This window comes from Luteipulveratus flavus (assembly GCF_029439465.1).
GTDB lineage: Bacteria > Actinomycetota > Actinomycetes > Actinomycetales > Dermatophilaceae > Luteipulveratus > Luteipulveratus flavus.
Window position 1 is genome coordinate 57,672 of the sequence record NZ_JAROAV010000057.1, and the last position, 46,629, is coordinate 104,300.

Genomic DNA, 46,629 nt, shown 5'->3' on the forward strand with positions numbered 1-46,629 from the left:
GGTCGACCTCGCCGTGTCGCTGGTCATGGCCGTAGGTCTCCTGTTCGCCTACGGCATCAACCCGGGCTGGGCGGTGCTGACCGCGCCGGTCTGGCTGCTCATGCTGATGCTGCTCGGGGCCGGGCTCGGCGTGGCCGCGTCGGCCCTGATGGTCCGCTACCGCGACGTCGGCTACATCCTTCCGTTCGCCTTGCAGGCGCTGCTCTACATCAGCCCGATCGCGTACGCGCTCTCGGCCGTTCCCGCGAAGTACGAGATCTTCTACCAGGTCAACCCGTTGTCGTGGCTGCTGCAGTGCGTGCGCTGGTCCTTGCTGGGCCAGCCCATGCCGCCGTGGTGGCAGATCGGCGGGTCGGTGGCCGCGTCCGTGGGCGCCTTCCTGCTCGGGGTGCTGGTGTTCGAGCAGCTCGAGCGCGAGTTCGCGGACGTGATCTGAGATGCCCGACCGGCACCGTCTCGTCCTGCACACACTGGCGACATCGCACCCGATGGGTCTGCAGGTGTACGACGACCAGGTCGCCGCCGGTCTCCCCGCCGAGCTCGGGGACCCCTGGGAGGTCCGTCGGCGGGTGGGCCGCACGTTGCGTTCACCGCTGGCCGGCGACGTCCGCGTCCCCGGTGCGGTGCTGAGTGGCGACCGGCCGTGGCTCCGCGCTGCCTACGGCCGGGCCACCGCGCCCCGTGCGGACCTCGTGCACCGGATGGACCTCGGCTGCCCGCCCACCGGAGGTCCCGAGGTGCTGACGCTGCACGACGTGGTCGCCTGGCGTTTCCCCGACGAGGGCATGCCACCCCGGTCGGTGCACCGCGAGGTCCGGGCGGCGGCCGCGGTCATCTGCCCGTCGCAGCACACCGCGGAGGATGTTGCGCGGCTGTTCGGCATCGAGCCCGTGGTCATCCCGAACGGCGTCGGTCAGGAGTTCTTCTCCGCGGCGCCGCTCGACCCGGACGAGCGTGCCGCTCTGGGGGTCCAGGGCCCGTTCGTGCTGCACGCGCAGGGCGCCACGCTGCGCAAGAACCTCCATGGCCTGGCGGCCGCGTGGTCGGTGGTCACGGCCAAGCGTCCGGACGTCCGCCTGGTGATGACCGGTCCACCGCACTCCCGCCGCACCGGTCTGTTCGGGGACCAGCCCTCGGTGAGGATGCTCGGCCGGGTCGAGGAGGGTCTGGTGCCGCGCCTGATGGCGTCCGCGGAGGCCGTCGTGGTGCCCTCCCTGTACGAGGGGTTCGGCTTTCCCGCCCTGGAGGCCATGGCCGCCGGCACCCCGGTCGTCGCGGCCTCTCGCAGCAGCCTTCCGGAGGTCTGTGCGGACGCCGCGGTGCTGTGCGAGCCGGACGGGCGATCGTTGGCCGAGGCACTCCTCGCGGTCCTGGACGACCGTCCCGTCGAGCTCGTCCGACGCGGCGCCCGCCGGGCCGCGGAGTACACCTGGGCGCGCAGCGTGCGAGCACACGCCCGGCTGTACACATCGCTCGTGGGCAGCGCGTGAAGAGCAGCCGTATCGCCCTGGTCCCGAGCGCATTCCATCCCGACACCGGGGGCGTCGAGGAGCACACCAGGCAGGTCGCGCTGGGCCTCGCCGACTGCGGTCACCACGTCGAGGTCTGGACCGTCCGGGTGCGGGACGATGCTGCGACGGACGAGGTGGACGGGATCGCCGTACGACGACTGCCCTGCCCTCTTCCGAGTGCACGACCGGCTGCGGCGGCGCGGTTCGCCCAGGCCCTGCCGGCCGCCTGGCGCGCCTGGACCGATGCGGCCGCGCGCTTCCGGCCGGACCTGCTCCACGTGCAGTGCTTCGGGCCCAACGGGGTGTACGCCGACCGGCTCGCTCGGCGCCGACGCCTGCCACTCGTCCTGAGCACGCACGGCGAGCTGGTCGCCGACGACTTCAACGCCTTCTCCCACTCGTGGACGCTGCGCGCCGGTCTGCGCTCGGCGATGCGCAACGCCACCGTGACCGGATGCTCGGAGTTCGCGCTCGACGGGCTACGCGACACCATGGGCCTACCCGCCGGGGCAGGCACCGTCGTGCCCAACGGCGTCGACCTGCACGGCGAGCCACCGAGCCCCACCTGGCGGCCCCCGGCCGACCGCTACGTCCTCGCCCTCGGCCGTGCCGTCCACAACAAGGGCTTCGATCTGCTGCTGGAGGCCTACGCCCGGATCGCCCCGCACGTGGGCGCCGACCTGGTGATCGGCGGCGATGGCCCGGCCTCACCTGCTCTGCGCGCACGCGCGGCCGAGCTGGGCGTCGGGCACCGCGTCCATCTGCTCGGCCGCCTGGCCCGCGACGAGGTGGCCGCGGCGATGGAGCACGCGAGCGTGCTCGCCCTGCCGAGCCGGGTCGAGTCCTTCGGCATCGTGATCCTGGAGGCGTGGCGCGCCGGTGTCCCCGTCGTGGCGACCGATCGAGGCGGACCGGCGGGCATCGTGACCCCGGGACAGGACGGCCTCCTCGTGGACCCGACGGACACGGCGGCGCTGGCCGCCGCACTCCGCGACCTGCTGAGCGACCCCGCGCGCGCGGCCGGCATGGGCGCGTGCGGACGGGCCCGCGTACAGCATCTGACCTGGGACGACACCGTGGCGGCGTACGAGCGGCTGTATGCCTCTCGCCTGCTACCGCAGAGCCGGTGAAGCCCGGCGCGAGACCACGCACTCGCCCTATCCTTGGCCCATGAACGACACCTCACGCGGGGGGCGTGAGCTGACGGTGACGGCGCTGGTCGTGACCTACAACCGCCCCGATCACGTCCGCCAGTGTCTGACGCACCTGCGGCATCAGACGCAGGCACCCGACCAGGTCGTCGTGGTGGACGCCTCGCCCGAGGAGACGACGTACGAGATCATCGCGCGGGAGTTCCCCGAGGTGGAGTACCTCCGCAACCCGTTCGGTGCCGGCAGCACCGCCACGTCGCGCGCCATCGGTCTGACCGCCGCGCACGGCGACATCCTCGCGATGGTCGACGACGACGCGTACGCCGCCGAGGACTGGTTGGCCAACCTGCTTCTGCCGTATGCCGATCCGCAGGTCGGAGGGGTGGGTGGCCGGGCGCTGAACGGCATCGCGGGCGAGGAGTCGGAGGGTCGCGGTCAGATCGGGATGCTGCTCCCGAACGGCACGCTCACCGGCCACTTCGCCGCCGACCCCGGACGCGACATCGAAGTCGACCACCTGCTCGGCGCCAACATGTCCTTCCGTCGCCAGGTGCTGGAGGACATCGGCGGCATCGCCGACCACTACCCGGGCACCTGCCTGCGCGAGGAGACCGATATCGCGCTGCGCGTCACGGCGGCCGGCCATCGGCTCGTCTACACGCCGCGCGCGGTCGTGCGGCACGTCGCCGGTCCGTACGCCAAGGGCAAGCGCTTCGACCGGCGCTACCTCTACTTCGGCCACCGCAACCACGTCGTCCTGCTCAGTCGCACACGCGGGCCGCGCAGCGCGATGCTGCGTGAGTACCTCCAGCTCAGTGCCCGAGAGGCAGCCCGCGAGCTGGTCGGTCCGGCACGGGAGGCCGCGCGACGACGCTCGCCGGTCGCCCTGCTGCGCGCCGGCGTCGGCGGTGGGTCCCGGGCGCTGACCGTCCTGGGCGGCACGGGCGCGGGACTGGTCGCGGCCCGACGGGCACAGCGCACGGAGCCCTGACCGTGCGCCTCAACGCCTACGTCCTCGCTGCGGATCCGGCCTGGGTCGAGGAGAGCATCGGGTCCTACTACGACCTCGTCGACCGGATCGTGGTGTCGTACGACGGGAACGGCGTCTCCTGGACCGGTGCGCCGATCCGGGTGGAGGAGTCCCTGCAGCGCATCCGCGCGCTGGACGTCGACCGCAAGATGGTCGAGGCGCCGGGGCACTTCGCCCGGCTCGACCACGAGCCCTTGGAGAACGAGACGCACCAGCGCCTGGCCGCCGCCGCGCTCGCCGGGGACGGCGCCGACTGGGTGCTCCAGCTCGACACCGACGAGGTCATGACCTCGCCCGCGGCCTTCCTGGGCAGCCTGTGCGACGCCGACGTCCGCGGGTTCGACGCGCTGGACTACCCCTCCCGGCTGCTCTACCAGCACGTGCGGGACGACCTCTACCTCGAGCAGTCGCGCCGGTTCTGGGGGGTCGCCGCCGCGTACCCCGGTCCGCTCGCCGTGCGGTCCGGGACGCCGATGGTGCACTGCCGGCAGACCGCGTCGCCGACCTTCCGGGTCGACTTCCGCGCGACGAACACCGATCCCGCACAGGGACGCCGGTCACCGGTGCATCGGGTGATCGGCGAGGACGAGGCCGTCATGCACTACAGCTGGGTGCGCAGCGTGCCGGAGATGCGGGCCAAGTCACGCTCGTCGGGCCACGCCCGCGCCTACCAGTGGGAGCAGGAGATCGCCCGGTGGGAGCGCCGCCAGCGCCGCCCGTGGAGCGCAGTGGGTCGCACGCCGCTGTCCGGCAGATCGGGAGGGGGCCGGGACCGCCTTCGGCTGGTGCGGGTGAGTGGGGCGCCGGATGCCGCCGCGCGCCGGCGCAACGGTCTGAGGACCTGATGGCCCGGACTCGGGTCGCGGTCCTCGGGCACACCGCTGCGCTCGGCGGGTGCGAGCTCTCCCTGACGCGCATGCTGACCGCGATCGACACCGACCGGTTCGACGTGGTGGTGGTCTGCTTCAGTGACGGCCCCTTGGTCACCCGCCTGCGCGCGCAGGGGGTCCGGGTCGAGGTCCACGCGCTGAGCGCGGATGTCGCGACCGCGGGACGCCACGACGTCGTCCGAGCCCCGTTGGCCTCGGTGGGCCGGGCCGTGACGTCGATCTCGTACGCCCTCGGGCTGGCCCGCACGCTGAGGCGGCTCGACGTCGACGTGGTCCACGCGAACACGCTGAAGGCGTACGCGCTCGGGACGGTCGCCGCACACCTCGCGCGTCGTCCTCTCGTCTGGCACGTGCACGACCGGATCTCCTCCGACTACCTGCCGGTGCCCGTCGTCGCCACCCTGCGGTTCCTCGCGGCCCACGACCCGGCCGAGATCGTCGTCAACTCCGCGGCGACGGCCAGGACTCTCGCCGCCGACCCCCGGCGCCCGGCCCAGCGGATCACCATCGCCTACCCGGGGCTGGAGCCGCACGCGTTCGACGTGGCGCGCCCGGCGCCGTCCGGGGGACGGGCGCCCGTGGTGGGCATGCTCGGCCGGATCAGCCCCACGAAGGGACAGCACGAGTTCGTCCGCGCGGTGGCCGCTCTCGCCCGCGACTATCCGCAGGTGCACTTCCGCCTCATCGGCGCGCCGTTGTTCAACGAGCACGGCTACGACGAGGACCTGACAGATCTCATCCGCGCGCTCGACCTGGACGCCCGCGTCGAACGAGTGGGCTGGGTGGACGATCCTCAGAGCGCGCTGCGAGAGCTCGACCTTCTCGTGCACGCCTCGCCCACGCCTGAACCCTTCGGGCAGGTCGTCGTCGAGGCGATGGCGGCGAAGGTTCCGGTCATCGCGACCCTGGGCGGTGGTGTCGGCGAGATCCTCGATCCGACGTCGGTGGTGGTCCCCGCTCTGGCGCCCGGGCGGTCGCACCGCACAGAGCTCGGCTGGCTCGTGCCTCCGAGCGACCCGGCGGCCCTGGCTCATGCGATGCGCGCGGCCCTCGACGACCCCGACAGCGCCGGGGCGGCCGCGGAGGTGGCCTGGACCAGCGCGAGCACCCGATTCACCGCTGCGGGTATGGCGGCTGCGGTGAGCGGGGTGTGGGATCGCGTGGCGACACAGTCGCCGCGACGACGGCGACGGTCGCGCTGAGCACGGCCAGCAGTCCGGCTGCGTAAGCAAGTTCGGCGGGAGGGCGTGCCCACGCCACGACGCCGGGCAGCAGGACGCTCACGAGGACGCCGCTCGGCAGCAGCGCGTTCCCCGCCGTCGGAGTGGCGGCACCGACCAGGACCGCCCAGAACCCAGCGAGCAGAACGGCGCCCACCACGTCGCTCGGGCGGTGCGCGAAGCTCACGACCGGCGCGTACGCGACGAGCACGACGACCACCACGGCGAGCGCCGCGGACAGTCCGCGACGGGCTGCCGGCGCGAGCGAGAGCAGCGCCAGGACGGCGGCGGCGCCGACCGCCACGCGCGCGCTCGGATAGCTCGCGCCGACCGGCAGGGAGGTGGGCGCGAGGTCCGGGCGTCCGAGCACCAGGTGCTTCAACGCTTCTGCGGACACGCCGGAGAGGCCCACGACGGCGACCGCGCGCACCCCCGCGGCACGCTGCCCACGCACCGCCACGATCAGCCCCGCGGCCACCGCCGCCACGGCGAGCACACGCACCAGGTCGTGCAACCGACCGGCCAGGCCCAGCAGGTGATCCCGGCCGAGGGCGGCCGAGGTGTAGATGTCCTCGTCGGCGCGCTGCCCGACGCGCGTGCGTACCAGGACGGCGTAGAGCAGGACGAACGCGACGAGGAGCAGCACGGCCGCCGGCAGCCGCCCGGACCGCAGGGTCCACACGCGATCAGCCGGAGAGCGCGTGCTCCTGACCGACGACATCCCGAATCCTCCCGATGAACCGCTCGGCCGAGAAGCTCCGGGCGTGGTCGCGGATCATGTCCGCGTCCCACACGCTAGCGAGCAGACGCTCCAGACCGGCGGCCACGGAGTCGGGCTCGGGACGGTCGAAGAAGACGCCGGTCCGCCCGTCCACGACGGTGTCCAGGAAGCCACCGTCGCGCAGCGTGCAGGCAGGGCGGCCGAATGCCGCAGCCTCCAACGGCGCCAGGCCGTAGTCCTCGTACGACGCGGTCGCCAGCGCAGCACAGCTGCGGTAGAGCCAGCGCAGCTCGGCGTCGGTGACGCGGCCCGCGATGTGCACCCGGCCGGACCGGGCCGCGCGGTCCGTGAGCGCGGCCCGCTCCGGCCCCTCCCCCACGACCACCAGCCGAACGCCCGGCACCTGCTCGACGGCGGCCAGCACCACGTCCACGTTCTTGTACGGCAGCAACCGGGCGACGCACAGCACGAACCCGGGCTCGATGCCGGCGACGGGCGACTCCTCGCCGGCGGGCAGCAGCGCCGGCGGCGGCGGCAGGACGTCGGCCTCGATGCCGTACGCGGTCCGCACCGCCTCGCGGACCACGGTGGAGTTGACCAGGTACCGGTCCGCGCTGTGAGCGGCTTCGCGGTCCCAGCGCCGCAGCCCCGAGCCGAGGACGGCGAGCGCACCGGCGGCGAGGTCGCGTCGCAGGTGCGCGCCGAGACCGCTCGCCTGCTTCTCCGGCGCGCCCAGGTAGCGGTCCCGCTGGTAGAGCCAGCGGGCCGGCGCGTGGCAGTAGACGATCTTGCGGCCGGTGCTCTGCATGCCGTGGGCCCAGCCGCTCGAGCTGACCAGGAGCACCTCCGCGTCGATCTTCATCCGGGAGACGACCGGGGCGAGCACGGGCATCGCCAGCCGGTGGTGGCGTCGGAGCGCGCTGATGCCGTTGAGCCGACTGGGGCGCACGTCGAGCGAGCCGACCTCGGGGAACGTACCGTCCGGGTCGTACAGGGTCGTGTACACGGGCGCATCGGGGTACGCGTGCGCCATCACCTGGACGACGCGCTCGGCCCCGCCGCGCTGGGTGAGGTAGTCGTGGCCGAGGGCGACGCGCATCAGTACGCTCCTCGCCCCTTGACGACCGCTCGCGCGGTCCGGGCCATGATCTGCAGATCGAGCACGGGCGACCAGTTGTCGACGTACCACAAATCGAGCCGCAGCGACTCCTCCCACGACAGGTCCGAACGGCCGCTGACCTGCCACAGCCCGGTCAGCCCCGGGCGGACCCGCAGCCGCCGCGTCTCGTCCTGCTCGTAGTCGGCGACCTCGGCGGGAAGGCTCGGCCGGGGACCGACCAGCGACATCCGGCCCTGCAGGACGTTGGCCAGCTGCGGCAGCTCGTCCAGGGAGTAGCGGCGCAGGATGCGCCCGACGCGGGTCACGCGCGGGTCGCGCTGCAGCTTGAACAGCCGCTTGTTCACGTCGAGCCCGCCCGTCAGGTCGACCTGGAGGCGGTCCGCGTCCCGCACCATGGTGCGGAACTTCAGCATGGTGAACTCCTCGCCGCGCTCGCCGACCCGCGTCTGCCGGAACAGCACCGGCCCGCGGGAGTCGAGGCACACGGCCAGCGCGATCAGCAGCAGCAGAGGTGCCGCGACCAGGATCGCCAGCAGCGTGATCACCCGGTCGAGGGTGTTCTTGGCGGCCCGACGGACGCCGGACATCTCGGGCCGTTCGATGTGCAGCAGCGACAGGCCCACCGACGGTCGGATCGTGAGGCGGGAGCCGGCGACCTCGAGGATGCCCGGCGAGACGATCAGGTCGACGTCGCGTTCCTCCAGCGCCCAGGCGAAGCGCCGCAGCTCATGGCCGGTGAGGTCCGGGTGACCCGACACCGCGACGACCTCGGCGTTGACCAGGTCCACGGCGGCGATGGCCTCCTCGGGGTAGCGCATCACCGGGACGCCCGAGATCATCGTCACGCCGTCGTCGGTCTCCTGCAGGCCCGCCGCGCAGACCGCGACGACCTCCATGCCGAGCTCGCGCGACCGCCCGATCTGCTCGATCAGGTCCGCGGCCCCGTCCAGCCGCCCGACGACGACGGTGCGCTCCAGGCAACGACCCTGCTCGCGCTCCCGGTGCAACCAGCGGCGCAGCCGGTAGCGCAGCAGCAGGCTGAGCAACGCCACGCTCGGGATCTCGATGAGGACGTACCAGCGGGCGATCTCGCTCTTGGTGGCGTACGAGAGGAAGCCGATCAGCGCCAGCAGCGCCACGTCGGCCCGGATGAGGGCCCGGAACTCGTCGGCGCCCGACCCGAGCCGGCGGCGCTGGTACCCGCCGCCCCACCAGATCGCGGCGACCCAGAGCGCGGGCGTGATGACCGACAGCGCGATGTACCGGGTCGTGATCTCCGCGTACTCGAAGTAGCGGTCGCTGAACGGGCCACCGCCGAGCCGGACGCCCAGCGCGAGCAGGGAGCCCAGCACCCCGGCGAGGACGTCCAGCCCGACGGCCCAGCGGATGTAGCCGCGGACCCACCGGCGACGCCGCAGCGGGACGTCGGGTGCGACCGGACCGGTGGGCAGCGTCTCCTGGGCGGGCTGCGGAGCCAGCCGGAGTCGCGGCGTCGTCCCGGGACCCAGCGGGCGGACCGAGCCGGGGCCGACGTCGGCGAGATCGGTCATGAGATCGCCTGCCGTGCCGACGACGCGCGCTCGCCGCGTGTCCGTCCCCCACCCCGCACGACCCCAGTGGCCTGGTGTCCCGTCGCCCCCATGACAGCCCCCTCGGAAAGTCATTACTAAGCCAAGCCCAAGTAAAGATTTGGTCAAGACCTGGCACAGATTATTCCTGCTGCCCACGCGCTTGCATGCACTTTCGGAAGGTCTCCCAACCCGAAAGAACCGCAGTGCCAGACCGGCCAGCAGGCATGGCGCAGCACGTACTCAGCGGTGAATCCCCTGTTCTCCCGTACGCCGTAGCCCCCGGCACAGAAGAGAACCCCTGCATCCTAAAGGGAGCCGCAGGGGCGGCGAGTGATACTTAGAAGATTCGGTATTCGGTGAGGATTTCGTACGGCTCTTGACGAAGGGGTCAGCGAGCGTGAACGGCGTTCTGCGCGGCGGTCAGTCCCAGGTGGACCAGCTGCTCGACGGCGTCCGCGGCGTCGGCCAGCAGGAAGTCCAGCTCCTTGCGCTCGGCCGGTGAGAAGTCCTTCAGCACGTAGGCGGCCGGGTCCATCCGGCCGGGCGGACGACCGATGCCGACGCGCACCCGCAGGTAGTCCTTGGTGCCGACGGAGCGGCTGATCGACCGCAGACCGTTGTGGCCGCCCTCGCCGCCGCCTCGCTTGAGCCGCAACCGGGCGAAGTCGATGTCCAGCTCGTCGTGCACGACGATCAGGCGCTCGGCGGGCACCTTGAAGAACTGCATTAGACCGGCCACCGGGCCACCCGACTCGTTCATGTACGTCAGGGGTACGGCGACGACGGCCTTCGGCCCGGGCGCACCGCCCGGCAGCGTGCCGAGCCGCAGCTCGGCAGCCCGCGCGCGGGACTTGTGCGTCCGCAGGTTCGCCCCGGCCGCCCGCGCCATCTCGTCGACCACCATCGCGCCCACGTTGTGCCGGTTGCCCGCGTACGTCGTCCCGGGGTTGCCGAGCCCCACCACCAGCCACGTGTCCACCGGCCGATCCTCTCAGACGCTCTCATCGAGCAGCCGCAGCAGTCGCGGCACCCGTCGCTGCAGCGCGGCCCGCCGGCGTCGGGTCGGCTCGGGCTCGCCGGTGGTCGCGGCCAGGTTGTTCATGCCGGGGTCACCGGCGGCCACCGCGGCCGTGATGCCGTCGATCGCGAGCCGGGTGCGCTCCAGGCAGGCGTGCAGCACTTCGCGCGCGTCGACGCCCCCGTACGCGCCGGCGATCAGGCGCAGCCGACGGACGACCTCGTCGTCCGGGCGCTCCCGGTAGAGCGGCACGCCGTTCCACGCGAGATGCCCGAGCTCCAGCAGCGGCGTGGTCGGCCCGGCGAGGTCCCAGTCGAAGACCCCCGTGAGCCGGTCCCCGTCGAAGCACACGTTGTACGGAGCAATGTCGTTGTGCCCCAGCGTGATCGGCGCCTTCGGGCCCGGAAAGCGCCACGGCCCCGGATGGTCGAAGCCCACCAGCGCGACGTGCAGCTCGCGCGTCCAGGCGGCGAGGTCCGTCAGCTGCGCGTCGGTCAGCTGCTCGGAGTCGACGTCGACGACCTGGCCCGGCAGGTAGGTCAGGGCCTCGCGGCCCAGTGCGTCGATCCCCAGGAAGCGAGGCGCGCAGCGCAGCCCGGCGCGCTCGAGGTGCCGCAGCATGGCGTGGACCGCCGGCGACCACGGCCCGGTCGTGCGCCGTACGGTGTCGCCCACGCGCCAGGCTCCTCCGACGTTGCCGCCGGGCAGCCGCTCCCCCACCTCGTCACCGAGCGCGTCCTGCACCACGATCCTCCTGGAGATGGGACGACCCCACCGGGCAGGTGCCCGGTGGGGTCGACGCGTACGGGTGAGCGATCAGCTCTCGTCGGACGCAGCGTCCTCGGTGCTCTCGCCCTCGCCCTCGGCATCCGACTCGCCCTCGGCCGCCTCGGCCTCGGACTCGTCGTGCTCGATGCCGGCCTCGGCCTCGGCCTCCTCCAGCTCGGCGTCCAGCGCCTCCTGGGTGACCTGCGCGGTGACGTTGACGACGAGCAGCTCCTCGTCGGCGACCAGGGTGGTGCCCGAGGGCAGCTCGACCTGCTTGGCCAGGATCTGGCTGCCGGCCTCCAGGCCCTCGACGGACACGGTGAAGGACTCGGGGATGTGGGTCGCCTCGGCCTCGACCTGCAGGCTCGCGTTCTCGACGGTGACGACGGTCTCCGGGGCGGCCTCGCCCTCGACGTGGACCGGCACGTCGACGGTGACCTTCTCGCCGCGGCGGACGACGACCAGGTCGACGTGCTCGATGATCGGCTTGATCGGGTCGCGCTGGACGTCCTTGGCCAGGGCCAGCTGGTCCTTGCCGTCGAGCTCGATGGTGAGCAGCGCGTTGACCTGCTTCAGCGCGAGCATGGTCTCGTGACCCGGCAGGGTCAGGTGCACCGGCTCCGAGCCGTGCCCGTACAGGACGGCCGGGATCTTGTGGTCGCGGCGGATGCGGCGGGCCGCACCCTTGCCGAACTGGGAACGGGTCTCGGCGACGAGGCGGAGCTCGTTGTCAGCCATGGGGGACTCCTCGTGGATGTCGCGGTATGGAAGGGCGGTGGCCTCGACGCGGGACGTGGTACGCGCGAGCGGGCGGGACGCACGTGAGTCCGGCGGACGTCGTACGTCGACATCGTGGACCACCGCGTCGATCACGGACGCGCATGCAGCGTCCCTCGCCGAGGCAACGCCGACGATCGTACGACGATCGCGTACCCGCCCTCAAATCGTGCGCGGCGGTCCGGGCCTCCCGGGGGACGGCTACCGGTCCGGGAGCAGCGACTGCGCCAGCTCCAGCAGGGCGGAGGTCACCGGACGCGCACCGCCGTCCCGCGACCAGGCCGGGTCCTGCGGCATCGGGCCCATCGGGTCGGCGTCGGGCGGGTCGTCCTGCGGGGCGGCCAGCGCCCGCTCGATCGCCGGCCGTACCCCGACGAGGCGGTGTCCGGGCGGCAGGAGGAGCGGGACGAAGGAGTCGTCCGCGCAGACCATGTCGTGGCGCAGGCTCTGCACCAGCGACCGGACGACGGGCGTCGGGACGTCCGTCAGCGCACCGACGAGCCGGCCGACCAGCGGGTCGCGCAGGTACGGCAGCACGAGCTGCGGGCGCAGCCGGCCGGCGATCCGCCCGTACGCCTGCAGCAGCCGCGCGTACGACAGCTGCTCGGGTCCACCGACGTCCAGGTGGAGCGAGTCGCTGTCCAGGGTCAGCGCGCCGAGCAGGCACTCCAGGACGTCGACGACGGCGATCGGCTGCACCGCCGAGTCCATCCACAGTGGCAACGGCTGCAGGAGCAGGCGTTCGGACACCTGCCGGAGGATCTCGAACGAGGTGGACCTGCTGCCGATGACGATCGCCGCGCGCAGCGAGATCACGGTCGCCGAGCTGTCGGTGAGGACGCACTCGACCTCCAGCCGCGAGGCGATGTGGTCCGACAGCCGGTCCTCGGGGACGGGCGGCACGATCCCGGAGAGGTAGACCACCCGTCCGACCCGGTGCTTCTCGACCGCCGCGACCAGGTTCTGCGCGGCGCGCCGGTCCTGCTCGACGAAGTCAGGACTGTCGAGGCCGTGCAGCAGGTAGTACACGGCGTCGACGCCCTCGCAGGCCGCCTCGACCTGCTGCTGGTCCAGCGCGTCCATCGGCACGGTCTCGACCGCGTCCGCCCACCACCACGGCCCGGGACGCGCCCGGTGCGTCGTCGTCCGTACGGTGTGGCCCTCGTCCAGCAACAACGGCACCAGCCGGCCGCCGACGTACCCGGTCGCACCGGTCACCAGCACCTTCATGACGTCTTCCTACCCGCACCCGGCGAGGAGGAAGCGCGAGCGCGCCGGCGGCGTCAGGCGCGGCCGTCGAACATGCTCGTGACCGAGCCGTCCTCGAACACCTCGCGGATCGCGGCGGACAGCAGCGGGGCGATGGACAGCACGGTGAGCTTGTCGAACCGCTTCTCCTCGGCGATGGGCAGCGTGTCGGTCACGATCACCTCGCGGGCGACCGAGGAGATCAGCCGCTCCCGCGCGGGGTCGGAGAAGATCGCGTGCGTCGCGGCGATGACCACGCTCGCGGCGCCGTCCTTCATGAGGGCCTCGGCGGCGTGGCAGATCGTGCCGCCGGAGTCGATCATGTCGTCGACCAGGATGCAGGTACGGCCCTCGACCTGGCCGACCACGCGGTTGGCGACCGACTCGTTCGGGCGGGTGATGTCACGGGTCTTGTGGATGAACGCCAGCGGCGCGCCACCGAGGCGCGAGCTCCAGTGCTCGGCGACCTTGATCCGGCCGGCGTCCGGGGAGACCACGGTGAGGTCCTCGGCGCCGTACTTGTCGCTGACGTACTCCGACAGGATCGGCAGCGCCATCAGGTGGTCGACCGGGCCGTCGAAGAAGCCCTGGATCTGGTCGGTGTGCAGGTCGACGGCCATCAGCCGGTCGGCGCCCGCGGTCTTGAACAGGTCGGCCATCAGCCGGGCCGAGATGGGCTCACGGCCACGGTGCTTCTTGTCCTGACGGGCGTACCCGTAGAACGGCAGGACCACGGTGATGCGCTTGGCAGACGCCCGCTTCAGCGCGTCGACCATGATCAGGTGCTCCATGATCCACTCGTTCACCGGAGCGGTGTGGCTCTGGATGACGAACGCGTCGCAGCCGCGCACCGACTCCTCATAGCGCACGTAGATCTCGGAGTTGGCGAACGCCCGCGCCTCGGTCGGCACCAGCTCGGTGCCGAGCTCCTTGGCGACCTGCTGGGCGAGCGTCTCGTGCGCTCGTCCGGAGAACACCATCAGGTTCTTCTCGGTGGTCCGCTTCATGCTGCTGGTCATGCGGTTGCGCCCTCGCCCTTGGTGTCGGTGTCGTGCGTGCTGTCGGTGTCGTGCGTGTTGTCGTCCTGCGTGTTCTCGCCGGCCCGTGCCGCGAGCGCGGCCTCCGCGGCCGCCGCCTGCGGCGTGCCAGCGCGCTTGTCCAGCGCCCAGCCCTCGATGTTGCGCTGCGGCGCGACCGAGATGGCCAGCGCTCCAGGCGGCACGTCCTTCCGGATGACCGCGCCCGCACCCGAGCCGGCCCCGTCACCCACGGTGACGGGGGCGACATACATGTTGTCGCTGCCCATGCGGACGTGGTTGCCGATCGTCGTGTGGTGCTTCTTCACACCGTCGTAGTTCACGAACACACTCGCCGCACCGATGTTGGAGTACTCGCCGATGGTGGCGTCACCGACGTACGACAGGTGTGGGACCTTCGTCCCACGGCCGACCTGAGAGTTCTTCGTCTCAACGAACGTGCCGATCTTGGCGTCCGGGCCGACCTCGGATCCGGGCCGCAGGTAGGAGTACGGGCCGACGGTCGCCTTCGGGCCGATCACGGCGAGCTCGGTGTGGGCGCGCACGACGCTCGCGCCGTCGCCGACCTCGGTGTCCTTGAGCGTGCAGTCCGGGCCGATGGTCGCGCCCGCGCCGATGGAGGTGGCGCCGAGCAGCTGGGTGTTCGGCTCCAGGACGGTGTCGCGGCCGACCGTCACCTCGGCGTCGACCCAGGTGGTGTCCGGGTCGGTGACGATCGCACCGGACTCGCGCATCAGGCGATCCAGGGTGCGGCGGTTGAGCTCCTTGCCCATCCGGGCCAGCTGCACCTTGTCGTTGACGCCCTCGATCTGCCAGATGTCCTCGATGCTGTGGCTGTCGACGCGGCCGCCGTCCGCGCGCGCGATGGCGAGGACGTCGGTGAGGTACTTCTCGCCCTGGGCGTTGTCGGTGGTGACCTTCGCCAGGCTCGCGCGCAGCACCTCGACGTCGAAGGCGTAGATGCCGGAGTTGATCTCGGTGATGTCGAGCGCGTGCGCGAGGTCCCCGCCCTCGTGGCGGGCCTGCAGCGCGTCCTTGTGCTCGATGATCCCGTGCACCGTGTCGTCGTGGCCGCGGTACACCCGGCCGTACCCGGTGGGGTCCTCCAGGTGCGCGGTGAGGACGGTGACCGCGTTGCCGGCGCCCTCGTGGACGGCCGTGAGCTCCAGCAGCGTCTCGGTCGTGAGCAGGGGCGTGTCGCCGTACGTCACCAGGACGGTGCCGGTCAGGTCGGCGGGGAGGGCGCCCAGGGCGCACTCCGCGGCGCGGCCGGTGCCCTTGACCTCGTCCTGGTCGGCGATGACCGCGTCCGGCCACACCTCGCTGACGTGCGGGGCCACGCGGTCGCGCTGCGCCCGGACGGTCACCGCGACGTGCGCCGTCTCCGTCCGCGCCGCGGCCAGCAGGGCGTGCGCGACGAGGGTGCGGCCGCCGATGCGGTGCAGCATCTTGTTGAGGTCGGACTTCATCCGGGTGCCGTCACCGGCGGCCAGGACGATGACGGCAGCAGGGCGGCGGGAGGCGCTCACGTCGAAGACACTCCGGGGGGATGGGGGTCAGGCGTACGGGCGCACGAGGACATGCGTCCGGCCGACCAGGCTACCCGTCGACCACGAGTGCACCGCACCAGCCGGGCACGACCGCGTCGCAGGGGCCACGCCGCCACCGGCAAAAGCTGGCGGCGAGCACAGCCATGCGTGTGCCGGGGGCCAACTTCTGCCGGAGGGAGTGGCCGCCGCGTGATGCACGGCGGACGGGCGGCGTACGGGCTCCCCGGGTTGGAATCGAACCAACGTCGCTAATCCTGATTCAAAGTCAGGCGGCCCCTACCAGCAGAGCAACCGGGGAACGGCAGGCCGGCGACGCGCCACGCATCGCGGCCAGGACCACCGCTCAGGGTAGTGGAGCGGGACAATGACCCCATGACCACCAGCGCCCGCGCCCGGATGACCGGCAAGCAACGCCGTGAGCAGCTGATCACGGTGGGCCGCCGGGTCTTCGCCGAGCGCGGCGTCGGGGCGGCCACGGTCGAGGAGATCGCGTCCGAGGCGGGCGTGACCAAGCCGCTGATCTACGAGCACTTCGGCGGCAAGGAGGGCCTGTACGCGGTCGTCGTCGACCGGGAGATGGCGCGGCTGCTCGGCGTCATCGCCGACGCGCTGGACGACACGGACGCCGCGCCGCGGTACCTGCTGGAGCAGGCGACCCTGGCGATGCTGGACTACATCGAGGACTCCCCCGACGGGTTCCGGGTGCTCGCGCACGACTCGCCCTCCTGGCACACGGGTGGCTCGCTCGGCAGCCTGATGTCCGACATCGCGGTCCACATCGAGCAGGCGCTCGCGGCCACCTTCACCAAGAACAAGCTCGACACGCGTACGGCACCGGTCTACGCGCAGATGCTGCTCGGGGCGATCGCGCTGACCGGCGAGTGGTGGCTGGAGTCCGGCCGCAGGATCAAGAAGGCCGAGCTCGCCGCGCACATGGTCAACCTGACCTGGAACGGTCTGACCGGCCTGGAGCAGCAACCCCGCCTCACTCAGCGCTGAGGTTCACGCCTGCTGGATCTCGATGCGGTTGCCGACCGGGTCGTCGGTGTGGAAGCGGCGGACGCCCTCGATGTTCTGGTCCCACCGGACGGCTCCGCCCGCGTCCGCGACGACGCCGGCGAGCGCGTCCACGTCCTCGACGAGCAGGCACGGGTGGGCCTTGCACGCCGGCCGGAAGTCCTCCTCGACGCCGCAGTGGATCTGCGCCACACCGGCCCGGAACCAGCAGCCGCCGCGAGCCCGCAGCGCCGGCGGCTTCTCGATCTCGGTCAGGCCGAGGACGCCAGAGTAGAAAGCCCGCAGCCGCTCCTCCGAGCCCGCCGGGCACGCCACCTGGACGTGGTGCAGGCCGCGGACGCTCGTCACCTTCTCCGTGGAGTCACCGCCACCGGCGACCTGGCCCACCGCGAAGATCCGGCGGAACGGGAAGGGCGTCCCGTACGCCGACCGCGGGTACTCGCGGGCCAGCCGGGCACGTAGGTCGTCCAGGAACGCCTCCCGCTCGGCGCCCTCCAGCAGGTCGAGCAGCGGGCGCAGGGCCGTGCCCTTGACCCACTCCAGGACGGGAGCGTCCTGCTCGCCGGCCGGGTCGAGAACCTGCAGGTACGTCGTCTCCCAGACGTCCAGGCGGGGGCAGGACGGCGCGAGCAGGTCGGCGTACGAGGCGGGCTCGCCGGCCGGCGCCTCCCGCAACGCGGCGGTCAGCTCGGCGCCGCGGGGCTGGGCTGCGGCCACCTCCCGGATCGCGACGTGCGAGGGCGCGGCGAAGTTGCCGGGCACCTGCATCGCGAACCAGCCGCCGGGCGCGAGCGCCTCCAGCCAGCGCGGGACGAGCTCGCGGTGCGTGGGCACCCACTGGAGAGTGGCGTTGCTGATCACGACGTCCGGGCTGCCGACCGCCGCGAGATCCCACGCTGCGACGTCCGCGTGCACCCACTCGACCCGGGCGTCGCGGTCCAGCGCCCGAGCGCGCTCGAGCATGTCCACCGAGCTGTCGACGCCGACGACCCGCGCGGCGGGCCAGCGCTGTGCCATCGCCAGCGTGAGCGGTCCGTTGCCGCACCCGAGATCGACCACGAGAGAGGGGTTCTCGGCCCCGACGCGGTCGAGCAGATCGAAGAACGGACGAGTGCGGTGGTCGGCGAACCGCTCGTACTGCGCCGGGTCCCAGACAGCCATGACGTACCTCCTTGTACGACGATGCCCCACCGCCGAACCGCCGCGCGCGAGAGGCGCTGCGCCGCGCGAGCCGGCCGCGGGATTTATCTTGATATCAAGATACTGCTGGATGTCTTGATGTCAAGAAACTTGACGGCGCCTAGACTGCGGCGCATGACAGCGCGCGGGCAGGACGAGGTCGACCGGATCGTCGACGCCTGGCAGCGGGAGCGACCCGACCTCGACGTCGCCCCGCTGCACGTCCTCTCCCGGATCTCCCGGGTGGCGCGCCGGCTGGACCAGACCCGAGGCACGGCGTTCGCCCGGCACGACGTGGAGGGGTGGGAGTTCGACGTCCTGTCGGCGCTGCGGCGGGCCGGGACGCCGTACGAGCTCTCCCCCGGCGCGCTCGTCCAGCAGACGCTGGTCACCAGCGGCACGATGACCAACCGGGTGGACCGGCTGGAGAACCGTGGCCTCGTCCGCCGCCGGCCCGCCCCCAACGACCGGCGCGGGGTCCTGGTAGAGCTCACCGACGAGGGCCGGGACCTGGTGGACGCGGTCATGGCCGACCTGCTGGCGCGGGAGCAGGAGCTGCTCAGCCACCTGCCCACCCGCGACCGCGAGCGCCTCGCCGTCGGCCTGCGCACCCTGCTGGGCGAGCTCGAGGGCTGAGCACGCCGCGGCGCGATGTCGTCGCCGGCGGGGACGGGCACGTAAGGTAGCCCGTCGATGACCTCCCCCGCACCAGCGCGTGGCCCGCACGCCAAGAAGCCCGAGCTCCGTGCTCTGACCGGTCTTCGAGCGGTCGCCGCCCTCGCGGTGGTGCTCTCGCACACCGGTATCCCCCGCAACGCACCCGAGCCGCTCCACCACCTCGTGGCGTGGGGATACATCGGCGTGCCGCTGTTCTTCCTGCTGTCCGGCTTCGTGCTGGCCTACAACTACCCCCAGCTGCACTTCCACGACCGACGTCGCACGGCGCTGTTCTACATCGCCCGGGTCGCGCGGGTCATGCCGCTGTACTGGGTGATGGTCGCCTACTGCGCCGTGTACTACTTCGCGATCGGTCACGAGCAGTACCACGGCGCCCTGCTGCAGAACCTGCTCGCGGTCCAGACCTGGGGCCCCGACGTGGACGCCGCCCTGAACTACTACAACGGTCCCGGCTGGTCCATCGGCGTCGAGCTGTTCTTCTACCTCCTCTTCCCGTTCGTGGCGCCGCTGGTGGCACGGGTCGCGCGCCGCTGGTCCGTCCGCGGTCTGGTAGCCGTGATCGCCGCGGCCACCCTCGCCCTCGTCCTCGTGTGGGCGTACTTCGTCCTGACCGGTCGCGCGGAGCTGCCCTCGAAGGACCCGGGCTCGGCCCATCGCTGGCTCTACCGCAACCCGCTGCCGCACCTGGCCGAGTTCGTCACCGGCCTGGCCCTCGCGCACCTGCTGCCACGCCTGCGCCAGTGGCCGGCCGCCGGGCATCACGTGGTCCAGACCGTCGTTGTCGCGTACGTGCTCGGCCTGGCGATGTTCCGCCCCACCACGTCGCAGGCGGTGAACTCGGGCTCCTTCGGCGCGCTCTTCCTGCTGCCGTTCGCGCTGGGCATCCTGTCGCTGGCCTCCGGCCAGGGCTGGCTCGCCCGGTGGTGCAGCACCCGGGCCATGGTGGCGCTCGGGACCGCCAGCTACGCGCTCTACATCACGCATCGCTGGCTGGTGTGGCAGCTGTCGAGCGGGAAGGTCATCCAGTCCGCTCCCGGGCTGCGCGGGTACGCCGCGCTCGCCGTCACCCTGGCCGTCCTGCTGGTGGTCGCCGAGGGTGCCCACCGCTACGTCGAGGTCCCGGCCCGCCGCGGCATCATGACGCTCACGCACCGGGTCCTGAGCCGGCGCGAGGCTCGCGCCAACGTCGCCAACGTCGCCAACGCCGAGCCGTCGGCCCCGCACGTCGAGGCGTCGGCCCCCCGTCCGGCCGCCGACGCCCGGTCCTGAGGTCCCTCAGCCGGCGACCTCGGCCGCCTCGAGCCACTCGGCCTCCAGCTGCTCGCGCTCGGCGTGCAGCTCGCGCAGCTGCTCGCTGAGCCGCGCCGACTCCGCGTGGTCCTGGGCTGCCTGCACCATCCGGTCGTGCAGCCGGCTCTCCCGCTCCTCCGTCCGGGACAGCGCGCGCTCGATCCGCGCGAGATCCTTGCGCGCCTCCCGCTGCTGAGCGGGCGAGTACGCCGACTCCGCGGCACCCGTCGTGACCCCGGCCGCGGACGAGGTCGGCACCGCCGCCGAGGACCGCGTCCCCGCCGTACGCGCCTGCTGCTCGTGCCGTAGCTCCAGGTACTGCTCGACCCCGCCCGGCAGCTCGCGGATCCGGCCGTCGCCGAGTAGGGCGAGCTGGCGGTCACACATCCGCTCCAGCAGGTACCGGTCGTGGGAGACCACCAGGAGCGTCCCCGCCCAGCCGTCCAGGACGTCCTCGATCGAGGTCAGCGTCTCGATGTCCAGGTCGTTCGTGGGCTCGTCCAGCAGCAGGACGTTCGGCTCGGCCATCAGCAGGCGCAGCAGCTGCAGCCGTCGGCGCTCGCCGCCGGACAGGTCGCTCACCCGGGTCTGCTGCCGCGGCCCGCTGAACCCCAGCCGCTTGGCGAGCTGGCTCGCGCTGATCTCCTTGCCGTCCAGCACGGTGTACGAGCGCACGTCGGTGATCGCGTCGATGACCGTGCGGCCGGCGACCTGCTCCAGCTCGCGGACCTCCTGGGTGAGGTAGGCGAGCTGGACGGTGCGCCCCTCCTTGCGCTTGCCCGCATCCAGCGGGACCAGCCCGGCGATCGCCCGCAGCAGGGTCGACTTGCCGGCGCCGTTGACGCCGACGATGCCGGTCCGCTCTCCCGGCGCGAGCCGCCAGGTCTGCCGGTCCAGGATCGTCCGCTCCCCGATCAGGACGGTCGCGTCGATCAGGTCGACGACGTCCTTGCCCAGCCGGGTGGTCGCGAACCGGGTCAGCGCGACGTCGTCGCGCGGCTCCGGCTCGGACTTGATGAGCTCGTTGGCGGCCTCGATCCGGAACTTCGGCTTGCTGGTCCGCGCCGGCGCGCCGCGGCGCAACCATGCCAGCTCCTTGCGCAGCAGGTTGTCGCGGCGCTCCTGGGTCACGGCCGCGATCCGGGCCCGCTCGGCCTTGGCGAGGACGTACGCGGCGTACCCGCCCTCGTACTGCTCCACGCGGCCGTCGACGACCTCCCAGGTGTTGGTCGAGGTGGCGTCCAGGAACCACCGGTCGTGGGTGATCGCGACGAACGCGCTGTCGGGGCGGGTCCGGCGCTGGACCAGGAAGTCGGCCAGCCACTGCACACCCTCCACGTCCAGGTGGTTGGTCGGCTCGTCCAGCAGCAGCAGGTCGGGGTCGTCCACGAGCAGTCGGGCCAGCCCGACGCGGCGCCGCTCGCCGCCCGAGAGCGGGCCGATCACCGCGTCCGGCCCGCCGAGCGCGGCGAGGTCCAGACCACCGAGCAGACCGTTCATGATGTCGCGGATGCGGGGGTCCCCGGCCCACTCGTGCTCGGCGCGGTCGCCGAGGACGGCCTGCGCGACGGTGGCACCGGGAGGCAGCGCGTCCTCCTGCGTCAGGACGCCGACCGTCAGTCCGCCCACGCGGGTGACGCGTCCGGAGTCGATCGGTTGGCTCCCCAGCAGCACCTTCAGCAGGGTCGACTTGCCGCCCCCGTTTCGCCCGACGACGCCGATGCGGTCGCCGCCGCCGATGCCGAGGGAGACCTCGTCCAGGATGTGCCGGGTGCCGAGGGTCAGAGAGACACGCTCGGCGGAGAGGAGGTTCGCCATAGTGGTCCGAGCCTAGGTGCGCGCGGCCGTTCTCCCCGCATCGGCGCCCTGGCGCCGGCGCTCAGCCCGCCGCGCGGTCGAGGTCGACCTCCAGCCCGCGAGCAGCCACCCGCACCGGGCCCGCGAAGGACGCCCGCGCCGCGTCCACGGACGCCGCCGGGTCGGTGCCCGGCCACAGGTGGGTCAGCATCAGCGACCGGGCGCCGGCTCGCTGCGCCCATGTCCCTGCCTCGGCCGCCGTCAGCAGGTTGCGGTCGGGTCGCTCCGTCTCCCCCGGGCGGTCGGTGGCGTCCAGGACGAACGGGTCGGCGCCCTCGCCGAGGTCCAGGAGCGCGTCGTCCGGGCCGGTGTCCGTGGCGTAGGCGAGGACCAGTCCCTCGGTCACCAGGCGCAGACCCACGGTCGGGACGAAGTGCGGCAGCGGCAGCGCCGTCAGGTGCAACGGACCCAGGTCGTACTCGCCCGGCAGCGGACGGTGCTCGAACACCGCGGCCAGGTCGACGTCGGGCTCGATGCCCGCCAAGCGGTCGAGCACCCCGTCGGGGCAGTACAGCGGCAGCCGGGGCGCGCCGGGGTGGCCGTAGTGCCGCAGCCGGAACAGGCCGTGCAGGTCGATGCAGTGGTCCGGGTGCTCGTGCGTGACGAGCACCGCGTCCACGTCGCCGTCCGGGACGCGGGCCAGCAGCTGCGGCAGGGTCGCGTACCCCAGGTCGAGCACGATGCGCACCCCGTCCCACTCCAGCAGGAACCCGCTGCTCGCCTGCCCCGCGGGCGCCCACCCGCCGGAGGCACCCAGCACGACCAGACGACGCATCCGCCCACTGTCCCAGGCACCGAGCGCGTCAGCGGGACAATCGGTGTCATGACGGTCGCCCGCTCGCTCCTACTGTTCGTCGCCGCCGCGCTCGCCGAGATCGGCGGGGCCTGGCTGGTCTGGCAGGGCGTGCGGGAGCACCGCGGGTGGGTGTGGATCGGCGCCGGCATCGCCGCCCTCGGCGTCTACGGGTTCGTCGCGACCCTGCAGCCGGACGCGCACTTCGGGCGGATCCTCGCGGCGTACGGCGGTGTGTTCGTCGCCGGGTCGCTGCTGTGGGGCATGGTCGTGGACGGGTACCGACCGGACCGCTGGGACGTCGCCGGCGCCCTCGTCTGCCTGGCCGGCGTCGCGCTGATCATGTACGCCCCGCGCCCGGGCTGATCGACAGGAGACGACCTGGGGCCGGCACGCGCAGTCGCGTGCCGGCCCGAGCCGTCCGGGTCACCGGCCCGAGGGCCGATCACCAGGATCTGAAAGGTGCGGTCAGAGCGTCCGCCGGCCGTCCGTGCCGTCGACACCGTCGACGCCGTCCGTGGTCGTCCGCTCCGGACGCAGCTCGCCGTCCGTGGTCGTCCGCTCCGGACGCAGCTCGCCGTCCGCCGTGGTCGACTCGGGACGCAGCTCACCGTCCGTGGTCGTCCGCTCCGGACGCAGCTCGCCGTCCGCAGCACCCGGGACGCCCGCGGCACCATGAGTGCCCTGCTCGGTGGTGACGTGCCGACGCAGTCGCGACCGACCCGGCTCACGCTGCTCGGTGCCGGCGGGGAACGGCTCCTCCGACCGCGTGCCGGCCTCGCCGGCCGTCAGGCCGGTGGTGTCGCCACCGACCGTGCCGGCCTGCGTCCCCACGCGGTCCGTGCCGTCGTGGTCGGTCCGCAGGTCGGACGAGCGCTCGGCGGGCGTGCCCACCAGGCCGCCCTCGACGTCGCGGCCGCCGAGGTGGTCGGTCGTGCCCGACTCACCCTGCAGGCCACCCGCGCTCTGGTCGTCCAGCCCGTAGTGGCGGTACAGCTGGTCCTCGTCCTCGGGGTCCAGGTGGCTCTCCGCGTCCACCCGAGGAGCGTCCTTGACGACGTCCTTGGTGTAGGGGACGTCGAGCCGGTCGCCCGACACCTGCGCCTGGCTCAGCGGGACGAAGGACTCCTTCATCCCGAAGAGCCCGGTCTTCACGGTGAGCCAGTCCGGCCGACCGGTGGCGTCGTCCAGGTAGACCTGGCCGACCTTGCCGATGTGCTCGTTCTCGAGTCCGTACACGTCCTTGCCGATGACGTCGTTGATCTGGTTCTGGTCGATGGTCATACATCTTCCTTTCAACGGTGGGTCCGCGAGCGGCGTTGCGCCGCAACAGTGCTCGACGGTCTTGGCGTGCTTCCGCGCGACCTGGCGGTCGGGGGCGGAGGGACGAGGCCGGCTGCTTGACCTCGAGTCGAAACGGTGTGGTCCCGGTGCTCGTCGTCGCTGGGGATCCAGGACGAACGGGCCTCACGCGTACGACGTGTGTGTGCTCCTCGGGGCTACCCCGGAGCGAGAACTTCGATCACGGCCGCGGGGGCCGCCTATGGCAGCGGCCCGGCCCCCGCGCAGGGGCCGGGCCGCTCTCAGCCGGTGCAGATCAGATGCGCGAGCGCGAGCCGCGGCCGATCGAACCGGTGTAGACACCGATACCGATGGCGGCCAGCGCGACGCTGATGAGCAGCGGGATCCACTTGATGCCGCCGTTGTCGTCCACACCGAGCAGCTGGTAGCTGATGAATCCACCCAGGAGCGCGGCAACGATGCCGATGAGGATGGTCGCGACCCAGCCGATGCCCTGACGTCCCGGAAGAACGAGTCGAGCGAGAACGCCGACGACCAGTCCGATCAGGATCCAGAGAATGATGTTGGTGAGCACTGATTCATCTCCTTTGTGGGCCGCTACGGCGGCCATTTGGCGCCCGCGCCGGGGGTGGACGCGGGACATTCGGGGGGACGGTGCGGGCCGGTGGGGCCTGCCCGTCCGGGACGGGTGGTCTGTGCGGGTCGGTGCCTACGCGGCGGGCATCGGGAGATCCGACTCCTCGCCGGACTCCGCCTCCGCGTCACGTCGCTGTCGCAGCTCGGCGATGACCTGCTTCTCCCAGCGACGCAGGTTGCGCTGACGCTGCAGCTCGTCGGTCGGTGCGGGAAGCGGGGTGAGCCGGCGCTGGTCCTCGACGTGCTTGAGCTGAATGATCAGCTCACGCTGGGTCATCGACCCCACCAGAGCAGTCAGCGCCGAGCTCGCCGGACGACGACCGAGGTCGTGGCGGCGGGGCCGCAGCGCGGACGCGCTGCTGGTCACGGGGCGGGCTGCGCTGTGGAACAACGCCTGCGGAAGGTGGCTCTCGAGCAGGGGCATCGCCGGTCTAACTCCCTCGTCAGCGGCTTGGTGGGTCAACGACGGAGTACAACCTTGCACACCTGTGCAGACTTTGTCGAGCGTTCTGTAAAGGGTTTGTTCACACCTGGTTCCGGCCGGGCCGCGGGCCGCGGGAGGCGGGGTGAAGCTCCCTCCAGGCCTCCGGGTTGGCATCTACCCGAATGGACTCAGAAGTATGCACAACCGATGTCTCGCCATTCGAGACTCGCGGGAACTCGGCCTGTCAGGCGCCCACGAAGTGCGCTCGAAGGCTCAGCCCGGCGGCCCGACCATCCCCGGGAACGCGGCTGTTTCCGGCGTGAATGCAGGGGGTAGGACACGGTCGGCGGTGCGCCGCTGGGAGGGGTACGTCGTGCACGATCCGCGCCTGCACCGCCCCGGCAGCCACCCGTTCTGACCCACAGGAGGTACGTCATGATCGCCGTCGCCCTGCTCCTGCTCGTTCTCGCCGCACTGCTGGTCGTGTGGTTCGCCATCGCCTCGGGCGATGCCCCGGACGTCGACCTGTCGGCGGCCAACCTGGACGTCCACGTCAGCCCGCTCGTGGTCTTCCTGCTCGGCGCACTCGCCATGGCTCTCGTCCTGGCCGCCCTGCGCTCGTTCGTCGCCGGCAGCCGGCGGGGCGTCCAACGGCGCCGGGAGCGCAAGGAGCTGCGCCAGGAGGCGCAGGACGCGCAGGCCGAGCGCGACGCGGCCATCGCCGACCGTGCGCGCGAGCAGGACCGTCTCGACCACCGCGAGCCCGTCGACGACGCACGGCCCGTCAGGGACCGGTACGACGACGCCGGAGACGCACGCCTGGTCAGCGACCGGTACGACGACGGGCAGGCGGACGGGCAGGGTCGCTACGGCGACACGCCTCCCGACGTACGCCGGTAGCGGCGGGAACAGCGGTCAGCGGACGGTGACGTCGCTCAGCAGCTGAGCGCCGGCGACCGGGCCGCGGGCGTGGACGAGGTCATCGGCAATGCCGTCGGCGGACAGCGCCACCATCAGGTCGAGTGCGCCGGCCCGGTCACGAGCCAGGAACGCGACTGTCGGCCCGGACCCGGACACCGTCGTGGCGAGTGCGCCGTGCGAGAGCCCGGCCGCCATCGTCTGCTGCAGCTGCGGGTCCAGTGAGCACGCGGCCGGCTCCAGGTCGTTCATCAGCGCCAGCGAGAGCCGGTCGACGTCGCCCGCCCGTAGCGCGGCCATCAGCTCCTCGGACGGCTGTGGCTCCGGCAGGTCCTCGCCGTCGCGCAGCCGGTCGATCTCCGCGTACACGTCGGCAGTCGAGAGCCCGCCGTGGTGCAGCGCGAACACCCAGTGGAACGTGCCCTGAGTCAGGACCGGGACGACCTGCTCGCCGCGTCCGGAGCCGATCGCCGTGCCGCCGGTGAGCAGGAAGGGGACGTCGCTGCCGAGCTCGGCGGCCGCCTCGTCCAGCTCGGCCCGGCTCAGCTCGGACTGCCACAGCGCGTCGCACGCCACCAGGGCCCCCGCCGCGTCGGCCGAGCCCCCGGCCATGCCGCCGGCGACCGGGATCGTCTTGTCGATGGTGATGTGGACGGCCTCGTCGACCTCGGCCAGCTGTGCCACCGCCCGGGCGGCGCGCAGCGCGAGGTTCGTCTCGTCTGTCGGTACGCGATCCGCGTACGGGCCGAGGCAGGTGAGGCCCCACTCCTGCGCGGGCTCGACGGTGACGACGTCGAACAGGTCGACCGCGTGGTAGACGGTGGACAGGCCGTGGAACCCGTCGGAGCGGCGCGGACCGACCCGGAGCTCGAGGTTGACCTTGGCGGGCACGCGGACGCTCACCCCACGAGGTGGCAGGACCGGTGCGCTCATGCGGCCCACCCTAGAGCCACCCCTCGGCGGTCCCGACTCCCCTCCGGCCGGCGCTCGTCCGACACGCCGGGTCAGCCTCGGGCTGCGGCGATCCGCGCGAAGTCGGAGACGCCCAGCCGCTCACCGCGGGTCCGCGGGTCGATCCCGGCGGCGTTCAGCGCCTCCTCGGCCGCCGTCGCCGACCCGGCCCACCCGGCCAGGGCGGCCCGCAGCGTCTTGCGCCGCTGCGCGAAGGCGGCATCGATGCAGGCGAACACCTCCTGGCGTGTCGCGGTCGTCTCCGGGGGGTCGCGCCGGACCAGCGACACCAGGCCGGAGTCGACGTTCGGGGCGGGCCAGAACACGTGCCGCCCGACCCGGTCGGCCAGCCTGACGTCGGCGTACCAGGCGGCCTTGACGCTCGGCACGCCGTACACCTTCGAGCCGGGCGTCGCGGCCAGCCGCTCGGCGACCTCCAGCTGCACCATCACCAGAACGCGCTCGATCGTCGGGAACCGCTCCAGGAAGGACAGCACGACCGGGACCGACACGTTGTACGGGAGGTTCGCCACCAGCGCCGTGGGCTGCGGGTCCGGCAGGCTCGTCACCGTCATGGCGTCCGCGGTGACCAGGGCGAGCCGGTCGGCGTACGCGGGTGCGTGCCGCTGCACGGTCTGCGGGAGCTCGGCCGCCAGCGCAGGGTCGACCTCGACGGCGGTCACGTGGGCGGCCGCCCCGAGCAGCGCCAGCGTCAGGGAACCCAGACCGGGCCCGACCTCGACCACGCTGTCCTGCGGTCCGACACCCGAGAGGCGGACGATCTTGCGGACCGTGTTGGCGTCGATGACGAAGTTCTGCCCCCACTGCTTGGTCGGTCTGATGCCGAGCCGGCCGGCGATCTCACGGATCTCGGTCGCGCCCAGCAGCCGGGGTTCGTCGGTCATGGGTGGTCACTCTATGGGCCGGGCGGAGAGACGAAGGCGCCGCCGGACCCCACGAAGGGAAAGGTCCGGCGGCGCCAGCTCGTGGGCTGCCCTCAGGCAGCGTCGCGGCAGCCCCAGGGCTGCAGGCCGCGCTCGTCGTACACGCGGTTGGCCACGGTGATCTGCTCACCGCGCGAGGCCAGGTCGGGGCGGGAGGCGAAGTCGCCACCACCGGCGCCACGCCAGGTCTGCAGGTCGAACTGCAGGCCGCCGTAGTAGCCGTTGCCCGAGTTGATGCTCCAGTTGCCGCCGGACTCGCACTCGGCGATGCGGTCCCACATCGAGGCGCGGCGCATGTCCAGCCCGCTGGAGGAGTCGCCGCTCGGCTCGTCCGGGGTCGGCGTCGGCGTCGGGGTCGGGGCACTGCGGCGCGGAGCCGGCTGCGGCGCGGCCTCCTTGGTGCCGACCAGCACGATGCGGTCGGTGGCCTTGTCGGTGGTCGTGGTGTCCACGACCTTGGTCCGGACGACGTCGCCGCGCACGAGCGTCTGGCGGATCGTCACGACCTGAGTGCCGTTCTCGCCGCCGCGGCTGACCTTCGTGCTGCCCTTGGCGAGGTCGTTCGTCTCGACCCGCCGGGTGTCGTAGTGCACGACCCGGGTCTGCTTCACCTCGCGGGTGGTGATGGAGTCGCTCGCCTGGTGGCGCGACGCCCGCTGCGGCGCCTTCGTCGAGCTGCTCGGCGTGGCCGTGGGGGTCGCGGTGGTGCTCGTCGAGGACTTCGCCGGCTCGGGAAGGATCCCGGAGTCGTCCTTGGACTGCTTCGGCAGCTGCAGGTTGGCCTGGGCGTCACCCGGTCCCTGCGAACCGCAGCCGGCCAGAGCGGTCACGGACAGCAGGGCCACGGCAGCGGTGCGGACGGTGGACTTCTTGGTGCTGGGACTCACGGTTCTCCGATGTCGTGCGGCCCCTCGGCGACCAGGACGCGGGGCAGCGGACAGCAGCGGATCGATCTCGTCTCGCTGAGGTCCGTGACGACGCCGCCGTACGGCGTCCCACCCACGGGTCCGGGCTGCGGACCGCGTCCGAGCAGGCTGATCGCGCTCGGGTTGGACCTGACCACCGTGCCTACCGAGGCACGGAAGGTCAAGTTCTGGTCACGAAACGGGCACCGGACGGGCCCGGTCCGCTGTCCTTCCCAGCCCCGGCGACCGCGTCGCTCACCAGGGGCCGAAGACCCGCTCGCTGTTGTCGGAGATCGCCCGGCACAGCGACGGCACGTCGACGTTCAGCACGCCCGCCATCGCTCGTACGGTCAGCGGCACGAGGTACGGCGCGTTGGTCGCCCCGCGGTGGGGCGACGGGGTGAGGTACGGCGCGTCCGTCTCGACCAGCACCTGCTCCAGCGGAGTGATCGACAGGGCGTTGCGCAGCGACCGCGCGTTCTTGAAGGTCACCGTCCCGGCGAAGGAGAGGAAGTAGCCCCGCTGGATGCACTCGCGGGCCATCTCGATGTCACCCGAGAAGCAGTGCAGGACGGTCTGGTCCGGCGCTCCCTCCTCGCTCAGGATGCGCAGCACGTCCTCGTGCGAGTCGCGGTCGTGGATCTGCAGCGCCTTGCCGCTCCGCTTGGCGAGGTCGATGTGCCAGCGGAATGAGTCCTGCTGTGCCGCAACGCCTTCCGGCCCCGTACGGAAGTAGTCCAGACCGGTCTCGCCGATGACCCGGATGCGCGGGTGCGACGCGATCTGCTCGATCTCGTCCCACGCCTCCTGCAGCCGTCCGGCGTCGTGCAGCCGCGGCGCCTCGTTGGGGTGGATGGCCACCCCGCCGAGCAGCTCGGGGTGCTCGTCGACGACCTTCGCGGTGAAGCGGGCGCCGTCCAGGTCGCAGCCGATCTGGACCATCCGGTCGACCCCGACCGCGACCGCCTCGTCGATGACCTGACGGACGTCGGGGAGGGGGCCGCCGTCGCGGGCGATGTCGAGGTGGGTGTGGTTGTCGACGACCGCCAGCGGGAGCCGGTCGGGGGCCGCCGGCCTGTCGCCGTGATGGCCCGTCTCGTACCCCTTGCTCATGGGGTCGCTCAGCTCTCGTCGGCGTGCGTCGCCGGCCCGGTCGGGGTGGTCGGGACGGCGTCGCCGGGGTGGGCGCCATCGGTCTCCAGCCTGTGATCAACGTCACCCGACGGGTGCTGCCCCGCGAGCCGCGCGAGCTCTTCCTCCACCACGCTCGGGTCGAGCTTGACGAACACCGGAGCGGGCTTGCCGACGGGCGAGCCGACCACGACCGGATGACGCTCCCAGCGCGGCGTCGCCGAGTAGTCGCCGGTGATGATCGGGTACGGGCGGTCGTCGTCCAGGTCGCGGACCTGCTCGGTCCGCGGCATCGGCATGAACTCGCCCTCGCCGCCGAGCACCAGGTGCACGCGGTTCGCGGCGTGCGGCAGGAACGGCGCGAGGATCGTGTTGAGGTCGCTCACCAGCTGCGCCAGCGTGTGCAGGATCGTCGCCAGCCGCTCCTGCTGCGACTCCTCCTTCAGCTTGAACGGCTCGGTGTCGGAGACGTACTTGTTCGCCTCGCCGACCAGCCGCATCGCCTCGGCCAGCGCTGCCTTCTGCCGGTGCTTGCCGACCAGGGCGCCCACCGAGCCGAAGCCGTCCGCGACGGTCCGGAGGACCTTCTCGTCGACGTCCGCGAGCGGGCCCGGAGCGGGGATCTCGCCGAACTTCTTGTGGATCATGCTCGCGGTGCGGTTGACCAGGTTGCCCCAGCCCGCGACCAGCTCGGAGTTGTTGCGCTGGACGAACTCCGCCCAGGTGAAGTTGGAGTCCTGCGTCTCCGGACCGGCCGCCGAGATGAAGTAGCGCAGCGGGTCCGGGCCGTACCGGGCGATGACGTCCTGCACGTAGATGACGTGGCCGCGCGAGGTGGAGAACTGCTTGCCCTCCATGGTCAGGAACTCGCTGGAGACCACCTCGGTCGGCAGCCGCAGGTCGCCGTACGGCCCCGGCTCGCCGCCGCGTGCGCCCTTGCCGTCGTACGCGAGCAGCTCCGCCGGCCAGATCTGGGAGTGGAAGACGATGTTGTCCTTCCCCATGAAGTAGGCATGTCTCGCTCCTGCGTCGCGATTCATGCCTACTTCCGATGTCTTTGGGGCTTCGCTCCTGCGGTCGGGGGTGCCTCCTTCGTCGACTCCCCCGACCTCCGTCGGCTGCGCCGAGTCCGCTGGCGTAGCGGTCGGGTTCGCGTGTCCGGTCGCTGCTGCGCCCGTGTTCCACCAGTCGCGCCAGCGGTCCTCGTCGCCGAGGCGGCGGGCCCACTCGATGGACGCGGAGAGGTAGCCGATCACCGCGTCGAACCAGACGTAGAACCGCTTGGTGTCCCAGCCCTGGACAGGGATCTCGATGCCCCAGTCGATGTCGCGGGTCATCGCGCGCGGCCGGATGTCCTCCAGGATGTTCTGGCTGAACTTGATGACGTTCGGACGCCAGTCGCCGCTGGCCTCCCGCTCGTCCAGCCAGACGGTGAGCGCGTCCTTCAGCGCCGGCAGGTCCAGGAAGAAGTGCTGGGTCTCGATGAACTCCGGCGTCTCACCGTTGATCTTGCTGCGCGGGTCGATCAGGTCGGTCGGGTCGAGCTGGTTGCCGCAGTTGTCGCACTGGTCGCCGCGCGCCTCGGGGAACCCGCAGATCGGGCAGGTGCCCTCGATGTAGCGGTCCGGCAGCGTCCGGCCCGTCGACGGGCTGATCGCACCCCGCGTGGTCTGCTCGACCATGTAGCCGTTGCGGCGGATCGTCTCGAACATCTCCTGCACGACCGCGTGATGGTTCGCCGTCGTCGTCCGCGTGAACAGGTCGTAGGACAGGCCGAGGTCGGTGAGGTCCTGGACGATGACGGCGTTGTACTTGTCGACCAGCTCTCGCGGGGTCACACCCTCCTGATCGGCGAGGACGAGGATCGGGGTGCCGTGCTCGTCGGTGCCGCTGACCATCAGGACGTCGTGCCCCAGCATCCGCATGTACCGGCTGAACACGTCGGACGGGACACCGAAACCGGCGACGTGACCGATGTGGCGCGGGCCGTTGGTGTACGGCCATGCGACCGCCGTCAGGACCTTCTGCGGCGTCTGCGGGCTGGCGTTGCTCATGGTGGCCAATCCTAGGAGGCCGCCGGAGCGTCGTTCATGCTCGCCCTCGAGCCTCAGCCCGTCTCGGCATCGACGTCGAGCACCAGGTGCAGCTGAGTACGCGACGTGATCCCGAGCTTGGGGTAGAGACGATAGAGGTGTGAGGACACCGTGCGATGGGACAGGTAGAGGCGAGCGCCGATGTCCCGGTTGGTGAGTCCTTGGGCGGCAAGTCGCGCCACCTGCAGCTCCTGGGCGCTGAGCAGCGACCACGCCTCGGGTCGGCCCTGCACGATCCGCCGTGCGCCGGCGGCGACGAGCTCGTGATGGGCGCGATCGGCCCAGGACCGTGCCCCCAGCGACTCGAAGGTGGAGGCCGCGGAACGCAGCAGGGGTCGCGCGTGGACGCTCTGGCGATGCCGACGGAGCCACGAGCCGTAGAAGAGGTCACGCCGGGCCCGGTGCCAGGCCGTGGATGCGACCGCGCTGCACTCGGCGTACCGCTGGTCGATGTGCCTGGCGTCGGCGGCGTACAGACGCGCGAGCGACATGGCTCGCAGGATTCCCGGTGCCGGCGTGGGGGCGACCAGCCTCTCCATCTCGGCCAGCGAGGCGCGAGCCCGGTCCATCTCCCCAGCCGTCGACGCCGCCTCCAGGTAGTAGTCGATGGCCCATGCCGACTGGGGCATCTGGAACGCGCCGTCGTCCCGGTCGAACATGCGGCTCAGCTCGGCGCAGGCCGCAGCGGGATCTCCGGTGCCCAGCGCGGTGAACCCACGACTCAGCTGCACGCCGTTCATCAGCGCGGCGTTGCTGGTGGCGGCGGCGACGCCCTCGACCTCGGCCGCGATCTCCTCGGGCTCGGTCCTCCCACCGCGCAGCCCACCGAGGTTGGCACGGGCGAGCCGAGCGCACGCCCACCAGACGGGTTGGCGGGTCTCGGCGGCGAGCCGCTCCGCCTCCTCGGAAGCGGTCAGCATGACGTCCCATTGGCCGAGGTACAGCGCCGAGAAGGACTGCAGGACCAGCGCGGCGGCCAGGAAGCCGAGGCGGCCGTCGCGGCGCAGGCCCACGGACGCCGCACCGGCGAGCTCGAGCGACCGCTTGAAGTCGCCGATGACGAAGCCCGCCTGACTCAGCAGCGCGACGACCTCGTCGTCGAGAGCGGCCGGATCCACGGCGCGGATGGTCTCCATCACCTGCCGTCCTGATCCGAACGGGGTGAGGAAGGCGCTGACGATGAGCCCGAGCAGCTGTTCCTCGTCAGTGGCGCCGAGTCGGGTGGCCGCATCCCCGATCTCCGGTCCGAGCAGCTCGGCCGTGGCTCCCCAGTAGGTGTTGCGCGCCGCCACGACGAGCAGTCCGGCCGCCAGACCACCCTGGCCGACATCGATCGCGTTCACCGCCGAGTCGACGAACCGTCGTACGGCGTCCGCTCCTTCAGGGACGCCGTCGTCGAACGCCATCTCGAGAAGCACCAGCCTCGCCCGGTCGGCCGGGTGCAGGTCGCCGGAGCGCAGGCTCTCCACCCTTTCGCGCACCTCCGCGTATCGACCCATCTGGAAGGCCAGCTCGGCCAGTCGCAGGAGGCGGTGGTTGCGGTCGGCCGGCTTCTCCGAGAGGCGGGCAGCGTGCCCGAACAAGGTGTGCGCCAGGACGACCGAGCCCTCGGCCTGGCAGCCCTCCGCGAGGTCGTCCAGGGCGGCAGCCTCGGCCTCGTCGGCACGCACGAGGGCGATGGCGCGGTGGCACGCCTGTCGCGCCGGTTGGTCGGGCATGGCGGCGGCCAGCGCCTCGTGCGCTCGGCGCCTCTCGGTCGTCGTCGACTGCGCGATGACCGCCGCGCGCACGAGCGGGTGGCGGAACCTGACCGTGGACTCGTCGACGACCAGGACGCCGGCCGCCTGGGCGAGGTCGAGGTGGGCGGCCACGTCGTCGACCGGGAACTCCCCTTCGGCGTGCATGGTCGCCGCGGTCACGGTGTGCACGACCTGGTCGCTGTCCTGCAGGGCCGCCACCAGACAGCTGCGGCGGGCTGCGTCGGGCAGGTCTCGCGCCCTGGCACCGAAGGCATCCTGCAGCCGTCGGCTCAACCGCGGCGTCGACCGCAGCTGGGACCGAGCAGCGTTGTAGGAGCGGACGTCGGAGGGCGTGAGCTCGCGCAGGGCCAGCGGGTTGCCCTCCGAAAGCTCGACCATGCGCAGGACCTCGCTCTCACGCAGGGCGGCGAACCGCTCCTGGACGATGCGCGTGGCGCTCTCGTCGTCGAGCCCGGTGACGTGCAGGCGTGCCGACTCGTCACGGATCAGCTCGTCGGGCTCGCGCTGGGCGAAGACCACACCGATCGGCAGATCGTCCAGTCGTTGCCCCACGAACTCGACGATGTCGAGGGTACTGGAGTCGAGCCACTGCCGGTCGTCGACCACGAGGAGCAGTGCACTGCGGGAAGCGGCGTCGGCGGCCAGCTCCAGCACGGCCAGTCCCACGACGAACCGGTCCGGGATCCGCGTGCCCACGTCCAGGCCGAACACTCCGCGCAGGGCGCTGCGCTGGCCCGGCGGCAGGTCGTCGACCCGCGCCAGCAGCGGTTGCAGCAGCCGGTGGAGAGCGGCGAAGGACAGGTGCTGCTCGGACTCCGTGCCGCGGGTCCGCAGGACGGTGATGCCGCGGGCTCCGGCTCCCGCGGCCATGATGTCGAGCAGCACCGTCTTCCCCATGCCGGGTTCACCGTCGAGGCGGACGACGCGACCGTGACCGTCGCAGATCCGGTCGAGTACCTCGTCCAGGAAAGCGGTCTCGCGAGCTCGCCCGACGTAGCCGTCGGCGGTGGACGCGCTGGTCATGGGCGTGATCGGCGTCCAGGCCCGGCGGGTGGCGCACCCGTCCGGCGCAACCGGCTGAGCACATCAACCACCCCCAGAGGGACAACGTCGGGATGACGAATCCACGGTAGATCGCTCCTGCACGGGCGTCACGCGGTCACGCAACTTCGACGCAGTCGGATGACCGAAGCGAGGAGCTCCCGGTGTGCGGTAGGTCGCCCGACGGGCCGGGTCCGACCACAGTCGAGTGACGGAGGCGCGGCCCGCGGGTGGCACGCCACGGTGGTCGGTGCATCACATCCCACACAGGAGGACCGAGATGTCGCACCACCTGGACTCACCACTCTCGCGGAAGGACTCGCGTCTCAACGTCACCGACACCTACGTCTTCGACGGGGAGACGGGCACCGCTCTGGTCATGGTCACCAACACCTCTCTCGCCGGCGACGCCCGCAAACCCGGCTTCCACCCGGAGGCGCGGTACGAGTTCCGCGTCCACCTCGACGGCTCGCCCACCGAGTCGGTGACCTACACCCTCACCTTCGGCGAGCGGGAGGCCGACGGCAGCCAGCAGGTCACGGCCAACCGGGTCGCCGGCGGAGGAGACACCGTCATCGCCGAGGGCCGCACCGGCGAGGTCATCGACGGCACCGGCGTACGGGTCTGGGCCGGGGAGGCGGCCGACCCGTTCTACCTCGACCTCGGCCACCTCGGTCACATCCTGGCCGGGTTCCAGAACGAGCAACCGATCGACAATGGCGACTGGACCCCGACCGCGGCGAAGTCCAGCTTCACCGGCAGCCGGGTCGACGTCATCGTCGTGGAGGTTGCAACCAGCGACCAGGAGCTACGTCCCGACCGACGGATCGGTGTCTGGTCGACGACTCACCTGGCCACCGACGCCGGCGGGTGGCGGCAGATCAACCGCAACGGCATCCCCATGATCTGGCCGCTGTTCCTCGCGCGCGGAGGCGACGACGACAGCGAGGAATATCACCGCGACACCGAGGCGCACCCTGCCCAGGACCTCGAGAACGACGGCGACCGCGTCACCCGCATGGTCGTCGCGGCCGCGGCTCGCACCGGGGTCGTCGACGCGGCGAGCTACGGGAAGCAGGTCGCACGGCGCCTGCTGCCGAACGTCCTGCCGTACACCGTGGGTACTCCCGCCGCCTTCAGCTTCGCGGGGTTCAACGGACGCGCACTGGCCGACAACGCCCCCGAGGTGATGTACGGCCTCGTGACCAACTCCGCGATCCCCACCGGGCTCGACGGCCAGGACGCCGCGGAGACGCGGCAGCAGTCCTTCCCTTACGTCGTGCCGTCCGCCTGAGAGGAGAAGGTCATGGACGATTTCGGATCGACCAGTAGTGATGAGAGCAGCGAGGTCCCGGAGGCGCTGCGAACGCTGTTCAACCAGCCCGACGGCGTCCGCGTGCAGGTCCTGCCGTGCCAGCTGCCGGGACTGAGATCGATGGCGGTCCACTTCGGTGCGGGCACCCGCACCGTGCCGCACACCCACCACGGCGGCCAGCACTTGGTGTACGTGGACGGCGTCGGCGTGGTCGGCGACGATGCGGGCGTGCACGTGGTGCGCGCCGGGGACGTCGTCAGCAGCCCGCCGGGCGCCTGGCACTGGCACGGGGCGGTACCGGGAGAGGCCGCCGTCCACGTCACGTTCGAGCAGCCCGGCGACTTCGACCGCGACGTCGATCGCCGCGACTGGGACACCGCGTACACCGACGACCTCGGAGCGTGACGACATGACGAGGGCCGTCGAGGTGCCGCCGTGCTGACCTCCGCGGCCCTCGTCTCCGTCGTCGCCGCGATCTCGCCCCTCGCCGTCCAGCTGTTCCGGCTGCCCGTGCCCGACGTGGTCCTCCAGATCCTGCTCGGCGTCGTCATCGGCCCGCAGCTGCTCGGGTGGGCCTCCGCCGACGGCCCCGTCCGCGTCCTGTCGCTCGTCGGGCTCTCGTTCCTGCTGTTCCTGGCGGGCCTGGAGCTGGAGCCGAAAAACCTCCGCGGCCGTTCCCTGCGCCTCTCCGTCCTCGGGTTCGCGACCTCGTTCGTGATCGCGCTCGTCGTCGGCGGAGCCCTCGGGGTCGTCGGGCTGGTCAAGTCCCCCGTCCTCGTCGCGGTCATCCTGTCGGCCACCGCGCTCGGCATCGTCCTGCCGATCCTGGACGACGCCGGACGCCTGGACGGGCCCCTGGGACAGCTGGTGGTGGCCGGTGCGTCCCTGGCCGAGGTGGTGCCGGTTGCCCTGCTGTCACTGCTGTTCTCCGAAGGATCCGGAGGGCTGGGCTCCCAGCTGACCCTGTTCGGGACGTTCCTGGTCCTCGTGGCGGTCGCCGCCGTGGTCCTGGTGGGCCTGGAGCGCTGGACCTGGCTGTCGCGCAGCCTGGTGGCGCTGCAGAGCACGACGGCAGAGATCCGGATACGTGCGGCGGTCGCCCTGCTCATGACCTTCGCCGCCGCGGCCTCCGCCTTCGGGCTCGAGGCCATCCTCGGTGCCTTCCTGGCTGGGGCGACGGTGTCCTTCCTGGACCGCGACGAGCACGAGAGCCACCAGCAGTTCCGCCCCAAGCTGCGCGCCGTGGGCTTCGGCGCGCTCATCCCCTTCTTCTTCGTCGCGACAGGAATGAACCTGGACATCCGCAGCCTGGTCGATGAGCCGTCGACCACACTGCGCATCCCGGTCTTCCTCGCCGCCTTTCTGCTCGTGCGCGCCGTCCCCGCCCTGGCGTACCGACCGCTGCTGGGCTCGACCCGGCAAGCCGTGGCCGCCGGCCTGTTCCAGGCGACCACCCTCAGCATCCCGGTCGTCGGCGGGCAGATCGGTGTGCAGCTGCAGCTCATCACCCCGGAGAACTACGTGGCGCTCGTCGCCGCGGGCCTCCTCTCCGTCATCGCCTTTCCCCAGCTCGGGCTCCTGCTCGCCCGACCACGCCCACCGGCGTCGGCCAAGCGGCAGACCGCGGGAGCCACTCCACCCCAGGAGGGACCAGCATGACCAGTCGAGTACCAGCCGTCACAAGAACGACGCTGTCCTCCGCAGATCGACGGTCCCTGTGGTGGATGGCCGGCACGGTCGTCCTGCTGCACCTCGTCGGGTTCGGCCTGCTCCTCGGAGTCGTCGCGCCCCAGCACCTGCGCATCGGTGGTGAGCATCCCGCTTTCGGGGTCGGCGTCGGCGTCCTGGCCTACACCTTCGGGATCCGGCATGCCTTCGACGCCGACCACATCGCCGCCGTCGACAACACGACTCGCAAGCTGCTCGCGGACGCTCCTACGGCGGCAGCGGAAGGGGTCCGAACCCGACGACCGCTCTCCGTGGGGTTCTGGTTCTCCCTGGGCCACTCCACCATCGTCTTCGGCCTCTCTTTCCTCCTTGTCCTGGGCGTCCGGGCGCTGGACGGCTCGGTGGCCGACGACGACTCCGCGCTGCACACCGTCACGGGGCTCATCGGTCCCTCGGTGTCCGGCGTGTTCCTGTGGCTGCTGGGTGTGCTCAACCTCGTGGCCCTCGTCGGACTGCTCGACGTCTTCCGTCGGATGCGCCGTGGGGAGTACGACGAGCAGGAGCTCGAGCGCCGGCTGGACTCCCGGGGGCTGCTGAACAGGCTCCTCGGGCGACTGCTGCGCACCGTCCGCGAGCCGTGGCACATCTACCCGGTGGGCGTCCTGTTCGGGCTGGGTTCGACACCGCCTCGGAGGTCGGGCTGCTCGTCCTCGCCGGCGGCGCGGCGGCGTTCGCGCTCCCGTTCTACGCAATCCTCGTCCTGCCCGTCCTCTTCGCGGCGGGTATGTGCGCGATGGACACGCTCGACGGCGTCTTCATGAACCTCGCCTACGGGTGGGCGTTCGCCAGGCCCGTCCGCAAGGTGTTCTACAACCTCGTCGTCACGTCCGTCTCGGTCGCCGTCGCGCTGGTCATCGGCACCATCGAGCTGGTCGGCGTGCTGGCCGACCGGCTCGACCTCACCAGCGGCCCCCTCGCCGCGATCGCCGACGTCCCGCTCGACCACGTCGGGTACGGCATCGTCGCGCTCTTCGTGGCCGCATGGGTTCTCGCCGTCGCCGTCTGGAAGACGTTTCGGCTCGAGGAGCGCTGGCCGACGGACCAGCTCGCGGACCGCCGAGACCTCGCCACCAGCGGTCCTTCATCACCCGCGTCCTGAGGTCCCCCGGGTCGAGGCGGTCGATCTCCGATCGTGGCGACGGGTCCGGTTCCCTCGCCAGCACTCTGGCGTTCGAGTGCTGCCGGGTGCTCTGATCGGGATGGACGTACGCGTCGGCTGACGAGCCGCAGTCGTCGCTCCGGACGCCGGCAGTGTGGGAATGTTGGGCTGCGCGGGACCCGAGGGTGGTCCGCCAGGGAGGTCCACGACGATGTTCGCCGCTCTGACCGGAGCCGGGCTGTCCGCCGCCGCGGGCCTCAACGCCTACGTCCCGTTCCTGCTGGTCGCCCTCGTCGCCCGGTTCACCGACGTGATCACCCTGCCGGCGTCCTTCACCTGGATCGAGTCGCCCTGGGCGATCGCCGCGGCGACGGTGCTGCTGGTCGCCGAGGTCGTCCTGGACAAGATCCCCGCGATCGACAGTATGAACGACCTCATCGGCACCGCCGTACGGCCGACCATCGGCGGCGTGGTCTTCGCCGCGACGCAGTCGGCGGGCGACATCGACAGCTCGACCTGGATGCAGCAGCACCCGTGGGTGGGGGCGGTCGGCGGCATTGTCATCGCCGGCCTCGTCCACACCACCAAGGCCGCGATCAGACCCGCCGTCAACGTGTCCACGGCCGGCATCGGCGCACCGGTCATCTCCGGAGTGGAGGACGTCGCGTCGGTCGGGCTGAGCCTGACCGCGATCTTCCTCCCGCTGCTGGTGATCGTCGCCCTGGTCGTCCTGGTGTGGGCGGTGTGGGTGCTCTGGCGGCGGATGCGGCGGATGCGCAGACGCCGCCGACCGGGCCTCGGACAGCCGGCCTGAGACCCGGTGCCGACCACGTTCCGTACCCGCGACGGGCGACCGGCCGCGGCCGGCCCCCGGCTGCCCGGCTCGCCGCCGTCGCTCCGCCCCATGCTCCTTCTCGGGCTCGCGGCCGTCCTCGCGGTCACCGGCTGGATCGTGTGGCGCCGCAGCCAGCAACCCGCTCCCCCGGACCACATGGCCGCCGCCACGGTGCTGCGCCAGGAGTCCGACGGTGACCGTACGAGGCTGACGGTGCGGTTCACCGCCGACGGGAAGCCCCGGACCGCGACGCACGAGGTGAGCACCGACGCGTTCGTCGCGCAGGGCCGTGTGGCGTGGATCTGCTACACGGCAGGCGACCCCGGCGACACGCGCGTTCGGCTGCCGTTCGACCCCCTCTGCTGACCGGGCGCAACCCACGTCGGTCGGGAGCCCGCGACCGCACCACTAGACTCGGCAGCCACACCACCCCTCGCTTCGGTGTCCGCCGGCCCTCGCTGCCCTGGACGCGCGGCTGCGGGGTCCACGCCGCCGCGACGACGAGGAGGTGCCAGTGATCGCCCTCCTGGTCATCCACGCCCTGGCCGCGACCGCTGCTCCTTTCCTCGTCCGACTGCTGGGCCGACGCGCGTTCTGGCTGCTGGCCCTGCCGCCCGCGGGTGCCGCCGGGTGGGCGCTCACGCAGACCGGCGCCGTCCGGGACGGGCACGGCCCGACCGAGTCGCTGCGCTGGGTGCCCTCGCTCGGGATGAACCTCACCTTCACCCTCGACACGCTCGCCTGGCTGATGACGCTGATCGTCGGGGGCATCGGGGCGCTCATCCTCATCTACTGCTCCTCCTACTTCGAGCGCGACGCCCCCGGGATGGGCCGCTTCGCCGGGTGTCTCACCGGGTTCGCCGGGGCCATGCTCGGCCTCGTCACCACCGACGACCTCCTCGTGCTGTACCTCTTCTGGGAAGCCACCACCGTCCTGTCGTACCTGCTGATCGGGCACAAGACGACCAGCCGGGACAGCCGCTCCGCCGCGACCCAGGCCCTGGTCGTGACCACGGCCGGCGGTCTGGCGATGCTGATCGGGATCGTGATCATCGGGCAGAGCGCGGGGACGTACCGGATCAGCGAGGTCCTCGCCGCGCCCCCGACGGGTACGGCCGTGACCGCAGCCGTCGTGCTCCTGCTCGCCGGCGCGATCTCCAAGTCCGCGCTCGTCCCGTTCCACTTCTGGCTGCCCGGCGCGATGGCCGCGCCGACGCCCGTGAGCGCCTACCTGCACGCCGCCGCGATGGTGAAGGCCGGCATCTACCTGATCGCCCGGTTCGCGCCCGCCTACTCCGGGCTGACGGAGTGGAAAGTCACCCTGCTGACCCTCGGCGGTCTGACCATGCTCATCGGCGCCTGGCGAGCGCTGCGCCAGGTCGACCTGAAGCTGCTGCTGGCGTACGGCACGGTGAGCCAGCTCGGGTTCATCTCGCTGGTCGTCGGGGCCGGCGGCCACGGCGCCGCGCTGGCCGGTCTCGGGCTGCTGCTCTCGCACGCGCTGTTCAAGTCGACCCTGTTCCTCAGCGTCGGGGCGATCGACTGCCGTACGGGCACCCGTGACCTGCGCAGGCTCAACGGGCTCGGCCGGCGCATGCCCTGGATCGCAGGTGCGGCGCTGCTGGCCGGTCTGTCGATGGCCGGCCTCCCGCTGCTGATGGGCTTCTTCGCCAAGGAGGCGGCGTTCGGCGCCTTCCTGCTCGGGCCGGAGTACGACGCCGGGCCCACCGGGTCCGCCGGCGCCGACACCCTGATGCTCGCGGTCATGGTCGTCGGCTCGATCCTCACCTTCGCCTACACCGCGCGGTTCCTGTGGGGCGCGTTCGCCACCGCGCCCCGCCGCGAGCTCACCGAGGTCTTCGACGCCGGCCCCTGGCTGACCGCCGTCCCGGTGCTGCTCGGCGCGGGCGGTCTGGTGGTCGGACTCACCGCGACGTGGATCGAGCCGCTGCTCGCGCCGTACGCCGACCAGTGGGTCGCCGGCGACCACCCGGTGCACCTGGGCGGCTGGCACGGGTTCAACCTCGCGCTGCTGCTGTCGGTCCTGACGTGGGCGTGCGGTGCGGCCCTGTTCGCCGCGCGTGCGCCCTTCGAGTCCGCGCAGGGCCGGCTGCCCAGGACGTACTCCGCCGAGCAGGTCTACCGCCTCGCCATGCGGTCGCTGGACCGCGCGTCCGTCGAGGTGACCGGCGCCGTCCAGCGCGGGTCGCTGCCGCTGTCGCTCGCGCTGATCCTGATCGTCTTCATCGTCGTCCCGGGTAGCCAGCTGCTGTGGGGCGGCGTGACCTGGCCGGACCAGGTCCGCTGGTGGGACAACCCGGCCCAGCCCGCCGTCGGCCTGGTCGTCGTCGCCGCGGCCGTCGCCGCGACCCGCGCCCGCCGCCGGCTGCGCGCGGTGTTCCTGCTCGGCGTCACCGGGTACGGCGCCTCGATGCTGTTCCTGCTGCACGGCGCACCCGACCTCGCGCTCACCCAGATCCTGGTCGAGACGGTCTCGCTGGTCGTCTTCGTCCTGGTGCTGCGACGGCTGTCCGGCAAGTTCCCCGACGACCCCCCGCGCGCCGTGCGGCGGTGGCGGGCCCTGCTCGGGCTCGGCGTCGGGACGGTCACCGCCGCCATGGCCCTCACCGCCTCGGCGGTCCGCAGCACACCGCCGTCGGCGAGCGACCTGGCCAGGAGCGCGGTCGAGTTCGGCGGCGGCAGCAACATCGTCAACGTGATCCTGGTGGACGTCCGCGCCTGGGACACGATGGGCGAGCTGTCCGTCGTCCTGGTCGCCGCCACCGGCGTGGCGAGCCTGGTCTTCATCGGCGGCGACGTCCACGCCCGCGGCCGACAGCTGATCCGTGCCTCCTGGGAACGACGCGGCTCCTACACCGACGTCGGCGGCGCCGAGGGCAGCGGCAGCCGGTGGCTGGCCGAGGGCGGCCGCCTCGCCCCGGAGCGACGGTCCACGATCTTCGAGGTGGTCACCCGCCTGGTGTTCCACACGATCGTGCTGTGGTCGCTCTACCTGCTCTTCTCCGGCCACAACCACCCCGGTGGCGGGTTCGCCGCCGGTCTGATGTGCGGGCTGGCGCTGGCCGTGCGCTACCTCGCCGGCTCCCGGGACGAGCTGCTCGCCGCGGCGCCGGTCATGCCCGGCCTGCTGATGGGCGCCGGCCTGTTCCTGTCCGCAGGCGTCGGCCTGGGCGCGATGCTCGCCGGCGGCGGACCCCTGCAGAGCTGGATCTTCGACCTGCACCTGCCGCTGCTCGGCCACGTCCACCTGGTGACGTCCGTCTTCTTCGACCTCGGCGTCTACCTCGTCGTCATCGGGCTGATGCTGGACATCCTGCGCAGCCTCGGCTCCCGGGTCGACACCCAGATCGAGCAGCAGGACGCCGAGTCGGTTCAGGTCGCCGGCACCCACACCGAGAGCGGGGAGCCGGCGGCGAACTCCTCTCCCGTCCGGGAGGGGCCGATGGGCACATGACCCCCAACATCACCCTCGTGCTCGTGGTCGGCGTGCTGTTCAGCACCGGCGTCTACCTGCTGCTCGCGCGCTCCGTCGTCCGGGCCCTGATCGGGTTCCTGCTGCTGAGCAACGGCGCGAACATCCTGTTCCTGATCGCCAGCGGCCGCGCCGGACGGGCACCGATCGTCGGGCGCAACGACGGCGCCCGGATGAGCGACCCGCTCCCCCAGGCGCTCGTCCTCACCGCGATCGTGATCGGCCTCTGCATGACCGCCTTCATGCTCGCGCTCGCCCACCGATCCTGGCAGCTGTCCGAGACCGACGTCCTCGCCGACGACGTCGAGGACACCCGCATCCACCGGCGCGCGACCGACAACGACATGTCCGAGAGCGACTACCAGGACCGCGACCGGCCCGAGGACGAGCCCGTGGCCCCGCACCCGGCGGGCCTGCCCGTACCCGACGGCCCCACGACGTACGACGACCACCTCGACGAGAACGACGACGCGCACGACGACCAGAAGACCCAGACGGTGACCGGCGGGAAGGAGGGCTGATGGGGCTCGAGGACCTCGTCCCGCTGCCGGTGATCCTGCCGCTGGTCGGCGCCGGCATCACCCTGGCCGCCGCGGGCCACACCCGCGTACAGCGGTTCACCAGCCTGTCGGTGGTCACCGCCGTGCTCGCGGTGTCGATGGCCCTGCTGTGGGCGACCGACCAGCGCGGCCCACAGGTCGTGCACGTCGGCGGCTGGCCGCCCACCGAGGGCATCGTCCTGGTCGCCGACCGGCTCTCGGCCCTGATGCTCATCGTGTCCTCGGCCGTGACCCTCGCGGTCCTGCGCTACTCCGTCGGTCTCGGCCGGTCGGCGTTCGACGAGGAGCACGACGGCGAGGCGCCGCTGCCGATCTTCCACCCGACCCTGCTGGTCCTGACCGCAGGCGTGTCGACGACGTTCGTCTCCGGCGACCTGTTCCACCTGTACGTCGGCTTCGAGATGCTGCTCGCCGCGAGCTTCGTCCTGCTGACGCTCGGCGGCACCCAGGACCGCGTCCGGGCGGGCATCTCCTACGCGTACGTGTCGCTGCTGTCGTCCCTGGTGTTCCTGGTCGCGATCGCCCTGATCTACGCCTCGGCGGGCACCGTGAACATGGCCATCCTGGCCCAGCGGCTGGACGCGCTGCCGCCGGGCACGTCGCTGGCGCTGCACGCGATGCTGCTGCTCGGCTTCGCGATCAAGGCGGCCGTCTTCCCGCTGTCCGGCTGGCTGCCCGACTCCTACCCGACCGCGCCCGCCCCGGTCACCGCCGTCTTCGCGGGCCTGCTCACCAAGGTCGGCATCTACGCGATGATCCGCACCCAGACGCTGCTCTTCCCCGACGGCCGGCTCAACACGCTGCTGCTGTGGGCCGCGCTGCTGACGATGCTCGTCGGCATCCTCGGCGCGGTCGCGCAGGACGACATCAAGCGCATGCTGTCCTTCACCCTGGTGAGCCACATCGGCTACATGCTGTTCGGCATCGCGGTCGGCAGCGAGAAGGGCTACTCCTCGGCGATCTTCTACGTCGTCCACCACATCGCGATCCAGACCACCCTGTTCCTCGTCGCCGGCCTGATCGAACGTTTCGGCGGGTCCACGTCGTTGAGCCGGCTCAGCGGGCTGGCCACCTCGGCGCCGCTGCTCGGCGTCCTGTTCTTCGTCCCCGCGCTCAACCTCGCCGGCATCCCGCCGTTCTCGGGCTTCCTCGGCAAGGTCGGCCTGATGCAGGCGGGCGCCGACCTGGGCACGCCGCTGGCGTACCTGCTGCTCGCCGGCTCGGCCCTCACCAGCCTGCTCACGCTGTACGCCGTCAGCCGGGTCTGGGGCCGGGCGTTCTGGCGGGCGCCCGAGGAGGCCATGGCCGGGAGCGGTCCCGGTGCCGTGCGCGCCTCCCGCGAGCACGCCCTGACGTACGGCGTGGTGATGCCGACCACCGTGCTGGTCGTCGTGGGCGTCGGGCTCACCGTCGTCGCCGGCCCGCTGTTCCACATCACCGACCGAGCGGCGGCCGACCTGCTGAACCGGTCGACGTACGTCCAGTCGGTCCTGGTGAACAGCACCGCGGACGGAGGGGCGCCGTGATCCGCCGCCGCGTCCAGCCGTTCCCGCTGCTGTGGCTGACCCTGGTGTGGGTGCTGCTGTGGGGCAACGTGTCGTGGGCGAACGTCCTCGGGGGGCTGGCCCTCGGGTTCGTGATCCTGATGGTGTTCCCGCTGCCGCGGCTCAGCGTCGGCATGACCTTCCGGCCGGTGTGGTTCGCCGTGCTGCTCGGACACTTCGTCGTCGACCTGGTCCGGGCGTCGGTCACCGTGGCGTGGCTCGCCGTGCGGCCCGGCCGTCCCGCGAACGGCGTGGTCTTCGACGTCCGGCTGCGTGGCCGTGACGAGCTGCTGCAGTCCGTGACCGCCGAGATGGTGGCGCTCGTCCCCGGGACCGTCGTCATCGACCTCGAGCCTGCGAGCGGTGCCATGACCATCCACGCCCTGGACGTGCACGACCTCGACGGCGCCCGCCGGATCCATCGTCAGATCCTCGGCCAGGAGGACCGGGTGCTGCGCGCGCTCGCCACCGACGTACCCGGCCCGACGACGGAGGAGCGGACATGAGCGTCTCCGACCTGGCCTTCTGGGTGATCGGCGGCCTGCTGACCCTCGCCGCGCTGCTTGCGCTGGTCCGCATCGTGCGCGGGCCGAGCGTGCTCGACCGGGTCGTGGGCACCGACGTCCTGGTGTCCATCGTGGTGTGTGCGCTCGGCACCGAGGCCGCCCTCACCCGGCACAGCACGACGCTGCCGATCCTGATCTCGCTCTCGCTCGTCGCGTTCGTCGGAGCCGTCGCCGTCGCCCGGTTCGTCGCGCGGGACCGCGACACCGCGCCGGGTCAGGACGAGGTCGCGCCGGCGGGCCGGGTCCTCACCGCGTCGGGCCCGGTCGGACCGCCTGCGGGCCTGGACTCCGAGCACGCCACCGAGGCCGGTCCCGATGTCTCGCCCGACGGCCGGATGTCCCGGGGCGACGACCTTGCCGACGACCGCGCCGACCCGGAGGAGACCTCATGAGCTGGACGGATGTCGCCGACGGCGTGGGTCTGGTCTGCCTGCTCGCGGGTGCGCTGCTGTGCCTGTCCGCCTCGATCGGGCTGCTGCGTTTCCCCGACCTGCTGACCCGGATGCATGCGGGCACCAAGCCGCAGGTCCTCGGCGTCCTGCTGGTGCTGATCGGGGTCGGCCTACGCCTGCGCTCGGGCCTGGACGTCGGGATGCTGGTGCTGATCGGCGCGTTCCAGCTGCTGACCATCCCGGTGTCCGGCCACATGATCGGGCGGGCCGCCTACCGGACGGGCGCGGTCGAGCCGGTCCAGGTCCGCCTCACCGCAGACGACGACGACACCTGACGCCCCCCGGCAGAAGTTGGTCGCCGGCACATCCATACCTGTGCTCGTCGCCACCTTTTGCCGGGAGGCACCTGGCCTCCGCTGCACCCCCGGCGGAAGTTGGTCGCCGGCACATCCATACCTGTGCTCGTCGCCACCTTTTGCCGGGAGGCAGGCACTCGGGGGCGGCGGTCGAGCGCGGCGGGCTACGCGCGGGCGGCGAGGGCGGCGTCGTACAACGCCTTCTTCGAC

44 protein-coding genes, 1 tRNA gene and 1 pseudogene (1 of these 46 cut by a window edge) are annotated in these 46,629 nt (G+C 72.0%); 23 read left to right on the plus strand and 23 right to left on the minus strand.

What is annotated here, in order from left to right; genetic code table 11:
• The 6 genes in view from P4R38_RS19775 to P4R38_RS19800 are tightly spaced (at most 40 nt apart) and all read left to right on the plus strand, a layout consistent with a single transcriptional unit that may run on beyond the window.
• Positions 1 to 436: the 3' portion of an ABC transporter permease gene (locus P4R38_RS19775; RefSeq protein ID WP_275236737.1), read on the plus strand. Its footprint begins 407 nt before the window's first position; 436 of the gene's 843 nt are visible here — the last part of the coding sequence; its start codon lies off the left edge, out of view; its stop codon occupies positions 434 to 436.
• 1 nt (position 437) lies between these two features.
• Positions 438 to 1,490, plus strand: a complete 1,053-nt coding sequence (locus P4R38_RS19780) for a glycosyltransferase family 4 protein (protein ID WP_277193707.1) — start codon at positions 438 to 440, stop codon at positions 1,488 to 1,490.
• Positions 1,487 to 2,641: a glycosyltransferase family 4 protein gene (locus tag P4R38_RS19785; RefSeq protein WP_277193708.1), complete on the plus strand. Its 1,155-nt coding sequence runs from the start codon at positions 1,487 to 1,489 to the stop codon at positions 2,639 to 2,641. Before P4R38_RS19780 ends, P4R38_RS19785 begins: the two co-directional genes overlap by 4 nt.
• A 40-nt stretch (positions 2,642 to 2,681) precedes the next feature.
• Positions 2,682 to 3,653 carry a glycosyltransferase family 2 protein gene (locus tag P4R38_RS19790; RefSeq protein WP_277193709.1) on the plus strand — a complete coding sequence of 324 codons (972 nt, stop codon included), beginning with the start codon at positions 2,682 to 2,684 and terminating at the stop codon, positions 3,651 to 3,653.
• A gap of 2 nt (positions 3,654 to 3,655) precedes the next feature.
• On the plus strand, positions 3,656 to 4,537 hold the full coding sequence (locus tag P4R38_RS19795; RefSeq protein ID WP_277193710.1) for a hypothetical protein: 882 nt from the start codon (positions 3,656 to 3,658) through the stop codon (positions 4,535 to 4,537).
• Complete coding sequence (locus P4R38_RS19800) at positions 4,537 to 5,784, plus strand: glycosyltransferase (RefSeq protein WP_277193711.1); 1,248 nt, start codon at positions 4,537 to 4,539, stop codon at positions 5,782 to 5,784. The genes P4R38_RS19795 and P4R38_RS19800 overlap by 1 nt, the downstream gene beginning before the upstream one ends.
• Here P4R38_RS19800 and P4R38_RS19805 read toward each other — a convergent pair.
• The 10 genes from P4R38_RS19805 to P4R38_RS19850 form a co-directional block, all read right to left on the minus strand.
• Complete coding sequence (locus P4R38_RS19805) at positions 5,696 to 6,484, minus strand: phosphatase PAP2 family protein (RefSeq protein WP_277193712.1); 789 nt, start codon at positions 6,482 to 6,484, stop codon at positions 5,696 to 5,698. The two genes, P4R38_RS19800 and P4R38_RS19805, sit on opposite strands and share 89 nt — an antisense overlap.
• 4 nt (positions 6,485 to 6,488) lie before the next feature.
• A complete protein-coding gene (locus tag P4R38_RS19810; RefSeq protein ID WP_277193713.1) occupies positions 6,489 to 7,622 on the minus strand; it encodes a glycosyltransferase in 1,134 nt (377 codons plus the stop codon).
• Positions 7,622 to 9,193 carry a sugar transferase gene (locus P4R38_RS19815; RefSeq protein WP_277193714.1) on the minus strand — a complete coding sequence of 524 codons (1,572 nt, stop codon included), beginning with the start codon at positions 9,191 to 9,193 and terminating at the stop codon, positions 7,622 to 7,624. The genes P4R38_RS19810 and P4R38_RS19815 overlap by 1 nt, the downstream gene beginning before the upstream one ends.
• Positions 9,194 to 9,602: 409 nt before the next feature.
• Positions 9,603 to 10,193, minus strand: a complete 591-nt coding sequence (gene pth, locus P4R38_RS19820; protein ID WP_275236727.1) for an aminoacyl-tRNA hydrolase — start codon at positions 10,191 to 10,193, stop codon at positions 9,603 to 9,605.
• A 12-nt stretch (positions 10,194 to 10,205) separates the two neighbouring features.
• Positions 10,206 to 10,979, minus strand: a complete 774-nt coding sequence (locus tag P4R38_RS19825) for a phosphotransferase (RefSeq protein ID WP_277193716.1) — start codon at positions 10,977 to 10,979, stop codon at positions 10,206 to 10,208.
• Between the two features lie 69 nt (positions 10,980 to 11,048).
• Positions 11,049 to 11,738, minus strand: a complete 690-nt coding sequence (locus tag P4R38_RS19830; RefSeq protein ID WP_277193717.1) for a 50S ribosomal protein L25/general stress protein Ctc — start codon at positions 11,736 to 11,738, stop codon at positions 11,049 to 11,051.
• Positions 11,739 to 11,978: 240 nt separating this feature from the next.
• Positions 11,979 to 13,007, minus strand: coding sequence for an NAD(P)H-binding protein (locus tag P4R38_RS19835; protein ID WP_277193718.1), 1,029 nt, complete (start codon positions 13,005 to 13,007; stop codon positions 11,979 to 11,981).
• A gap of 53 nt (positions 13,008 to 13,060) precedes the next feature.
• On the minus strand, positions 13,061 to 14,044 hold the full coding sequence (locus P4R38_RS19840) for a ribose-phosphate diphosphokinase (protein ID WP_275236723.1): 984 nt from the start codon (positions 14,042 to 14,044) through the stop codon (positions 13,061 to 13,063).
• On the minus strand, positions 14,041 to 15,591 hold the full coding sequence (gene glmU / locus P4R38_RS19845; RefSeq protein ID WP_277193720.1) for a bifunctional UDP-N-acetylglucosamine diphosphorylase/glucosamine-1-phosphate N-acetyltransferase GlmU: 1,551 nt from the start codon (positions 15,589 to 15,591) through the stop codon (positions 14,041 to 14,043). The genes P4R38_RS19840 and glmU overlap by 4 nt, the downstream gene beginning before the upstream one ends.
• 240 nt (positions 15,592 to 15,831) lie before the next feature.
• Positions 15,832 to 15,910: transfer RNA gene (locus P4R38_RS19850), tRNA-Gln, on the minus strand.
• Between the two features lie 74 nt (positions 15,911 to 15,984).
• Between P4R38_RS19850 and P4R38_RS19855 the strand changes: the two genes are divergently transcribed.
• Positions 15,985 to 16,611: a TetR/AcrR family transcriptional regulator gene (locus P4R38_RS19855; protein WP_277193721.1), complete on the plus strand. Its 627-nt coding sequence runs from the start codon at positions 15,985 to 15,987 to the stop codon at positions 16,609 to 16,611.
• 3 nt (positions 16,612 to 16,614) lie between these two features.
• Here the strand turns inward: P4R38_RS19855 and P4R38_RS20140 are convergent, their stop codons facing one another.
• Entirely contained in the window at positions 16,615 to 17,790 is a 1,176-nt protein-coding gene (locus P4R38_RS20140; protein WP_409201289.1) for a methyltransferase domain-containing protein, read from the minus strand.
• Positions 17,791 to 17,943: 153 nt separating this feature from the next.
• On the opposite strand from P4R38_RS20140, the gene P4R38_RS19870 reads away from it, so the two are divergent.
• Positions 17,944 to 18,444, plus strand: a complete 501-nt coding sequence (locus tag P4R38_RS19870; RefSeq protein ID WP_277193722.1) for a MarR family winged helix-turn-helix transcriptional regulator — start codon at positions 17,944 to 17,946, stop codon at positions 18,442 to 18,444.
• Positions 18,445 to 18,501: 57 nt separating this feature from the next.
• On the plus strand, positions 18,502 to 19,755 hold the full coding sequence (locus P4R38_RS19875) for an acyltransferase family protein (RefSeq protein WP_277193724.1): 1,254 nt from the start codon (positions 18,502 to 18,504) through the stop codon (positions 19,753 to 19,755).
• Between the two features lie 6 nt (positions 19,756 to 19,761).
• On the opposite strand, the gene P4R38_RS19880 is transcribed toward P4R38_RS19875, so the two are convergent.
• Both P4R38_RS19880 and P4R38_RS19885 read right to left on the minus strand, forming a co-directional pair.
• Complete coding sequence (locus P4R38_RS19880) at positions 19,762 to 21,594, minus strand: ABC-F family ATP-binding cassette domain-containing protein (RefSeq protein WP_277193725.1); 1,833 nt, start codon at positions 21,592 to 21,594, stop codon at positions 19,762 to 19,764.
• 61 nt (positions 21,595 to 21,655) lie between these two features.
• Positions 21,656 to 22,408, minus strand: a complete 753-nt coding sequence (locus P4R38_RS19885; RefSeq protein ID WP_277193727.1) for an MBL fold metallo-hydrolase — start codon at positions 22,406 to 22,408, stop codon at positions 21,656 to 21,658.
• Positions 22,409 to 22,456: 48 nt separating this feature from the next.
• Here P4R38_RS19885 and P4R38_RS19890 point away from each other — a divergent pair, with 48 nt between their 5' ends.
• Complete coding sequence (locus P4R38_RS19890) at positions 22,457 to 22,792, plus strand: YnfA family protein (RefSeq protein WP_277193729.1); 336 nt, start codon at positions 22,457 to 22,459, stop codon at positions 22,790 to 22,792.
• 102 nt (positions 22,793 to 22,894) lie between these two features.
• Here the strand turns inward: P4R38_RS19890 and P4R38_RS19895 are convergent, their stop codons facing one another.
• From P4R38_RS19895 to P4R38_RS19905, 3 genes are all read right to left on the minus strand, one after another.
• Complete coding sequence (locus P4R38_RS19895) at positions 22,895 to 23,710, minus strand: PRC-barrel domain-containing protein (protein WP_277193731.1); 816 nt, start codon at positions 23,708 to 23,710, stop codon at positions 22,895 to 22,897.
• Positions 23,711 to 24,023: 313 nt separating this feature from the next.
• Complete coding sequence (locus tag P4R38_RS19900) at positions 24,024 to 24,302, minus strand: GlsB/YeaQ/YmgE family stress response membrane protein (protein ID WP_275236714.1); 279 nt, start codon at positions 24,300 to 24,302, stop codon at positions 24,024 to 24,026.
• Between the two features lie 135 nt (positions 24,303 to 24,437).
• Positions 24,438 to 24,788: a hypothetical protein gene (locus tag P4R38_RS19905; protein ID WP_275236713.1), complete on the minus strand. Its 351-nt coding sequence runs from the start codon at positions 24,786 to 24,788 to the stop codon at positions 24,438 to 24,440.
• Between the two features lie 435 nt (positions 24,789 to 25,223).
• On the opposite strand from P4R38_RS19905, the gene P4R38_RS19910 reads away from it, so the two are divergent.
• Positions 25,224 to 25,688: a hypothetical protein gene (locus tag P4R38_RS19910; RefSeq protein WP_277193732.1), complete on the plus strand. Its 465-nt coding sequence runs from the start codon at positions 25,224 to 25,226 to the stop codon at positions 25,686 to 25,688.
• Between the two features lie 15 nt (positions 25,689 to 25,703).
• Here P4R38_RS19910 and P4R38_RS19915 read toward each other — a convergent pair whose 3' ends face one another.
• The 7 genes from P4R38_RS19915 to P4R38_RS19945 form a co-directional block, all read right to left on the minus strand.
• A complete protein-coding gene (locus P4R38_RS19915; RefSeq protein WP_277193733.1) occupies positions 25,704 to 26,639 on the minus strand; it encodes a 4-(cytidine 5'-diphospho)-2-C-methyl-D-erythritol kinase in 936 nt (311 codons plus the stop codon).
• Positions 26,640 to 26,710: 71 nt separating this feature from the next.
• Positions 26,711 to 27,562 (minus strand): 16S rRNA (adenine(1518)-N(6)/adenine(1519)-N(6))-dimethyltransferase RsmA, encoded by an 852-nt coding sequence (gene rsmA / locus P4R38_RS19920; RefSeq protein ID WP_277193734.1) that lies wholly within the window; start codon positions 27,560 to 27,562, stop codon positions 26,711 to 26,713.
• A gap of 92 nt (positions 27,563 to 27,654) precedes the next feature.
• Positions 27,655 to 28,488: a resuscitation-promoting factor gene (locus tag P4R38_RS19925; RefSeq protein ID WP_277193735.1), complete on the minus strand. Its 834-nt coding sequence runs from the start codon at positions 28,486 to 28,488 to the stop codon at positions 27,655 to 27,657.
• Entirely contained in the window at positions 28,485 to 28,664 is a 180-nt protein-coding gene (locus tag P4R38_RS19930) for a hypothetical protein (RefSeq protein ID WP_277193736.1), read from the minus strand. The genes P4R38_RS19925 and P4R38_RS19930 overlap by 4 nt, the downstream gene beginning before the upstream one ends.
• 97 nt (positions 28,665 to 28,761) lie before the next feature.
• The gene (locus P4R38_RS19935) at positions 28,762 to 29,619 is read right to left on the minus strand and encodes a TatD family hydrolase (protein ID WP_277193738.1); all 858 of its coding nucleotides are present in this window, start codon (positions 29,617 to 29,619) and stop codon (positions 28,762 to 28,764) included.
• Positions 29,620 to 29,627: 8 nt separating this feature from the next.
• Entirely contained in the window at positions 29,628 to 31,691 is a 2,064-nt protein-coding gene (gene metG / locus P4R38_RS19940) for a methionine--tRNA ligase (protein ID WP_277193740.1), read from the minus strand.
• A 53-nt stretch (positions 31,692 to 31,744) separates the two neighbouring features.
• Complete coding sequence (locus P4R38_RS19945) at positions 31,745 to 34,513, minus strand: AAA family ATPase (RefSeq protein WP_277193741.1); 2,769 nt, start codon at positions 34,511 to 34,513, stop codon at positions 31,745 to 31,747.
• Between the two features lie 298 nt (positions 34,514 to 34,811).
• Between P4R38_RS19945 and P4R38_RS19950 the strand changes: the two genes are divergently transcribed.
• From P4R38_RS19950 to mnhG, 12 genes and pseudogenes are all read left to right on the plus strand, one after another.
• Complete coding sequence (locus P4R38_RS19950; RefSeq protein ID WP_277193743.1) at positions 34,812 to 35,825, plus strand: DUF4331 family protein; 1,014 nt, start codon at positions 34,812 to 34,814, stop codon at positions 35,823 to 35,825.
• Between the two features lie 12 nt (positions 35,826 to 35,837).
• Entirely contained in the window at positions 35,838 to 36,251 is a 414-nt protein-coding gene (locus P4R38_RS19955) for a cupin domain-containing protein (protein ID WP_277193744.1), read from the plus strand.
• Between the two features lie 30 nt (positions 36,252 to 36,281).
• Positions 36,282 to 37,505: a cation:proton antiporter gene (locus P4R38_RS19960; protein ID WP_277193746.1), complete on the plus strand. Its 1,224-nt coding sequence runs from the start codon at positions 36,282 to 36,284 to the stop codon at positions 37,503 to 37,505.
• 65 nt (positions 37,506 to 37,570) lie between these two features.
• Positions 37,571 to 38,673, plus strand: a pseudogene (gene nicT / locus P4R38_RS19965) (Nickel transporter NicT).
• A gap of 211 nt (positions 38,674 to 38,884) precedes the next feature.
• Positions 38,885 to 39,487: a DUF4126 domain-containing protein gene (locus tag P4R38_RS19970; protein ID WP_277193748.1), complete on the plus strand. Its 603-nt coding sequence runs from the start codon at positions 38,885 to 38,887 to the stop codon at positions 39,485 to 39,487.
• Between the two features lie 6 nt (positions 39,488 to 39,493).
• A complete protein-coding gene (locus P4R38_RS19975; protein WP_277193749.1) occupies positions 39,494 to 39,874 on the plus strand; it encodes a hypothetical protein in 381 nt (126 codons plus the stop codon).
• Positions 39,875 to 40,022: 148 nt separating this feature from the next.
• A complete protein-coding gene (locus P4R38_RS19980; RefSeq protein WP_277193751.1) occupies positions 40,023 to 42,983 on the plus strand; it encodes a Na+/H+ antiporter subunit A in 2,961 nt (986 codons plus the stop codon).
• Positions 42,980 to 43,522 (plus strand): Na(+)/H(+) antiporter subunit C, encoded by a 543-nt coding sequence (locus tag P4R38_RS19985; protein WP_277193753.1) that lies wholly within the window; start codon positions 42,980 to 42,982, stop codon positions 43,520 to 43,522. Before P4R38_RS19980 ends, P4R38_RS19985 begins: the two co-directional genes overlap by 4 nt.
• Complete coding sequence (locus tag P4R38_RS19990) at positions 43,522 to 45,087, plus strand: Na+/H+ antiporter subunit D (RefSeq protein ID WP_277193755.1); 1,566 nt, start codon at positions 43,522 to 43,524, stop codon at positions 45,085 to 45,087. The genes P4R38_RS19985 and P4R38_RS19990 overlap by 1 nt, the downstream gene beginning before the upstream one ends.
• Positions 45,084 to 45,611, plus strand: a complete 528-nt coding sequence (locus P4R38_RS19995; protein ID WP_277193757.1) for a Na+/H+ antiporter subunit E — start codon at positions 45,084 to 45,086, stop codon at positions 45,609 to 45,611. The genes P4R38_RS19990 and P4R38_RS19995 overlap by 4 nt, the downstream gene beginning before the upstream one ends.
• A complete protein-coding gene (locus tag P4R38_RS20000) occupies positions 45,608 to 46,063 on the plus strand; it encodes a monovalent cation/H+ antiporter complex subunit F (RefSeq protein ID WP_277193759.1) in 456 nt (151 codons plus the stop codon). The genes P4R38_RS19995 and P4R38_RS20000 overlap by 4 nt, the downstream gene beginning before the upstream one ends.
• The gene (mnhG, locus tag P4R38_RS20005; RefSeq protein WP_275236699.1) at positions 46,060 to 46,398 is read left to right on the plus strand and encodes a monovalent cation/H(+) antiporter subunit G; all 339 of its coding nucleotides are present in this window, start codon (positions 46,060 to 46,062) and stop codon (positions 46,396 to 46,398) included. The genes P4R38_RS20000 and mnhG overlap by 4 nt, the downstream gene beginning before the upstream one ends.
• Positions 46,399 to 46,629 lie beyond the last annotated feature (231 nt).

What these genes read in the sequence shown, in the direction of transcription:
- P4R38_RS20000 (WP_277193759.1), top strand. Translation starts at nt 45,608, where the DNA reads ATGAGCGTCTCCGACCTGGCCTTCTGGGTGATCGGCGGCCTGCTGACC.
- P4R38_RS19895 (WP_277193731.1), bottom strand. Translation starts at nt 23,710, where the DNA reads ATGACCATCGACCAGAACCAGATCAACGACGTCATCGGCAAGGACGTG.
- P4R38_RS19955 (WP_277193744.1), top strand. Translation starts at nt 35,838, where the DNA reads ATGGACGATTTCGGATCGACCAGTAGTGATGAGAGCAGCGAGGTCCCG.
- P4R38_RS19910 (WP_277193732.1), top strand. Translation starts at nt 25,224, where the DNA reads ATGATCGCCGTCGCCCTGCTCCTGCTCGTTCTCGCCGCACTGCTGGTC.
- P4R38_RS19935 (WP_277193738.1), bottom strand. Translation starts at nt 29,619, where the DNA reads ATGAGCAAGGGGTACGAGACGGGCCATCACGGCGACAGGCCGGCGGCC.
- P4R38_RS20140 (WP_409201289.1), bottom strand. Translation starts at nt 17,790, where the DNA reads ATGGCTGTCTGGGACCCGGCGCAGTACGAGCGGTTCGCCGACCACCGC.
- metG (WP_277193740.1), bottom strand. Translation starts at nt 31,691, where the DNA reads ATGAGCAACGCCAGCCCGCAGACGCCGCAGAAGGTCCTGACGGCGGTC.
- P4R38_RS19970 (WP_277193748.1), top strand. Translation starts at nt 38,885, where the DNA reads ATGTTCGCCGCTCTGACCGGAGCCGGGCTGTCCGCCGCCGCGGGCCTC.
- P4R38_RS19950 (WP_277193743.1), top strand. Translation starts at nt 34,812, where the DNA reads ATGTCGCACCACCTGGACTCACCACTCTCGCGGAAGGACTCGCGTCTC.
- P4R38_RS19800 (WP_277193711.1), top strand. Translation starts at nt 4,537, where the DNA reads ATGGCCCGGACTCGGGTCGCGGTCCTCGGGCACACCGCTGCGCTCGGC.
- P4R38_RS19905 (WP_275236713.1), bottom strand. Translation starts at nt 24,788, where the DNA reads ATGCCCCTGCTCGAGAGCCACCTTCCGCAGGCGTTGTTCCACAGCGCA.
- P4R38_RS19890 (WP_277193729.1), top strand. Translation starts at nt 22,457, where the DNA reads ATGACGGTCGCCCGCTCGCTCCTACTGTTCGTCGCCGCCGCGCTCGCC.
- P4R38_RS19815 (WP_277193714.1), bottom strand. Translation starts at nt 9,193, where the DNA reads ATGACCGATCTCGCCGACGTCGGCCCCGGCTCGGTCCGCCCGCTGGGT.
- P4R38_RS19835 (WP_277193718.1), bottom strand. Translation starts at nt 13,007, where the DNA reads ATGAAGGTGCTGGTGACCGGTGCGACCGGGTACGTCGGCGGCCGGCTG.
- rsmA (WP_277193734.1), bottom strand. Translation starts at nt 27,562, where the DNA reads ATGACCGACGAACCCCGGCTGCTGGGCGCGACCGAGATCCGTGAGATC.
- P4R38_RS19915 (WP_277193733.1), bottom strand. Translation starts at nt 26,639, where the DNA reads ATGAGCGCACCGGTCCTGCCACCTCGTGGGGTGAGCGTCCGCGTGCCC.
- P4R38_RS19830 (WP_277193717.1), bottom strand. Translation starts at nt 11,738, where the DNA reads ATGGCTGACAACGAGCTCCGCCTCGTCGCCGAGACCCGTTCCCAGTTC.
- P4R38_RS19945 (WP_277193741.1), bottom strand. Translation starts at nt 34,513, where the DNA reads ATGACCAGCGCGTCCACCGCCGACGGCTACGTCGGGCGAGCTCGCGAG.
- P4R38_RS19870 (WP_277193722.1), top strand. Translation starts at nt 17,944, where the DNA reads ATGACAGCGCGCGGGCAGGACGAGGTCGACCGGATCGTCGACGCCTGG.
- P4R38_RS19875 (WP_277193724.1), top strand. Translation starts at nt 18,502, where the DNA reads ATGACCTCCCCCGCACCAGCGCGTGGCCCGCACGCCAAGAAGCCCGAG.
- mnhG (WP_275236699.1), top strand. Translation starts at nt 46,060, where the DNA reads ATGAGCTGGACGGATGTCGCCGACGGCGTGGGTCTGGTCTGCCTGCTC.
- P4R38_RS19810 (WP_277193713.1), bottom strand. Translation starts at nt 7,622, where the DNA reads ATGCGCGTCGCCCTCGGCCACGACTACCTCACCCAGCGCGGCGGGGCC.
- P4R38_RS19790 (WP_277193709.1), top strand. Translation starts at nt 2,682, where the DNA reads ATGAACGACACCTCACGCGGGGGGCGTGAGCTGACGGTGACGGCGCTG.
- P4R38_RS19985 (WP_277193753.1), top strand. Translation starts at nt 42,980, where the DNA reads ATGACCCCCAACATCACCCTCGTGCTCGTGGTCGGCGTGCTGTTCAGC.
- P4R38_RS19885 (WP_277193727.1), bottom strand. Translation starts at nt 22,408, where the DNA reads ATGCGTCGTCTGGTCGTGCTGGGTGCCTCCGGCGGGTGGGCGCCCGCG.
- P4R38_RS19855 (WP_277193721.1), top strand. Translation starts at nt 15,985, where the DNA reads ATGACCACCAGCGCCCGCGCCCGGATGACCGGCAAGCAACGCCGTGAG.
- P4R38_RS19990 (WP_277193755.1), top strand. Translation starts at nt 43,522, where the DNA reads ATGGGGCTCGAGGACCTCGTCCCGCTGCCGGTGATCCTGCCGCTGGTC.
- P4R38_RS19880 (WP_277193725.1), bottom strand. Translation starts at nt 21,594, where the DNA reads ATGGCGAACCTCCTCTCCGCCGAGCGTGTCTCTCTGACCCTCGGCACC.
- P4R38_RS19840 (WP_275236723.1), bottom strand. Translation starts at nt 14,044, where the DNA reads ATGACCAGCAGCATGAAGCGGACCACCGAGAAGAACCTGATGGTGTTC.
- P4R38_RS19780 (WP_277193707.1), top strand. Translation starts at nt 438, where the DNA reads ATGCCCGACCGGCACCGTCTCGTCCTGCACACACTGGCGACATCGCAC.